Origin of the sequence: Marivita sp. (genome assembly GCF_020055635.1) — a bacterium.
In the GTDB taxonomy this organism is placed as follows: Bacteria; Pseudomonadota; Alphaproteobacteria; order Rhodobacterales; family Rhodobacteraceae; genus Marivita.
In genome coordinates, this window is the sequence record NZ_JAIPUT010000010.1 from 56,508 (window position 1) to 105,837 (window position 49,330).

The following is a 49,330-nucleotide window of genomic DNA, read 5'->3' on the forward strand; positions in this document are numbered from 1 at the left end:
GACTTGTGTTCCGTCGGCCATTTCGGGCGGGTTGGCCGCCCAGGGCGGGGAGAGCATTGTCAAAAGACCCTGAAGCCGGGCCGTGGCAATTGTGACCTTGGCAAAGCCGATGACATCTTCGATCCACATTTGCCCCAGGTCGCGTGCCGCTTGCGGAATGTAGATATCGACGATCTGCTCCGGGCTGATCCGACGATCCTTGAGATCCTCCAGCAGCGCCTCGGAATTGAACGAGCCGGTCTGAAGCGCGGCCTCGACGAGTTTTTGCACCGCGCTGCTTCGGATGGTTTGTGCGCCATCATCGCCCTTGTCGCTCAGTACGGAAAGAACAGCAGAAGCCAGGGCCGAGATATCCGGGCGGTTTTCTTCGGTGGTGGCGCGTTCGTCGGTGTGATCCTTCGCCATATCGTATCCTCGTTACCGATCGTGCGTACCAGATGTCAGAAACATCAGACAACTATAGTGTCCGATTCTTGAGGCAGATTGTCAAAGATAATTGACAGTCTGGCTCGTTCAGCTTTTGATTCAAGGTAATAGGCCAGCTAAAACCCAAATAAAATAGCAGTTTGTCGTTATTATCTGGGAATCAGCGTGACAGCCTGGCTTGGCCGTAAACACAGATTTCAAAGTGTAAGTTTTAGTTGACACTCGGCCAAACCAGACGATACTTTTCGAGTGACTGGAACGGAATCGTGAACATGGCAGGATCGCAACGCGCAACTGGAAAGCCGGTGTTCCTCTACACAGAGGAGCAGCGCGCACGTCGGGACAACAGCGTCTGGACACTCATCCAGGGCGTGCTCGCGCCGCTTCAATTCCTTGTTTTTATTATCTCTTTGGCTTTGGTCCTGCGATATCTCTGGACCGGGTCCGGCTATGATGCCGCGACCGTTTCCATCCTGGTCAAGACTGTCTTTCTTTTGACGATCATGGTCACCGGCGCGATCTGGGAAAAGGTCGTGTTCGGACAGTATCTCTTTGCCCCGGCCTTTTTCTGGGAGGACGTGTTCTCGTTCCTCGTGATCGCGCTGCACCTTGCCTATGTCTGGGCGCTCTGGACTGGCGCGCTGAGCCCGACCGAAGAGATGTTGCTCGCTCTGTCCGCCTATGCCGCCTATGTCGTCAATGCCGGTCAGTTCCTGTGGAAGCTGCGCGCCGCGCGTCTTCAGGCCAGCGCAAACTCCCTGACCGACGAGGCCCCCGCATGACCGAGCGTTTCGCCCCTCCGCCTTCGCGTGGATGTTCCAATACACCCGTGCTCAAGCAACGCGGGCAGCACGAGGTTTTCTGTGGTCTGACCGGAATCATCTGGCTGCACCGCAAGATGCAGGATGCGTTCTTCCTTGTCGTCGGAAGCCGCACCTGCGCGCATCTCCTGCAATCCGCCGCTGGCGTGATGATCTTTGCCGAACCGCGCTTTGCGACCGCAATCCTCGAAGAAACCGACCTGGCCGGGATGGCGGACGCACAGCAGGAACTTGACCGCGTGGTCAGCGAATTGCTTGAGCGTCGCCCCGACATCAAGCAGCTGTTCCTTGTCGGGTCGTGCCCGTCAGAAGTGATCAAGCTTGATCTTGCCAAGGCCGCCGAACGCATGAGCGCCCAGTTTGCGCCGAACGTGCGGGTGCTGAGCTATTCCGGGTCCGGGATCGAAACGACCTTTACCCAGGGCGAAGACGCGTGTCTCGCTGCGATGGTCCCGGTGCTACCGCAGTCCGACGCGCGCGAATTGCTGCTGGTTGGCGCGCTGCCCGATGTGGTCGAAGAACAGGCAGTTGGTCTTTTGGAAGCGATGGGCATTGGCCCGATCCGGGTATTGCCCGCGTCACGTGTGAATGACGAGTATGGGATCGGTCCGAATACGCTTTACGCGCTGACGCAGCCGTTCCTGACCGACACCCACGAAGCGTTGCAACGTCGCGGTGCAAATCACATCGCAGCCCCGTTCCCGTTCGGCGAGGAAGGGACAACCCAATGGTTGCGCGCGATCGCCGATCAGTTCGGTGTGTCCGAGGCCAAGTTTGCCGAAGTCACCGACGCCCCTCGCGCCCGTGCCCGCAAGGCTGTCGCTCAGGCGTCCGAGGCGTTGCGTGGCAAATCGGTGTTCTTCTTTCCCGACAGCCAGCTTGAAATCCCGCTGGCCCGGTTCCTGACCCGCGAATGCGCCATGGAGGCGATCGAAGTGGGTGCGCCGTTCATCCACAAGACCATCATGGCCCCCGATCTCGACCTGCTGTCCGAAGGTCCGACCATTGCCGAAGGTCAGGACGTGGACAAACAGCTCGACCGTTGCCGCGCCGCGCGCCCTGACTTGACGGTCTGTGGGCTTGGCCTTGCCAATCCGCTTGAGGCCGAGGGCCTGACCACCAAATGGGCCATCGAACTCGTCTTCACCCCGGTGCATTTCTACGAACAGGCGGGCGACCTTGCGGGCCTCTTCTCGCGTCCGGTGCGCCGTCGTGACCTTCTGAAGCTGGAGGCGGCGGAATGAAGCTGACCGTCTGGACATATGAAGGCCCGCCGCATGTCGGCGCGATGCGTGTCGCGACGGGCATGACCGGCCTGCATTATGTGCTGCATGCACCGCAGGGGGATACCTACGCCGACTTGCTGTTCACGATGATCGAGCGGCGCAACCATCGCCCGCCGGTCACCTACACGACGTTCCAGGCCCGCGATCTGGGCGCGGATACCGCGTACCTGTTCAAGGACGCCGCGATGGCCGCCTACGAGCGGTTCAAGCCCGAGGCGATGATCGTCGGCGCGTCCTGCACCGCCGAACTGATTCAGGACGATCCCGGCGGCCTCTCCGAAACGCTTGGACTGCCGATCCCGGCCATCCCGCTCGAACTGCCCAGCTACCAGCGCAAGGAAAACTTCGGCGCGGACGAAACGTTCTTTCAGATCGTGCGGCACCTCGCCAAGCCGATGGAAAAGACCGCGCGCGTGACCGCCAACCTGATCGGCCCCACCGGCCTTGGCTTCCGTCACCGCGATGACATCGTCGAAGTGACCGGCCTACTGATGGATATGGGGATCGAGGTGAATGTTGTGGCCCCGATGCCTGCGTCGCCGTCCGAGATCGCCAAGATGGGTCAGGCGCATTTCAACGTGCTGATGTATCCCGAGACGGCCGAGACCGCCGCGCGCTACATGGAGCGCGAGTTTGGTCAGCCTTACACGAAAGTGGTTCCCATCGGAGTTGGTGCAACCCGCGATTTCGTGGCCGAAGTGGCGAAACTGGCCGGTGTAGAGCCTGTTCTGGACGACAGCCGCCTGCGTCTGCCGTGGTATTCGGCCAGCGTCGACAGCACCTACCTGACCGGCAAGCGTGTGTTCCTGTTTGGCGATGGCACGCATGTTGCCGCCTGCGCCCGCATCGCCCGTGACGAGATGGGGTTCGAAGTGGTCGGCATGGGCTGCTACAACCGCGAACAGGCCCGGATGTTGCGCAGTGTCGCCAAGGAATTTGGCGTAGAGCCCCTCATCACCGACGATTACCTCGAGGTCGAGCGCCGGATCGAGGAACTGGCCCCCGAGATGATCCTCGGCACCCAGATGGAGCGTCATATCGGCAAGCGCCTGGGCATTCCCTGCGCTGTCATTTCCGCGCCCGTGCATGTTCAGGATTTCCCGGCGCGCTACAGCCCGCAGATGGGGATCGAAGGCGCAAACGTGATCTTTGACACCTGGGTACATCCGCTGGTCATGGGGCTTGAGGAACACCTGCTGACCATGTTCCGCGAGGATTTCGAGTTCCACGACGATGCCGGCGCGAGCCATCACGGCCACAAGGCCAAGCTGCGTGATATCGGCAAGACAGAGACTGTTTCGGCGGAACCCGCCCAGGCCAATACCGGCCCGGTCGAGATCGTGTGGCTGCCCGCGGCGGAAAAGGAACTGAAGAAGATCCCGTTCTTCGTGCGCGGCAAGGCCAAGCGCAACACCGAAACCTTCGCGTCCGAGCGCGGGGTGCAGGAAATCAGTGTCGACACCCTTTACGAGGCGAAGGCCCATTATGCGCGATAGTTTCACCGAAGCCCGGGCGTATAACATCGCCATCATCACGCTGGACAGCCATTCGGCCGGTCCCGTGGCGCGGGCTTCGATCAACCTTGCGCAAGACTTCCCCGGTTTGAACGTGACGGTCCATGCAGCGGCAGAATGGGCCGAAACGCCTGATGCCCTGGCTGAAACCAAGAAGGCGATAGCCGACGCAGACATGATCGTCGCGAATCTCCTGTTTCTCGAAGAACATATCGCGCCGATCATGGATGATCTGTACGCCGCCCGTGACCGCGTTGACGGAATGATCGGCGTGATCGCCGATGCGCAGATCATCAAGCTGACCAAGCTGGGCAAGCTCGACATGAGCAAGCCCGCCTCGGGTCTGATGAAGCTGCTCAAGTCTCTCAAGCCCAAGTCCACCGACTCCGACGTTGAAAAGGGCGAAAAGCGGATGCAGCAGCTGCGCCGCTTGCCCAAGCTTCTCAAGATGGTGCCGGGTAAGGCGCAGGATCTGCGCTCCTGGTTCCTTGTCATGCAGTACTGGCTGGGCGGGTCAGACGACAATATCGAGTCGATGGTGCGCTACCTTCTGGGCAAGTACGCCAAGGGGCGTGAGGAATGGTTGGGAGCCGAGGCCGAAGCGCCCATCGAATACCCGGATGTGGCTCTGTATCACCCGGATTTGCCCAGCCGGATCACGACGGACATCGCCGATCTGCCGCGTCCCGCAGAGGTGAAGGCCACCATTGGCCTCTTGATGATGCGGTCCTACGTCTTGGCAAACGACACCGCCCATTACGACGCCGTCATTCGCGCATTCGAGGCCAAGGGCCTGGCCGTCGTGCCCGCCTTTGCCGGTGGTCTGGATGGTCGTCCTGCAATTTCCGAGTTCTTCCGCAACGAAGACCGGACCGCGATTGATGCCATGGTGTCGCTGACCGGATTCAGCCTTGTTGGCGGTCCCGCCTACAATGACAGCAATGCCGCCGTCAGTGTTCTGACAGAGCTTGACGTTCCGTATATCGCCGCACATCCGCTGGAATTTCAGACCCTGGGTCAGTGGGCAAATGGCGATCAGGGTCTTGGACCGATCGAAACCACCATGCTCATCGCGCTTCCCGAGCTGGATGGCGCGACTTGCCCCACCGTTTTTGGCGGTCGTCACAGCCCTGAAGGCTGCAACGGGTGCCACTACCAGTGCCCGTGTGACACGCAAAGCAAGGCAATGGCGCCTTGCCGCGAGCGGATCGAAAGCCTTGCCGAAAAGGCTCTGCGGCAGGCGACCCTGCGCCGCAAACAGAACGCCGACAAGAATGTCGGGATCGTTCTGTTCGGGTTTCCGCCCAATGCAGGTGCTGTCGGGACCGCCGCTTATCTGAGTGTGTTCGAGTCGCTGTTCAACACGCTCTGTGCGATGAAGGCCGAAGGTTACGATGTCGAAGTGCCCGAAAGCGTGGCCGCCCTTCGCGCCACCGTGCTTGAGGGCAATGCCAAACAATACGGCCAGGAAGCAAACGTCGCCGCCCATGTCAGCGCCGACGACATTGTCCGCAACACGCCGCCGCTGAAAGCGATCGAGGCTGTCTGGGGTCCGGCCCCGGGCAAAATCCAGTCCGACGGGCGCGGTGTGTTTGTTCTGGGCGCCCAGCTGGGCAAGGTCTTTGTCGGCGTGCAGCCCACGTTCGGCTACGAAGGCGACCCGATGCGCCTGCTTTTCGAAAAGGGCTTTGCCCCGACCCATGCCTTTGCAACCTTCTACCTGTGGATGCGCAACACATTCAAAGCCGACGTGGTCCTGCATTTCGGAATGCACGGGGCGCTCGAGTTCATGCCGGGCAAGCAGGCAGGTCTTGGTGCCCGCGACTGGCCGGATCGGCTCATCGGCGAGATGCCCAACGTGTATCTTTACGCGTCCAACAACCCGTCCGAGGCGGCGTTGGCCAAGCGCCGTTCCGGGGCCGTCACGGTCACGCACCTAACGCCGCCGTTGGCGCAATCCGGTCTCTATAAAGGCCTGCAAGAGCTGAAAGACAGCCTGACGCGCTGGCGGTCGCTTGACCCAGCCGACAACGAACGGGCCGAGTTGGAGGCACTTATCGCCGAACAGGCCGAAGCCGTGGACATGCAAGGCACCGAACCGGGCGCGCTCTGGCTGAGGCTGCTGGAGACCGAAGATGCGTTGATCCCGGACGGTTTGCATATCGTCGGCAAGGTCTTCAGCGATGATGCCCGCGCCGAGTATCTTAGACTGATCGAAACTGCCGACGACGAAACCAAGGCGAAAGTCGATGCGCTCTTGCAGGAAGAGACCGAACTTGCGGGTCTGATCCGAGCACTGGATGGCCGCTTTACCCCGCCGGTTCCGGGCGGCGATCTGATCCGGTCTACCGATGTGCTTCCTACGGGCCGCAACATCCATGCGTTCGATCCGTTCCGCATGCCGACCGAATTCGCCTGTCGCGATGGTGCGAAACAGGCACAACTTCTGCTGGAAACCCACAAGACCCTGCCGCGCACCGTCGCGCTGGTGCTTTGGGGATCGGACAACATCAAATCCGATGGCGCGCCCTTGGCGCAGGCTTTGGCTCTGATCGGTGCAAAACCGCGCTTTGACAGCTTTGGCCGTTTGTCCGGCGCCGACCTGATCCCGCTGGAAGAGCTTGGTCGTCCGCGCATTGACGTGGTGATGACGCTGTCGGGCATTTTCCGCGATCTTCTGCCTTTGCAGACCCGCATGTTGGCCGAAGCGGCGAAGAAGGCCGCCGAGGCGGATGAGCCACTTGAGATGAATTACATCCGCGCTCATGCCTGGGTCTATGCGCAGGAAAACGGGGTTGATCTGGAAACCGCCGCGCTGCGCGTCTTCTCGAATGCCGAAGGTGCTTATGGATCCAACGTCAACGCGCTGGTCGACAGTTCCGCCTTTGGTGACGAAGACGAACTGGCCGATGCCTACGAGGCGCGCAAGTCGTTTGCCTACGGTGTGAACGGCAAGGCGGCGGCGAACCATGCGCTATTGCAGGAAACGCTCAAGACGGTCGATGTGGCGTATCAGAACCTCGAATCCGTCGAACTGGGTGTCACCACGGTCGACCATTACTTCGACACGCTGGGCGGCATCTCCCGCGCGGTGAAGCGGGCACGCGGCGGTCAGGAAGCGGCGATCTACATTTCCGACACCACGCGCGGCAACGGCAAGGTGCGCACGCTTCAGGACCAGGTCGCGCTTGAGACCCGGTCGCGCAGCCTGAATCCCAAATGGTTCGAAGGCATGCTCAAGCACGGGGCCGAGGGTGTGCGCCAGATCGAAGCGCAGGTGACCAACACGATGGGATGGTCCGCCACCACCGGCAAGGTCGAAGCCTGGGTGTACCAACGGCTGAGCGAGACCTTTGTTCTGGACGCCGACATGCGCGCACGGCTGGCCGATCTGAACCCGACCGCATCCAGCCGCATGGCGAACCGCCTGCTCGAAGCGCACGACCGCAACTACTGGCACCCCGACGCCGAAACTCTGGCCGCGTTGCAAGACGCTGCCGACGCTCTGGAAGATCGCCTTGAGGGGATCGCCGCAGAATGAGCGCCAACACGCATAACCGGAGGCCCACATGAGCCCACTAGACGCAAAAAGCCCCCCCGCCGCCCGCGCTGCCCTGCGCGAAGCCGCAGGTCTGGAAGCGCGCGGTGTGTCCGCGCCGCCCATTCTCAGGGGCCAGGACGGAGAAGGGTCGGTGCAGGTGCACCAGGACAACTCGATGAAAATCGAGGGCGCCAAGGTGTTCTCGGTCTACGGCAAGGGCGGGATCGGCAAATCGACCACCTCGTCGAACCTGTCGGCGGCCTTCTCCAAGCTGGGCAAGCGGGTGCTGCAGATCGGCTGCGACCCCAAGCATGACAGCACCTTTACCCTGACGGGCCAGCTGCAGCCGACGGTGATCGACATCCTCAAAGAGGTGGATTTCCACGCCGAGGAACTGCGCCCCGAGGATTTCGTGGCCGAAGGCTTCAACGGCGTGAAATGCATCGAGGCCGGCGGCCCGCCCGCCGGCACCGGCTGCGGCGGCTACGTGGTGGGCCAGACCGTGAAACTGCTCAAGCAGCATCACCTGCTGGAAGACACCGACGTCGTGCTGTTCGACGTGCTGGGTGACGTGGTCTGCGGCGGCTTTGCCGCGCCGCTGCAACATGCCGACCGCGCGGTGATCGTGACCGCCAATGATTTCGACAGCATCTACGCGATGAACCGGATCATCGCCGCCGTGCAGGCCAAGTCGGCCAACTACAAGGTGCGGCTGGCGGGCTGTGTCGCGAACCGGTCCAAGGACACGGACGAGGTCGATCGCTACTGCAATGAGGTCGGGTTCAAGCGCATCGCGCACATGCCGGACTATGACGCCATCCGCCGGTCGCGGCTCAAGAAGAAGACGCTGTTCGAAATGCCGGACGAGGAAGACATCGTCATGGCCCGCAAGGAATACATCCGGCTGGCCGAGACCCTGTTCAACGGCACCGAGGCGATGGCGCCGCAGCCGCTGGAAGACCGCGACATCTTTGAGCTTCTGGGATTCGATTGATGACCTACGACGCCACACGCGACAGGGTCGAACACTATTTCGACCGCACGGCCACCAAGGTCTGGGAGCGTCTGACCTCTGACGCCCCGGTGAGCCGTATTCGCGAAACCGTCCGCAAGGGCCGGGACCAGATGCGCGACAAGCTGTTGGCGGCGCTGCCATCGGACTTGAATGGCGTCCGTGTTCTGGATGCGGGCTGTGGCGCGGGGCAGATGACGCAGGAACTTGCCAAGCGTGGCGCCGATGTCATGGCGGTAGATATCTCTCCGTCGTTGGTCAGGATCGCTCAGGATCGCCTGCCGCAAGGCTTGCACCGCAAGGTGAAATTCGCCAGCGGAGATATGTTGGCTGCCGACCTTGGAACATTCGACCATGTCATCGCGATGGACAGCCTGATCTATTACACCGAGGCCGATATTCGCGCTGCGCTTTCCGAGCTTGGCGAACGGACCAGCGCATCGGTCGCCTTTACCGTCGCCCCGCGCACGCCGCTGCTCATGACGATGTGGTATGCGGGCAAAGCGTTTCCGCGCTCCGACAGATCGCCGACGATGATCCCACACGGGCCGTCGCGCCTGTCGAAAACAGTCTCTGACATTGGACAACTCAATAATCTGGGTCGCGTGAATTCCGGTTTCTACATCAGTCAGGCTTTGGAGTTCCGGCCATGATCGTCAGCCGCAATCAGGTGAAGTCCCTGGGCATGAGGATGCTGCCGTTTTCGGATGCGGCGTCCGACGATCTGCCTTTGGGCCAACTGTTGCGGCTGGCCTTGTTCCAGGTGTCCGTTGGCATGGCGGGTGTCATGCTGCTGGGCACGTTGAACCGCGTGATGATCGTCGAATTGACCGTGCCCGCGACGCTCGTGGCGATCATGATTGCCCTGCCGGTCCTCATCGCGCCCTTCCGGGCGCTCCTCGGGTTCAAGTCGGACAATCACCGCTCGGCCATTGGCTGGAAGCGGATACCGTATCTCTGGTTCGGAACCCTATGGCAGTTCGGTGGCTTGGCAGTGATGCCCGCCTGTCTGCTCGTGCTGGGCGGCGATGTCACACATGACGTGCCCTTCGCGGGCGAGGTTCTGGCGGCGCTGGCGTTCATCATGACGGGCTTTGGCATGCACATGACGCAGACCGCCGGTCTTGCCCTTGCCGCCGACCGTGCCACCGACGAGACGCGCCCGCGTGTCGTGTCGCTACTTTACGTGATGTACCTGGTCGGAATGGGCGTCTCTGCCATCGTGATCGGGTGGCTGCTTCGCGATTTCTCGGGTCTTCTGCTGATCAGCGTTGTGCAGGGATGTGCCGTCGTGACGCTGGTTCTGAACGTGGTCGCGCTGTGGAAGCAGGAGCGCGTGCGCCCGATGTCGAAAGAAGATCGAGAGGCGCCGCAACCGTCCTTCAAGGATGCCTGGAAAGACCTGACCGCAGGTGGATCGGCCGGACGCCTGTTGGCGGTGGTGTTCCTCGGGACGATGGCGTTCAACATGCAGGATGTGCTGCTTGAACCCTATGGCGGCGAAATCCTCGGACTGAGCGTGTCGTCGACCACGTTCCTGACGGCGACATGGGCAGTCGGTGCGCTGATCGGCTTTGCGTTGGCCGCGCGCGTTCTTTCGAGGGGCGGCAACACCTATCGCATGGCATCCGTCGGATTGCTGGCCGGTGTCGCTGCCTTCAGCACGGTCATTTTCGCGGCACCGATGGACTCGACCTGGCTCTTCTTCACCGGTGCCGGCCTCATCGGCTTTGGTGGCGGGTATTTCGCCATCTCGACGCTGACTGCTGCCATGACATTGCCCGTCGACGGGCTGGCCGGGCGCGGCCTTGCGCTTGGTGCCTGGGGCGCGGCGCAGGCCACGGCTGCCGGATTGTCCACGCTGATCGGTGGGGCGACCCGGGATACGGTGAACTCTGTCGCCCTCTCTGGCCATCTGGGCGAGGCGCTTGCCGATCCCGTCACCGGATATTCCGTCGTCTATCACGTCGAAATCGCGCTTCTGTTCCTGACGCTCATCGTTCTGGGTCGTCTGGTCACGCAAAGCAGAGGCACCCTGACCATTCATCAGAAACCGACAGGGCTGGGCCTTGCCGATTTCCCAACCTGACCAAGGCCCATCAAGGAGAACTTAAGATGACCGAAGACTATATCCTTGGAAACCTCGACCTGGCGAGCATTTCGCTCTGGTTGTTTTTCATTTTCTTCGTCGGACTCGTTATCTGGATCCAGCGCGAGAACCAGCGCGAAGGCTATCCGCTGATCGACGAGGACGGCAGCCAGGCGGATGCGGGCAGCGTGTTTCCGAGCCCGGCCGACAAGACTTTCAAACTGCCGCATGGCCGTGGCGAATACATCGTTCCGTCGGGCCAGACACCCGAGCGAACGGATATCGACGGCAAGCTGACCAGGGCGTTCGAAAGTGGCGGCTTCCCGTTCGACCCGGTGGGCGATCCGCTGGCTGATGGTGTCGGTCCGGGCAGCTGGGCGCCGCGCCGCGACGAGCCCGAGCTTGACGGACACGGCCATCCGAAGATCATTCCGATGTCGGGCAGCGAAAGCTTTCGCGTGTCGGCCGGTCGTGATCCGCGCGGATTGCCGGTTGTCGCCGGAGACGGCGCCATCGTCGGCAAGATCAGCGACATGTGGATCGACGAGCCGGAACAGCTTGTCCGTTTCCTCGAGATCGAGCTTGACGCCGAATACGGGGGCGGATCGCGCCTTGTGCCGATCACCTTTACCCGCATCTGGGGCAACCGCGTGAAGATCAGGTCGATCTTTGGCGAACACTTCGCCGGTGTTCCCAAGCTTGCGGCAGCGCAGCAGATCACCAAGCTCGAAGAAGACAAGATCAGTGCCTATTACGGGGGCGGAACGCTTTATGCGAGCAAGGCCCGTCTGGAGCCACAGCTCTGATCCGAACAGCCAGGACGACAAAGGGGAACCACAATGCCACATGACGATTTTCAGGTAGAACCGGTCAAGGGCCTGCCAGAGACACCTCCCGAAGGGGAAGTGATCCTCTGGCAGGGCAAGCCGGATTGGTGGGCTCTGTCCAAGGAGTCGCTGAACCTGCTCTGGGTCGCGGGGTATTTCGTGTTCCTCGCCGCCTGGCGGTTCGTCGCCGTCATCGACCTGATGCCCCTGGGCCAGGCCATCTGGGCCTCCGTTCCGTTCCTGATCCTGGGAGGTATCGTTTGTGGCTTGTTGCTGGGCATCGCCTTTGCGCAGGCGCATTACACGATCTACACGGTCACCAACCGTCGCGTCGCGATGCGGATCGGGGCGGCCCTTACGGTGACCTTGAACCTGCCCTACACCCAGATCGGCTCGGCCAACCTGGACCTGCGCAAGTCGGGCACGGGGACAATCGCCTTCGATCTTCTGGGAGACACGAGGATCAGCTACCTGGTCTGCTGGCCGCATGTGCGCCCGTGGCGGATTTCTCCGACGCAGCCCGCGCTGCGCTGCATCCCGGATGCCAGGAGAATTGCCGCGATGATCTCTGAAGCGGCTCAGGCCCGCGTGTCGACACCGCAGGTCGAACGCGCCCCGGCGGCACCCAGTGCCGTTGCTGCGGAATAAGGAGCGGGATCATGGGAACCCAGACACTCGACAAGGCCCGCATCCACGCCACCGAACGGGAACTCGTGCCGCGCCTGTTCGTGCGGGCGATGTTCGGAATGGTGATGATCTGCCTCGTCATGGTCAGCCTCTACCGCTGGATGGACGGGCCGGTGCAATACACCGCGCCGGACTCTCCGGTGGTGATCGAAAAGGTGCTTTACCTCGAAGGCAATATGAGCGGATCGGCACAGGTCTTTGCCGAAGACAAGTCGCTGATTGCCGCCTACACTCCGGAAGAAGGAGGATTCCTCTCGGGCATCTGGAGGGTCCTGCAAAGGGAACGCACCAATGCGCGCGTCGCACTTGATGGTCCGGTGATCGTCCGGGCGCGGGAGAATAACCGTCTTGAGATCTTTGATCCCAGCACGGGATGGGGGGCCGACCTCATGGGGTTCGGCGCCGACAACTCGGCAGCTTTCGCCAGGCTGCTGAACTAACCGAAAGGGAATCGGACAATGGGTTTGTTGACCAAAGATATCGAAAGGGCGCCGTGCACGGTGGAAATCAGCCACTGTTTCGAGAGCCTTCATGCGCATGTGCGCTTCAACAATGGTGCGGTGATCTATCCGGGGGACGAAGTGAAGGTCCAGGGACCCGAGATCATGGCGCCGTTCGGAGAGGTTGTCAGCGAAGACCGCGAAGCGATCATCTTCCGGGCCTCCAAGCTCGAACAGCTCTGGACCCGCCTCACGGGCGATTTCGAAGTTATGGAGCTTTGCGAGTTTTCCTTCTCCGAGGAGGTGACGCTGTGAACATCCAAGCCACGCACTCCGCCGACGCCACGACCGTCGAAGAGGGACTCGCCATCCAGGAAGAACAGGCGAAGTTCGACAGCAAGGCGGCGACCGAAGTCGCGATGCAGAACACGCTTCTGACGCCGCGCTTCTACACCACCGATTTCGACGAACTTGACGCGATCAATGTCGATGGCATCCGCGAAGAGTGGGATCAGCTGATCGCGCAGATGGTTGCCGACCCGAACAAGGGTCACTTCAAGAAGAACGAAGACTGGGACCACGTCGATTGGGAGAACATGGAACCGGGACTCAAGAAAGAGTTCATCGACTTCCTGATCTCGAGCTGCACTGCGGAATTCTCGGGCTGCGTCCTCTATAAGGAGATGAAGCGGCGTGGGAACAACAAGGACATTACCCAGCTGTTCCAGCTCATGGCGCGCGACGAGGCCCGCCATGCCGGGTTCATCAACGACGCGCTGCGCGAAGCGGGGGTCGCGGTGAATCTGGGCTTCCTGACGCAGAAGAAGAAATACACCTATTTCCGGCCCAAGTTCATCTATTACGCTACCTACCTGTCGGAAAAGATCGGCTACGCGCGGTATATCACGATCTTCCGTCACCTTCAGGAACACCCCGAGCACCGGTTCCACCCGATTTTCAAGTGGTTCGAGGAATGGTGCAACGATGAGTTCAGCCACGGTGAAGCGTTTGCGCTGTTGATGAAGACCGATCCCAAACTCACTTCGGGCAAGAACGTCTACTGGATCAAGTTCTTCCTCACGGCGGTCTATGCCACGATGTATGTGCGCGACCACCAGCGGCCGAAGTTCCACGAGGCGCTGGGCGTCGATCCGGATTGGTACGCGCATGAGGTGTTCACCAAGACATCGACCCTGACACAGCAGATTTTCCCGATCACGCTGGATATCGAGCATCCGCGCTGGCAGCCGACGCTGGAAAAGCTGCAGCGCGCCAATGTGCAGATTGCCGAAGCGAAGGCGGAAGGTGGCCTGGGTGGCAAGCTTCGGGAATGGGCCGGATCGGCAAAGGCGGCGATGTGCTTTGTGTCGCTGTACACCATTCCGGCGCAGAAGCATCAGGTGCCCGAAACGACCCGGCTGGTGCCGGCATATTGAGCGGTTTCGCCGCCTGACGGCGGCGACCGGGTGGGGGCCAGCCCCCACACCCCCGGCATATTTGGAAAGAGAAGAAGGACAAGACGCGTGTTGAATGATCCCTGGATTGCAGCCCTCGTGGCGCTTTTCGTCTGGTGGTTTTCCACCGGGGCGATCCTGGTGGTCGTGAAATACGCAGACCGGCACGGGGTTGGATTTGGTCGCGCGTTGACCTGGGCCGCGTTGCCGGTGTTCTTTCTGGGTGCCTACGGCATCTGGGCGTCGGCCGAGCTCGACAGCACTGCGGCGGCCTATCATGCCTTTCTTGCGGCCCTGGCGCTTTGGGCCTGGATCGAGATGGCCTTTCTGACCGGCACGATCACCGGGCCGAACGTGCACGAGTGCCGCGCCGATATTCCCGAATGGGAACGGTTCATCCGCGCCTGGGGAACGATTGCGTATCACGAGATGTTGCTGGCCGCGACGCTGATCGGGCTTTGGCTGTTCACCCTGGATGCGGTGAACAGCTTTGGCTTCTGGACCTTTGCGGTGCTGTTCTTTGCCCGCGTGTCTGCCAAGCTGAACCTGTTCCTGGGCGTACCCAAGATCAACACAGAATTCCTGCCGCAGCCGCTTGCCCATCTGCCCAGTCACTTCCGCCATGCCAAGATGAACTGGTTGTTCCCGATCTCGGTCAGCGCGCTGACCTTTGCCGTTGCCTGCTGGCTGGAACGGATTTATTCCGCCACGTCCCTGGGCGATACGATCGGCTTTGCCCTGTTGGCTGCCATGACCGCGCTCGCATTGCTCGAGCATTGGTTCATGGTGCTGCCGCTGCCCGACGAAAAACTCTGGCGCTGGATGATACCCGCGCCCAAATCAAAACAACAAGACAAGACGATACGAACGGAGGACGCCCATGGACTTTGACAGCCTGTTCAATGCCCAGATCGATACCCTGAAAGAGGAGGGGAACTATCGCATCTTTGCCGAGCTGGAGCGCAAATGTGGCGCGTTTCCGCGAGCCAAGTCGCATGATGCCGACTGCCCCGATGAGGTGACGGTCTGGTGTTCCAACGATTACCTTGGCATGGGTCAGCATCCCGATGTCATCAAGTCGATGCAGGACGCGGTGGGCGAGAATGGTTGCGGCGCCGGTGGCACACGCAACATCAGCGGCACCAACCACCAGCACAAGCTTCTGGAAACCGAACTCGCCGACCTGCATGGCAAGGATGCGGCGCTGCTCTTTACCTCGGGCTACGTGTCGAACTGGGCTGCGCTGTCGACGCTCGGGTCGCGTCTGCCGGACGCGGTGATCCTGTCGGACGAGCTTAATCATGCGTCAATGATCGAAGGCATCCGACACAGCCGCGCGAACAAGGTGATCTGGAAGCACAACGATCCCGAAGACCTTGATCGCAAGCTGGCCGCGCTGCCCTCGAATGCGACCAAGATCGTGGCGTTCGAGTCGGTCTATTCGATGGATGGCGACATCTGCCCGATGAAGGAAATCGTCGAAGTGGCCGAGAAGCATGGCGCGATGACCTATCTCGACGAGGTACACGCGGTCGGCATGTATGGCCCGCGCGGTGGCGGTGTGTCCGAGCGTGAAGGACTGGCGGACCGGATCACGCTCATCGAAGGCACACTTGGCAAGGCCTTTGGCGTCATGGGCGGATACATCACCGGCTCCGAGGCGATGTGCGATTTCATCCGATCGTTTTCGAGCGGGTTCATCTTCACGACCGCCTTGCCGCCGGCGGTGGCCGCCGCGGCCCGCACTTCCATCCAGCATCTCAAGCGGAGTGACACCGAACGCCATCGGCAACGGATTCAGGTCGCAAGATTGCGCAAACGGCTGGATGACATGGGTATCCCGCATCTGGATAATCCGAGCCACATCATCCCGGTGATGATCAAGGATCCGGTGAAATGCCGGATGCTTGCCGACATCCTTATGCAGGATTACGGCATCTACGTGCAGCCGATCAACTATCCCACAGTGCCCAAAGGCACGGAGCGCCTGCGGTTCACGCCGGGTCCGCTTCATTCGGACGCAGATATCGAGCATCTTGTTCAGGCTCTGGCAACCCTCTGGAAACAATGTGCAATTGCGCATCAGGTTGCTTGACTCGAGGCGCGACCCATTTAGGTGATATGGAACCACACAGGTTTGCTATTGGTTATCAAGCCAAGTGCGCGTTAGTTTGCGCGGGAACACGAAAGAGGAGTTCACCAATGAAGTTGATGATCGCAACTGCGGCGATGATGCTGGCGGGATCGGGTGCAGCTTTCGCACAAGATGTCGAAGCCGGCGAAAGAGAATTCAACAAGTGCAAATCCTGCCACATGATCGTGGCTGAGGACGGCACCGAGATCGTCAGGGGCGGTCGCACTGGCCCCAACCTTTGGAACGTGATCGGCCGCCAAGCTGGCACAGTCGAAGACTTCCGCTATGGCGACGCCATTGTCGAGGCGGGCGAGCAGGGGCTGGTCTGGAACGAAGAGACCTTTACCGCCTACGTGCAGGACCCCAAGGGATTTCTCGCCGAGTATCTGGATGACAGCAGCGTTCGGTCGAAAATGTCGTTCCGTCTGCGCAGCGGTATGGAAGATGTCTACGCTTATCTGGCTTCCGTCAGCCCTGACGCGCCGACAGGTGACGACACAGGGTCCTGACACGGTCCATGTTTGCTGAAACAGGGGGCGCGCTGACACGGCGCGCCCCTCTTTTCGTGCAGGATCGCCTGGGTCGAGTTGACCTGCATTTCCTCCTCACGCAAAAGACACGAAACAAGCACAAGTAAAAGGTGAGTGCCATGAAGATTGCGATGATAGGGACCGGCTATGTCGGTCTGGTATCCGGGGTGTGCTTTTCGGATTTCGGCCACCACGTCGTCTGCGTGGACAAGGATCAGCGCAAGATCGACATGCTCGAACGTGGAGAGGTTCCGATATACGAGCCCGGACTCGACACCTTGATGGCCAAGAATGTCGAGGCCGGGCGTCTGGAGTTCACCCGCGATCTCGCGGCGGCGATCGATGGAGCCGAGGCGGTCTTCATCGCGGTTGGCACACCGACGCGCCGGGGGGATGGCCATGCGGACCTGTCCTACGTCATGGCGGCGGCCGAGGAGATCGCCAAGGCCGCCAAGGATTACGTGGTCATCGTGACCAAATCGACTGTTCCCGTCGGCACCAACCGCAAGGTGCGCGACGTGGTGGCCGCGGCCAATCCGGAGCTTGATTTCGACGTCGCCTCCAATCCCGAATTCCTGCGCGAAGGTGCGGCGATCGACGATTTCATGAAGCCGGATCGTGTGGTTGTCGGCGTCGAAACCGACCGCGCTGCGGCGGTCATGTCGGACATCTACCGTCCGCTCTATTTGCGGGATTTTCCGATTGTCACGACCGATCTGGAATCCGCCGAGATGATCAAATACGCGGCCAACGCGTTTCTGGCGACCAAGATCACCTTCATCAACGAGATTGCGGCCTTGTGCGAAAAGGTCGGCGCGGACGTCAAGCAAGTGTCCAAGGGCATGGGCATGGACAACCGCATCGGCAACAAGTTCCTGCATGCCGGCCCCGGCTATGGCGGGTCGTGTTTTCCCAAGGACACCAAGGCATTGGCCCGTATCGGGCAGGAACATGCCAGCCCGATGTACATCACCGAAGCAGTGATCGCGGTCAATGAAGACACCAAGCGCCGGATGATCCACAAATTGCAGGAACTCTGTGGCGGTTCCTTCAACGGCAAGACGGTGGCGGTGTTGGGCGTGACCTTCAAGCCAAACACCGACGACATGCGCGACGCGCCGGCGCTGACCATCGTGCCCGCTCTGGTCGGCGGAGGCGCCAAGGTGCGTGTCAGCGACCCGCAGGGTCAACGCGAGGGAGAGGCGCTCTTGCCGGGCGTGCAGTGGCAGGAGGATCCTTACGAAGCTGTCCAGGGGGCGGATCTGCTGGTGCTCCTGACGGAATGGAATGAATTCCGCGCGCTGGACCTGAGCCAGATCGCCAAGAGCATGGCCCGCCCGGCCATGGCCGACCTGCGCAACATCTACAACGTCGAAGTGGTCAGGGAAGCCGGTTTCGTGGCCTATGAAAGCGTCGGGCGAATCGGGTTGTCCTGATCATGGCGCGCGTCGGTGCTGACCGCGCGCTACCGCGATTTGCGGCGGAAATAGGGCGGCACTGACATCGCGTTGCGGGACAGTTCCGCTCGAAGCCACGCGATTGTTCCGGTAAACGGGTTTTCGTCGGCAAATATGGCAAAAACCTTGGCGATCCGACACATTTCTGACAAATACGAACCTCTCGGGCGGGGGCTCAACACAGGTGCGGTCGTCAATGCGTCAGGTCTCTGACATTGTCCACTCTCTCAAATTGCTCACGGGCACCGCGTCATGCGGGCAGATGACGCATGAGGATCACCCTTTTGCAGCGCAGGAGCTTCGGGTTTAACACACCACAAGGCACGCGCCGGGGCGCGATTGGCAGCTACAACCAGTCGACGAGGTGAAGCGCTGCGTGCTGTGTGAGCGTCGGCAGACGCGCCCGAAGCTCCTGTCTGCCGTGTCCCGATCAGCCAGCCGTGTCCCGCCCGAGGATCGTGCGCAGGATGTCCTTGGCATTATCCGACGCCCAATCGGCATCGCCACGCATCCGCGCGACTTCCTGACCTTCGGGGTTGAGGATGACCGTGATCGGCAGACCCAGAACGCTCATTTCCCGCGCCAGGCCGGATTTCGGATCGCGGTGAAGGGGAAGGTTCTCGACACCGATCTCGTCGAAGAAGGTGGTCATCGCGGGTGGGGGATTGCGGCCGGTGGCAATGGTCACGACGTCGAAATCCGCACCGCCGAACTCGGTCTGCAATTCCGAGAGCATCGGCATTTCCTTGCGGCACGGTGCACACCACGTGGCCCAGAAATTCAGCAAGACCCACTTGCCCTTGTACTGGTCGAGCGACATTGGATCGCCCTCAAAGGTGGTGAACTCGGCCGTTCCGGCAGGTTGCGGAGTGCTGTGGAAGGTAAGTTTCTTCATGTCGCCGTCGCGCATGGCCTCGGCCTTGGACAGATCGGCCAGTGCCGGGTTTGCAAGCGCAACGAGGCCCGTATAGAGGATGGCGGCAAGTGTATTCTTCATTTTCCCTCCGAAGGGGTAAGACCATGTCCGACAAATCCTCGAACCAGATGTGGGGTGGCCGTTTTGCTGCCGGACCCGATGCGATCATGGAGGCGATCAATGCCTCGATCGGGTTCGACAAACGCATGGCGGCACAAGATATCGCCGGTTCAAGGGCTCACGCTGCGATGCTCGCAGCGCAAGATATCGTAACACCTAGCGATGCCGAAGCGATGCGGGAAGGCTTACTCACCGTTTTGTCAGAGATTGAAACAGGCGAGTTCGCCTTTTCGACCGCGCTTGAAGACATCCACATGAATGTCGAGGCACGGCTGAAAGAGGTGATCGGCGACCCGGCCGGGCGTTTGCACACGGGTCGGTCGCGCAACGATCAGGTGGCCACCGATTTCCGTCTTTGGGTGCGGGATCAGTTGGATGCCGCAGCTTCTGGCCTGACCGCCTTGATAGGCGCTCTGGTGGCACAGGCCGATGCAGGCGCAGACTGGGTGATGCCGGGCTTTACCCATTTGCAGACCGCGCAGCCGGTGACATGGGGGCATCACATGATGGCCTATGTGGAGATGTTCGCCCGCGATCTGTCCCGCGTGCAGGACGCACGCCGCCGGATGAACGAATCGCCTTTGGGCGCGGCCGCGCTGGCGGGCACCTCTTTCCCCATCGATCGGGACATGACCGCACAGGCGCTCGGCTTTGACCGGCCCATGGCCAACAGCCTCGATGCCGTCAGCGACCGCGACTTCGCGTTGGAATTCCTGAGCGTTGCCAGCATCAGCGCCATGCACCTCAGCCGCATGGCGGAAGAACTGGTGATCTGGTCGTCTGCGCAGTTCCGGTTTGTCACGCTGTCCGACCGGTTTTCGACCGGATCGTCGATCATGCCACAGAAGAAAAATCCCGACGCCGCGGAACTGATCCGCGCCAAGATCGGGCGTATTTTTGGTGCGAATGTCGCGCTCATGATGGTGATGAAGGGTCTTCCGCTGGCCTATTCCAAGGACATGCAGGAAGACAAGGAACAGGTTTTCGATGCGGCCGACAACTGGATGCTGGCGCTGGCGGCGATGGAAGGCATGGTCAAGGACATGAGCGCCAACCGCGCCAACCTCGAAGCAGCGGCCTCGGCCGGGTTCTCGACAGCGACCGATCTTGCGGACTGGCTTGTCCGTACGCTCGACCTACCTTTCCGGGACGCGCATCATGTCACCGGATCCCTGGTGGCAATGGCGGAGAGAAAGGGATGCGATTTGCCGGATCTTAGCCTTGAGGACATGCAGTCGGTGCATGCAGAGATCACATCGGACGTGTTCGAGGTGTTGGGCGTTCACAACTCGGTTGCCAGCCGAACCAGCTATGGCGGAACTGCCCCGGTCAGGGTGCGGGAACAGGTCGCACGGTGGAAAGAGATACTGGAATGATCCGCGGGATGCTTATCGGTGCGCTTTTTGCGCTGGCGGCCTGCGGGGCGGATGGTCCACCGATACGGCCGTCGGTCAACACCACCGTGTCCGTCGGCTCCGAAGGTGTCCGCACCTCCACGGGTGTGTCCGTGCGGTCCGGCCCGGTGACGGTCGGGGGACGGTTCTGATGTCCCCGATGCGCTGGATCTACCTTGCGCTCGCCATTTGGGGCGCGATCCACCCGATGTATTATTTCGTCTCGTGGTTCCAGGAAAACGGCTGGTCGCTGGGTGCGATGATCGACGCGTGGTATGTCAATGATGCCACCACCGGGCTGACATGGGATCTGACGATCGCGGCGGTCTCGTTGACCATCTGGATCATTGCCGAGGTTGCGGTGCGCCGCAACTGGTCGGCGCTGATCGCAATTCCCGCCACCTATTGCATCGGCGTCAGCTGCGGACTGCCGCTTTACCTGTTCTTGCGCTCCAGGCCGATCACCCCGTAGGCCGCTTTGGATTGCGGATGTCGCCGCAAAGCCGGGGTGAACGAGCGCTCCATCATCGCGGCGGTCCGTGGCGTTTTGACGAATATTCGATAGCAGACGCAAGGGCTGGCACAAAGCCGCGCGCTGCGTTACTGCGGCGCGGTCTGTTCTGGAGGCGGCCTTGGATCATTTTTTGTATCGCGACGGTGCTTTGTTCGCCGAAGACGTATCGGTGGAGGACATTGCGGCCTCTGTGGGCACGCCGTTCTACCTGTATTCCACCGCCACGCTGACGCGGCATTTTCAGCTTTTCGACGAGGCGCTGGCCGGCATGGACCACATGGTCTGTTACGCCATGAAGGCTGCGTCGAACCAGGCGATTCTGCGCACCTTGGCAGAGCTTGGGGCCGGCATGGACGTGGTCTCGGGCGGCGAATATGCCCGCGCGCGGGCCGCCGGCGTACCCGGTGACCGGATCGTGTTTTCCGGCGTCGGCAAGACACGAGAGGAAATCCGCCAGGTTCTCGAAGGTGGCATCCGCCAGTTCAACGTCGAGAGTGAACCGGAATTGCGCGTCATTTCGGAGGTCGCAAGCAGCCTGGGCAAGACCGCGCCGATCACGGTGCGGGTCAACCCAGACGTGGACGCGAAAACCCACGCCAAGATCGCCACCGGAAAGTCCGAGAACAAGTTTGGCATCCCGATTTCCAAGGCCCGCGAGGTCTATGCCGAGGCCGCGGCGTTGCCGGGGATCGAAGTGATCGGCATCGACGTGCATATCGGTTCGCAGCTCACAGAGCTGGAGCCCTATGAACTGGCCTACCGCAAGGTCGCAGACTTGACCGAGCAGTTGCGGGCGGATGGTCATGTGATCAAGCGGCTCGATCTGGGCGGTGGGCTTGGCATCCCCTACACGCGCTCCAACGAGGCCCCGCCGCTGCCATCGGACTATGGCGCGCTGATCAAGCGCACCGTCGGCCATCTGGGCTGCGAGATCGAGATTGAACCGGGCCGCCTGATCGTCGGCAATGCCGGTATCCTTGTCAGCCGCGTCGTTTACGTGAAACAGGGCGAGGGCCGGCAGTTTCTTATCCTTGACGGCGCCATGAACGATTTGATCCGACCGGCCATGTATGATGCCCACCACGATATCATCCCGGTGATCGAACCGGCGCCAGGTGCGGAACAGCAGCCTTACGACATTGTCGGGCCGGTCTGCGAATCCGGTGACACCTTTGCCCGCAATCGCATGATGCCGCCGCTGCGGGCTGGCGATCTCGTGGCCTTTCGTTCGGCCGGGGCTTACGGGGCCGTGATGGCCAGCGAATACAACACGCGCCCCCTTGTGCCCGAAGTTTTGGCGAAGGGCGATCAATTCGCTGTCATCCGCAAGCGTCCCGACTTTGACGAAATCATAAATCGAGATACCATCCCCCCATGGCTGTGAGGAGACCCTTCGCGGTCGGACAGCCGGGAGATCGGGATGACCGAACACGATGACCTGCCAAACGACATAGACACGGCACTGCGCCGGCCCTTGGTTCTGACGCGGACGGGCATGGCGGCAGAGTCTCTGGTGCGCTCCTTCTGGCCGTTCTGGTCGGTTCTCTTCGTGACACTGGCTTTTCTGATGCTGGGTTTGCAGGATCACCTGCCGCTCTGGACAGTGTGGGGCCTGCTTGGCGCAGCAGCGCTTGGGACTGTCTGGACCCTCGTGCGCGGAATACGCCGCTTTGTCTGGCCATCGCAGTCGGCGGCGCTTGCTCGGCTTGACGCGACGCTTCCGGGAAATCCCATCCTGGCGTCGATGGACAGTCAGGCAATCGGAGCCGGAGACGCTGCGTCGCTTGCCGTCTGGAAAGCGCACCAGGCGCGGATGATCGCGCGATTGAAAGAAGCAAAGGCGGCAGAGCCCGATCTACGTGTGTCCAAGGCCGACCCGTTTGCCTTGCGCTACGTGGCGCTTCTCGCGTTCCTCGTTGCCGCTGTATTCGGGTCGGTCCTGCGCGTTCAGACCGTGTCGGCGATGGGACCCACCGGGTCCGATCTGTCGTCCGGCCCGACCTGGGAAGGCTGGCTGGAGCCGCCTCGGTACACTGGTTTGCCGTCGATCTATCTCAACGATATCACGGCTGCCCGTCTGGAAACCCCCGAAGGTAGCCGCGTGACGCTTCGGTTTTACGGAGAAGTCGGCGCGCTGAGCGTGTCGGAAACGGTGTCGAACCGCGTGTCTCCGACCGCCACTCCCGAAGACATGGTGCAGGCCTCGATCGAGACCGCCCAGGAATATACCGTTGAACAATCCGGCCGCTTGGAAGTCGAAGGGCCGGGCGGACGCGCCTGGGACATCGTCGCAACGCCGGACCGCGCTCCCGAAGTGGCGCGCGACGGAGAAATCGAAGTCAGCTACGAAGGCGAGGCGCAAATTCCCTTTACCGCCCAGGATGATTATGGCGTGGTGCAGGGAACCGCCCGGATCGAACTGGCGCTGGAAGAGGTCGATCGCCGCTACGGCCTGCGCAGCGATCCCGAACCACGCCCGGTGATCGAACTGCCGCTGCCGATGCCCATCGCCGGTGATCGCTCGGAATTCACCGAAACGCTGATCGACAACTTCTCTGAACATCCATGGGCAAATCTGCCGGTCACGATCAGTTTGAGCGTCGTGGACGAAGCCGACCAGATGGGCGAAGCAGTGCCCGACATCATCGATCTGCCCGGGCGGCGTTTTTTCGATCCGATGGCCTCGGCGGTGATTGACCTGCGGCGCTCGCTTTTGTGGAATCGAGAAAATGCAGGTGACGTCGCGCTATTGATGCGCGCGATTTCGCACCGTCCGGACGACGTGTTCCGCTCCAGCACCGATTTCCTGCGTATGCGCGCCATCATGCGCCGGGTCGAGGCGCTGTCACAGGTGACCATGACCGACGAACAACAGGCCGAGATCGCCCAGGCCATGTGGGATCTCGCCATCCGCTTTGAAGAAGGCGATCTTGATGATGCGCTTGAACGGCTTCAGCGCGCGCAGGACCGTCTTTCCGAAGCCATGCGCAACGGAGCGTCCGATCAGGAAATCGCCGAGCTGATGCAGGAATTGCGCGAGGCGACCGACGATTACCTGCGCCAGCTGTCCCGTCAGGCACAGCGGGATGCGCAGGAAAACCCTGATCAGGAGATGACCCAGAACCAGAACATGATGGAAATGAGTCAGAACGACCTTCAGGCGATGATGGATCGGATTCAGGAACTCATGGAGCAGGGTCGCATGGCCGAGGCGCAGGAAGCGCTGGAGCAGTTGCGCCAGATGATGGAGAACATGCAGGTCACCCAAGGCCAGGGCCAGCAGGGTCAGTCGCCCGGAGAGCAGGCGATGGAAGGCCTGGCCGAGACCCTGCGGGAACAACAGGGCCTTTCGGATCAGGCGTTCCGCGATCTTCAGGAACAGTTCAACCCCGGACAGCAAGGTCAACAAGGCCAGCAGCCCGGTCAGCAACCGGGCCAACAGGGCCAAGGACAGCAGCAAGGCCAAGGCCAAGGTCAGGGCCAGGGGCAACAGCCGGGGCAGGGTCAGCAACCCGGACAACAACAAGGGCAGGGCCAGAACGGCCAGGGTCAGAGCCTTGAAGACAGCCTGGCTGATCGCCAGCGCTCGTTGCGTCAGGAGCTGAACCGGCAGGCCCAGAACCTCCCCGGTGCTGGAACCGAAGAGGGCGATGCCGCGCGCGAAGCCCTTGACCGTGCCGAAGGTGCGATGGAGGGCGCCGAGGATGCGTTGCGTGAAAACGATCTTGCCGGAGCCATCGACAACCAATCCGAAGCGATGGAAGCGCTGCGCGAAGGCATGCGCAACCTTGGCGAAGCCATGGCGCAACAACAGCAACAGGGGCAGGGACAGCAGGGCATGGCTGAAGGTGCCGATCCCGGCCAGCAGCGTGATCCCTTGGGTCGCAATGTCGGCTCGAATGGTCAGATCGGCTCGAACGAGAACCTGTTGCAAGGTGAAGACGTCTATCGCCGGGCACGGGAATTGCTGGACGAGATCCGACGCCGTTCGGGCGAAGGAGAACGCCCCGCGGAAGAGCTCGAATATCTCGAACGCCTTTTGGACCGGTTCTGAGAAAGGCGTCGGGGACACCCGCGTTTTCGGATGGACGCGACCGAGTTTGTTTTAAGGCTCAGGTGTCGGGGTCAACCTTGCCGCGCAGCGATTTGACTTCGCCGCGCACCTTCTTGGCTTTCAGACGACGCTTTTTCGACCCAAGGGTCGGCTTTGTAGGCACGCGCCGCTTGGGGGGCGTCAGCGCCTGAACGATCATCTCTTTCAGCCTGTCCCGCGCGATCTCGCGGTTCCGTGTCTGCGACCGCGTTTCGTCGACCTGCAAGACGACCGCACCTTCCTTGGTCCATCTGCGTCCCGAAATTCGACGCAGCCGGTTCTTGACCGGGCCGGGCAGGTTCGGTGATCGCTCTGCCTCGAACCGCAGTTCCACCGCAGAGGACACCTTGTTCACGTTCTGACCGCCGGGGCCGGAGGCCCGGATGAACTGTTCGGTAAGCTCCCAGTCCTCGATGGTGATGCTGTCTGAAATCTTGAGCATATCTCATCACTTAAACGCCGCGGCGTCATACAAAAAGGGTCGCCACTCGGGCGACCCTTCGAGACTTACGGAGGTGGGGTCCGGTTAGGTTCCACACCAATTCGATGGGTTCATCACCCAGGGGCTGCCCTAGATGTGTGCCTCTCGAACTGTTCCGACACCTCTCTCCAATACCTCTCTCGACACTGGATCACCTCCTTTCAGCTGTTAAAGTAACGCAATTGAAAGGTGGCACGGTTTTCCGGAGAGGCAAACATTTTCTTCACGTCAACGCAGATTTTTGCCGAAAACGCGTGACGATGAGTCGAAAAGGTATCAGTGCGACCAGCGCGAGCCCGATCTTCACCATCCAGTCCGCCACCGCGAGCGACACCCAGAGCGGAGCAACCGGACCGGCGCCCAGAAGCGGCAGCATTTCGCCCGCCCAGGACACGTCGTTGCCCGGCTCGATAAAGCTCAGCGTGCCGGAAAAGGCGATGCTGAAGAAAAGAGCGGTGTCGACCGACGCTCCGATGAGGGTCGATGACAAAGGTGCACGCCACCACGCGCCCTCGCGCAGGCGGTCGAAGATCGACACGTCCAGAAGCTGTGCCGTCAGAAAGGCGATGCCCGATGCGAGCGCGATGCGGAACGTGACAAGCGGGCCGAATTCGCCCTGGATCTGCGTGCCGATCAGCGAACAGATCACGCCGACGACGAACCCGGTAAAGACGACCTTGCGCGCCGCCTCGGGCCCGTACAGCCGGTTCATCAGATCGGTGACGAGAAACGCAAACGGATATGTGAACGCCCCCCAGGTGAGCCAGTTTCCAAACAGGAACTGAACGAGGATGTTCGAGGCCAGGACGATGATGGCCATGGCTATGATGCCAGGAATATGTGCGCGGGTCATGGTGACTCCCGTTTTGCCAAGGTTGCGGGGACTTGATTCCCGACAGACGGGAATGGCGCGACGCATATCGCCGGCGTGCCCGGCAGACAAGTCAAATGCTGATCGCGTATTCGACGATCTCGGTCCTCTGGAAGAACTGGAAATTGTCATCCGACACCATGGTCAGCCGAAGCGACCCGTCACCGGCCTTCCAGACGGCAAGCCCCTCGAGGTTGTCGTGTCGCCGCGTGGCGCTGGTCAGAAGGGTTTCACCATCAACCGTTCCCGAACCGGACAGATCGAACCGGCGCACCCGGCTGAAGAAGCCGAAACCGCCGAACCCGCGTTCAAGCACGTAAAGCCGTCCGTCCGGCCCGACATCGGCTCCCACTGGCAGGTAACCGTCACTGCGCGAAATCGCCATCGGTTGGTCCCATCCCTGCACCGGGCGATAGCGGAACACCGGAAATGGATGTTGCAACCCGTCCGAGACTTCGGGTACTGCGTAAAGCGCGCCATCGGGTGCCACTGCGATCGCTTCCAGCCCCTGGTTCTCGGGCAAGGCGTCGATCGGCGGGTATGCCGGAAGCAACGACCATCCACCGTCAGGATCCCTTTTCAAGATGCGGTTGTCGCTTTCGAGTGACACGTAAACTCGACCCTCTTGGTCCCGTGCCAATCCCTCGGTGTCGCGCACCGGCTCTTTGGCAAACAGGCTGTCGGGGAACCCCAACGGCACCATCGCGGCACTGCGCACGCCGATGATCCGGTCGCCGTGCCGAACGATCCTGCCTTCGATCAGATGCGCGCGATCGCTCATCATGGTGAATTCAGTCCCGTCCGGAGACAAGATGATCGCGGAATACCCTCCAAATGTGCGGCCTTCTCCGGTCCAGTGATAAGACGACAGGAACCGGGCTTGTGCCTGCTTTCGGGCCTCCGCGCGATCAGAGCTCAAGACGGATCAATTCGATGCCAGGACCGCAGCGCATTGCGCCGGAAGATCGCCCATCGTCAATTCGCGCCGCGGACGGGGGGGCGGTGCGTTCGGATCGGGCGGCGGCGGGTTGAGGATGTTGTTCACCCAGGCTTGCGCATCGGCGCATCCATCCCCGCGCGGTGGCGGGTCCTGATCCACGCATCCGCGCATCCCGGGCGGACAGGCCAGCCGCACATGGAAGTGGTAGTGATGTCCGTACCACGGCCGGATCTTGCGCAGATAGCTGCGATCACCGGTTTCGTCGTTGCACATCTGCACCTTGGCGCCGGGAAAGACGAAGATCCGCGCCACGCGCGGGTCGCTCGCGGCGGCCTTGATGATGTTGTGATGGGACCGGGTCCACCTGTCGTTCACGAAGGCCCCGCTGGAACGTCGCATGGAGATCGACGAGATGTTTTCGCGCTCGGTCCGGGACAGGTTCAGACGGTCAGGCGCCCGCATCCAGATATCCGCATCCAGTCCGATCTGGTGACTTGCATGCCCGGTGAGCATCGGCCCGCCGCGCGGCTGGCTGATATCGCCCAGGTACAGCCCTTCCCAGCCCGGTTCCCGCGCTGCGATGCGCGACAGATCCTGGAGGAAACCCACCGTGACCGGCAAACCCCAGTTGCGGTTCCGAGACAGCCGCATGGCCTGCCATGTCGGGCCGGTTTCCGGCAGTTGCACGGCGCCTGCGGCGCAGCCTTTGGAATAGCTGCCATAGGCCGCCGGAGACTGAAGTGACCCGGCATCCATGCCGCCAAATAGCTGCTTGGCTTCGCGGGTGCTCAGAACGCCGCTCACGCGCGGACTGGAGGCCGCCGTTTCGGTGTTGCCCGGTCCGTCACCGCCGCTACAGGCACTGAGGAAAACCGCCACTGCCACGCCAAGGGAAAACCGTTTCATGTCACTGTCCCGTGCCCGTTTGGTTTGACCCAGACTAACAACACAAGGCCGATCAGGAAAAGACCTATCACCGGGCTGACCCCCAATTGCTGCGATCCGGTCAGGTAGGTTGTGACCCCGATCAGCAGCGGTGCCAGAAAACTGGTCGCTTTTCCGGACAGCGCATACAAGCCGAAAGCCTCGGTCATGCGCGCGGGGTTGGCCTGGCGGACCATCATCGTCCGGCTGGCCGATTGTAGCACACCACCGGCCGCACCGATCAGCACACCGATCACGTAAAACGCGATGTCGGGCAAAGCGGATCCTTCGGCCACCGGAACGCCGAACATGCTGTCCCGCGAAATCATCACGATCGACACGCCCACGGCGGTCAACACGAGAATGCTGGTCGTGATCACCGGTTTCGGTCCGAACCGGGAATCCGCCATACCCCCGAGCCACGCGGCCAAAGCCCCCGAGATGATCGCCAGGATGCCGAAAATGCCGACATTCTGCACATTCCAGCCCAGCACGCCTGCCGCGTAGATGCCGCCGAATGCGTACATCCCGTTCAGCGCATCGCGGTAGAACATGGCGGACCCGAGATAGGCAAAGAGTGACCGATCCTGCGGCAGGTTGCGCAGCGTCGTTCTCAGGTCGAGCAAGGCCAGCCTGACAGCCCCGGGAGGTGCCTTGTGTGCCTTGGGGTCCCTGACGAACAGGAAGAACGGGATCATGAACACCGCGTACCAGATCGCCGTCAGCGGCCCGACAAAGCGCGTGCCTTCGCGCGCCTCCGCATCCAGCAGACCGAATGCCGGTTCCAATCCGATCAATGTGCGCCCGGTCTCGGCACTGTCGGCGAACACCAGAAGCATGATCACCAGCGCCACCAGCCCACCAAGATAGCCGAAAGCCCAGCCATTGCCGGAAATGCGCCCGATCTCTTCGCGGGTCCCAAGGTCGGGCAGCATGGAATTGGTAAAGGTCGTGGCGAACTCCATGCCGATCATGCCGATGGCAAAAAAGGTCAGGATCGACAGCAGGCTGAACTCACCGGGGACGGCGAACCAAAGTCCGGCGGCCCCGAGGACGTACATCAGCGAAAACAGCCAGATCCACCGCAGTCGATTGCCGCCCGTATCCGCCAAGGCCCCCAGCACCGGGGCCAGCACCGCGATCACGATGCCCGCAGCCCCGATCCCGAAGCCCCAGGCCGATTGCGCGGCGGTGCCATCGCCCATCAGTTCCTTGACGTAAGGCGCAAAGATGAAGGTGATCAGCAGCGTGTTGTAAGGTTGGCTGGCCCAATCGAAAAAGAACCATCCCCATATCCGCTTGCGCAGTGTCGCGTTCGCCATACGGCTCCCCTTGGCAATCCGCGCGATAAGAAAGCGAAAGGGGGCAGGTGGCAAGGGTTCAAACGGTCAGGCGGCGTCCTGCATCGGGGGCCAGGGCCGGGCGTCTTCGGCAGCAAGCCATTTTGCCACCCAATCGGGCATCTCGGGCGAGGCCGCGTCGGTCATTCCCATGGCACGGACCACACGATCGGTCGGGATGATGCCACTGTGATCGGTCACGGCAGACCGGTAGACCGCATGGTTCGCGCATTCTCCGCTCTGCTTGAACATCGCCTGTTCGATATAAAGGAACCGGGCATCCCAGCACAGCAGACGGCTGCGCAATTCGATCTTTTCGAACGTACGGATGCGGCGCCTGTACCGTACGACGACGCCCGCCATTGTCAGGCCCCAACGTTCCTGGCGGATCATCTTGATAAGACCGTTTTTCTGCGCGAGCGGAATACGCCCCAGGTCGTAAAGGGTCAGAGTGCGCCCGTTGTTCAGTTCCATCCAGATGTCGATGTCCCAAGGCCAGCACCGGTGGTGCGAAACGTAGGTGCCGAAGGGGCCAAGGTTCGGCCCTCGGCGGGCTTTCCAGAGCCCGTAAGCCATGCGGATAAAGGGATACATCGCGACCTCCTGTCCCGCGCTTAGTTGACCTGCGCCGCGATCGGGTCAACCCGCGACCTTGCGGCAGTCGCTGCGACTTGTTCTTCGGCCCGCTTGCGCCTACCTCTTGGCAGGTCACTGCCAAAGGAACGCCGTCCGATGCAATCGCTCTACCAGATCCTCATGCTGCTCCTCGACATCGTGTGGTTTTTCATCATCGCCCATGTCATCATGAGCTGGCTGATCAATTTCCAGGTCCTGAACCTGCGTCAGCCCCTTGTCGCGCAGATCTGGGACGGTCTGAACCGGATACTCGAGCCGCTTTACGCGCGTCTGCGCCGGATCATCCCGACCATGTCAGGCATCGACCTTGCACCACTGGTGGCCCTGATCGGCGTCTACATCATCCGGATCGTGCTTCAGAACAACGCGGGCTGGTTCTACAGCTTCTGACGGCTCTTGGGCTTGTTCACGCATCCTTAGTATGAGACTGTCAGATCAAGAGCAGATATAGACAAGAACCTGACAGGTCACCATGCCGCGCGATATGCCCGACGCAGAGTCGATTCTGCGGGATGTCTTTGGATTCGACAGCTTTCGACCCGGCCAGTCCGAGATCGTGGACGCTGTGGCACGCGGCGAAAACGTTCTCGCCATCATGCCGACGGGTGGCGGCAAATCCCTTTGCTTCCAATTGCCGGCGCTTGTCCGTCACGGTGTCACTGTCGTCATCTCGCCGCTGATCGCCCTGATGCGCGATCAGGTGCGCGGTTTGCGCGAGGCGGGTGTGGCCGCGGGAGCGCTCACCTCCTCCAATACCGATGAAGAGAACGACGCCGTCTGGGAGATGCTTCATTCCGGCGCCCTGAAGCTGCTTTACCTGGCGCCGGAACGGCTTGCCTCCGGGGGAACGCAGCGGATGCTGCAACAGGCGGGGGTGTCGCTCATTGCGGTGGACGAAGCCCATTGCGTCAGCCAGTGGGGCCACGACTTCCGGCCCGATTACCTTCGGATCGGTGAATTGCGGCGCGCTCTGGATGTGCCGCTCGCGGCCTTCACCGCCACAGCGGATGGCGAAACGCAGGAAGAGATCGTCACACGGCTTTTCGATGGGCAGGCGCCGACCACCTTCCTGCGCGGGTTCGACCGGCCGAACATCCATCTGATGTTCGCGCCCAAGAACAAGCCGCGCGATCAGATCCTGAAATTCGCGGCGGCTCGGAAAGACCAGTCCGGCATCGTCTATTGCGGCACCCGCGCCAAGACCGAAACACTGGCGCAGGCGCTCAGGGCCGAAGGGCATTCCGCCTGTTTCTACCACGGCGGCATGGACCCGGACGCACGCCGCAGCGTGGAATCGCGTTTTGCCACCGAGGACGGGTTGATCGTTGTCGCCACCGTCGCTTTTGGCATGGGGGTCGACAAGCCGGACATCCGTTGGGTCGCCCATGCCGATCTGCCGAAATCCATCGAGGCCTATTATCAGGAAATCGGCCGTGCCGGGCGTGATGGCGCGCCCGCCGAAACGCTGACGCTTTACGGTGCAGACGACATCCGCCTGCGCCGGTCCCAGATCGACGAGGGCAACGCGCCCCCCGAACGCCGCCATGCCGACCACGGCCGCCTGAACGCGCTTCTGGGGCTGGCCGAAGCGCAAGAATGCCGCCGCAAGACCTTGCTGGGATATTTCGGCGAAAGCGAAATGACCTGCGGCAATTGCGATCTTTGCGACAAGCCTGCCGACCTGTTTGACGGAACCGAAGCGGTGCGCAAGGCGCTTTCCGCAGCGTTGCGCACCGGCGAGAGTTTCGGCTCGGGGCATCTGATCGACATCCTGCTTGGCATCAAGACCGAGAAAGTCTTGCAACGCAGCCATGACAATCTGCCGACCTTCGGTGTGGGCACCGATCTCAAGCGCGGAGAATGGCAGGCGGTGTTCCGGCAGATGATGGGCCACGACCTGATGCGTCCCGATGCCGAACGGCATGGTGCCCTGGTGATGACCGAAGCCGCCCGGCCGATCCTGCGCGGCGAGGCCGGTATCTCGCTTCGGCGCGACAGCATCGAAGCGGCAAGCGAACGCCGCCCACAGGTCCGCATGCTGGTCAGCGACGAAGACGCGCCGCTCCTGTCCGCGCTCAAGGCGAAACGCCGTGCGCTGGCCGAAGAACAGTCGGCTCCGGCATATGTGATCTTTCCAGACAAGACGTTGATCGAGATGGCCGAGACCCGGCCGGCAACACTGGATGACATGGCCCGGATCAACGGGGTCGGCGCCAAGAAGCTTGAACGCTATGGCCGTGCCTTTCTTGCCGTGATCGCGGGCGAGGTGCCCGATAGCCACCCGGCGCGGCGCAAGCTTGCCAGTGGCGGAGCGGGCGGGCTTTACGATGCCTTGCTGGATTCCCAGTCGAAACTGGTTCGAGGACCATGCGGCACGCTTAAGCCGATGTCCTGCGAGGCGGGGCAATTGGCAAAGCTGGCGCAAAGCAGGCCACGTGATGAAAGCGGCATTGCCCGCATCATTGGGGACCGGCGTGCGGAACGCTTTGCGCAGACCTTTCTGGACGTATTGCGCGCCGCGGACTAGATCGCTAGCAACTGCCAAAAGATAAAGGTGCTGCCATGCTCGTCGTGATTTCCCCGGCCAAACGTCTTGACTGGTCCGAACGTGACGTGACCATGACCGAGCCGGTCTTTCAGGATGACGCCAATCGCCTTGCCAAGTCCGCGCGCAATCTGACGCTTGGCAATCTCAAGGATCTGATGGATTTGAGCGACGATCTGGCAAAGCTGAATCGTGACCGGTTCCGAAATTTCGACGACTCCCCCGCCGACGAAGACCTGCGCCCTGCGGCGCTCGCTTTTGCGGGGGACACCTATCAGGGTCTGGAAGCCAGCACGCTGGATGAAGATGAAATGCGCTGGGCGCAGGATCACCTGCGTATCCTGTCCGGGTTGTACGGCGTGCTGCGCCCTCTGGACGGCATCCAGGCCTATCGCCTCGAGATGGGCAGCCGCTTGAAGACTCGCCGCGGCGGCAATCTTTACGACTACTGGCGCGACCAGATCGCGAAGGAACTGAAAGACCAGGCGGACGAGGTGAACACCGACACCCTGATCAACTGCGCCAGCCAGGAATATTTCGGCGCGGTGCCACCCAAGGCACTGGGCCTCCGGATCGTCACACCCGCCTTCATGGAAGACAAGGACGACGGCAAGGGCCCAAAGATCGTCAGCTTCTTCGCCAAGAAGGCACGCGGGTCGATGGCGAGATTTGTCGTTCAGAAGAGACTGACCGACCCTGCCGGCATCCGGGATTTCGATCTTGGCGGATATGCCTACCGGGAAGATCTGTCAGAGCCGGACAAGCCGGTGTTCGTGCGCCCCTACGACGCCAGCTGACAGCGCGGGCAGTAGCGTTCGAGCTTTTCCAGAAGCGCATCCTTGCGCAGCGGTTTGGTCAGGTAATCTGTCAGACCTGCCTTGAGGATCATGTCGCGGTCGCCGTCCATCGCATGCGCTGTGACGGCGATGATCGGCACATGTGGGCCATCGCCTTCAAGAGCGCGGATGCGGGCGGTGGCTTCCTTGCCGTCCATGCCGGGCATGGAGATGTCCATGAAGATCACATCCGGCCGGTCGTCGGTGTAGGCGGTGACTGCCTCGAACCCGTCATTTGCAGTGCGCAGGTCGATGTCGAGCTTGCCGACCATCTTGCGAAACACCAGTTGGTTTGTGCGATTGTCCTCGGCCAGAAGCACCTTGGGTATGCTCGCGCAAGGCTCGGAAACCATGGGCACTTCGCGCCGAACGGCGATTTGCATGATCGCGTCGAACAGGTCTGACCGCGCGTAGGGGCGCTGGATCGTGTGCACATTCGGCAAGCCGGCCTCCAGCACGCCCTTCGGATCGCGCGAGAGGGACAGGATCGCGGTCTCTGATGCCAGTCGGATCAAGGCATCGCATGCCGCTGAAAAGGCCGGGTTGTCCGGCTCCAGAGCAAGGACGATCAGACTGACGGACCCGAGTAGGTTCGACGAAAGACTTGCCGGGTCCGCGCACGGGATCGGATCTCCGCCCAGCACGCTGATCTGCTTCTGCAGCGTTCCGTTTTCGGCCCCGTCGATGACGAGGATTCTTTGCAGATTTGGGTCAAGCCTGTGCGCCGCCGAAGCCGGATCAGGGTTGACCGGCAGGGTCACGGAGAAACCGAAACAGCTTCCTCTCCCCTGTTCCGAAGTGACCCAGATGTCGCCGCCCATCATCTCGACAAGTCGCTTGGTGATCGCAAGGCCAAGCCCTGTGCCTTCGAATTGGCGGTTGCGATCGTCTTCGACCTGATTGAATTCACCAAAGACGTGATCGACCTTGTCGGGCGCGATTCCGATGCCCGTATCCTCGACCGTGAGAATGAGTTTCGTGGCATTGGCTTCAACCGACTCGCCCACGACACGTAGCAGCACATGGCCGTCCAGTGTGAACTTGACGGCGTTTCCCAGCAGATTGGTGACGATCTGACGAATGCGGCCAGGGTCGGCGATGAAGGATGTCGGTTGCTGCGCGTCATAGTCGATCTGCAACGACAGGCCCTTGGCGCGGGCGGTGGGTTGGAGCAGCATGACGACTTCGTGCAGGGTTTTTTCGAGGTCGAAAGCTTCGGGATGCAGAACCAGCCTGTCGGCGTCGATCTTGGAATAATCCAGGACATCGTTGATGATGACCAGCAGCGCTTCGCCGGAGTGTTTGATCGTATCGACGAAAAGCCGCTGTTCGCTGTCCAGGTCGGTTTCGGTCAGCAGGTCGGCCATGCCGACCACACCATTCATCGGGGTTCTGATTTCGTGGCTCATATTCGCCAGAAAAGCCGATTTGGCGCGGTTGGCCGCCTCGGCGCGTTCGCGCGCGTCGTGAAGCTTTTCCGCGTAGCGCACGCTTTCGGTGATGTTGAGCGCAAGGCTGACCACGTCGCCTGACGGCCCGCGACGATCGAAAATGCGCACATGTTCGCCGTTCCAGAGCTGGATCTCCATCGGTTCGGGATCGATCTGTTGCCAGCGATCCTGCATGCGCGCACGCCATGCCGCCGGCGGTTCCTCTCCAATATTGACGATGCCTTCTTCGGTCAGGAGTTGGAGGATCCGCGGATAGGTGATGCCGGGCTGCACCTCTTCGAGATCCTCGAACACCGCAAGATAGGACCGGTTGGCGACGATCATGCGATTGTCGGCATCAAAGAACGCGAACCCGTCCTGAATGGTTTCGATGGAATGCCACAGGCGGCGTTCGGCGATCTGGATCTTTTCGTTGGCGACGCCCAGTTCGGTTTTCACACGCTGGTTTTCGCCGCGCACCATCGCCACTTCGGCGCGGGTTTCGACGATCTCGTTGCTGAGCTGCTGCGCGTGGTTTCCCAGCTTGCGATTGGCCGCAAAGAGTTCAGCCTGTTTGAGTTCAAGAAGACGCTCTGCCGCCAGTCGCGCGCGCCGTTCCTCGGCCAGCTTGTTGGCGAGACTCATCCAGACCTCCGTTTACAGTGAGGCCGACTGTCGGGGATCATGGTGAAAAATGAATTAACCCGGCTGACATGGATCAGCCGGGCCATGGGTCTCTTTGCAGGGTTGCGTCAGAGCCGCTCGATCGCCAGCGCGATTCCCTGGCCGCCGCCGATGCACATGGTGACGAGCGCCTTGGACCCGCCGATGCGTTCAAGTTCGTACAGTGCCTTGACGGTCAGGATCGCGCCGGTGGCGCCAACCGGATGGCCCAGCGCAATCGCGCCGCCATTCGGATTGACCTTGGCGGGGTCCAGACCCAGGCCCTTGTTCACGGCCAGGGCCTGTGCCGCGAAGGCTTCGTTGCTTTCGATCACGTCGAAATCCGATGCCGACAGGCCGGTGCGTTTGAGCAGGCTTTCGACAGCGGGAACGGGTCCGATACCCATCACTTCGGGGCGGACACCGGCGACGGCATATCCGAGGACCCGTGCCTTCGGCTTGAGACCCGCGCTTTCGGCCGCAGATGCCGTTGCCAGGACCACGGCGGCGGCGCCATCATTGATGCCGGACGCATTCCCGGCCGTTACGGTTCCGTCTTTCTGAAAGACGGTTCTCAGGCCGCCCAGCGCCTCAAGCGTCGTGGCCTTGGGGTGTTCGTCGGTGTCGAAATCGACCATGTCGCGCTTGACCCGGATTTGAATCGGCACGATCTGGCTCTTGAAGCGGCCGTCTTCGATGGCCTTCGCCGCGCGGTTCTGGCTTTCCAGAGCGAAAGCGTCCTGTGCATCGCGGCTGATGTCGTGTTCGTCGGCGACGTTTTCGGCAGTCACGCCCATATGCCCGGTACCGAACGGGCAGCTCAGCGCCCCGAGCATCATGTCGAGCGTGCGGATGTCGCCCATCTTGGCGCCCCAACGCTGGTCCGGGACGATATAGGGCGCGCGGCTCATGGATTCGGCGCCACCGGCGACGGCAAATTCCGCATCGCCCAGCATCAGAGACTGGATGGCGGACACGATCGCCTGCGCCCCGGACCCGCAAAGACGGTTGACGTTCATTGCCGGGGTCGTGTCGGGAATGCCGGCCTGCATCGCAGCGACCCGGGACAGGTACATGTCGCGCGGTTCGGTGTTGATGACGTGGCCGAAGACGACGTTGCCGATCTGACCGGGCTCGACACCCGACCGCTCCATCGCGGCCTTGGTCACGTTTGCGCCAAGGTCGATCGGCGGCGTTGCTGCGAGTGAGCCTCCAAAGGTGCCGATCGCGGTACGCGCGCCGTCGAGAAGTACGATATCGTCTGCCATGGAAGCCTCTCCCTTGTTTCGGTGCACGCAGTATGAGCCAGTGCGCCGACAGAGTCAGCCGATACCTGTCGTCAGTCCGAGAGACCTTTTGTCGCCAGTTGCGACCCGTCAAGCAGTTTGACTTCGCGCTGCGGGAACGGAATGGAAATGCCGTGCTCGCGGAATGCGTCCCAGAGGGCAAGATAGACGTTCCCGCGGATATTGGTCAGGCCGCCGGTCGGGTCGCGGATCCAGAAGCGCAGGATGTAGTCCACCGAACTGTCTCCGAAGCCGACGATATGGCACACGGGCGACTTGAAACTGAGCACCCGGTCCACGGATTTGGCGGCATCGATGGCGATCTTGCGCACCTTGTGGGGGTCGTCGCCATAGGCGGTGCCGAAATAGATGTCGAGCCTGACGAACTCGTTCGAATGGGACCAGTTGACCACTTGCCCGGTGATCAGGTCTTCGTTCGGGATCAGGTATTCCTTGCCGTCCCGCGTGACGACGCTGACGTAACGCGCGCCCAGCGAATTGATCCAGCCAAACGTTTCGCCCAGCGAGATCACGTCGCCTGGCTTGATCGACTTGTCGAGCAGGATGATCACGCCCGACACCAGGTTCGACACGACCTTCTGAAGACCGAAGCCAAGGCCGACCCCGATTGCACCCGACAGAACCGCAAGCCCGGTGAGATCGACCCCGACGATATTCAGGCCAAGAAAGAACGCGGCACCGAACAGGCCAACCTGAAGGAACTTGATCGCCAGCACTTGCATCGATGGCGAGATGTCCTCGTTCCGCCGGATCGTTGCGGCGGTGGTGCTGCTGACCAGACGGGCCAACGTCAGCAGAGCCGTGACGATCACCAGTGCCTGAAGGATCATCCACAGCGACAGCCGCGTTTCGCCAATCGTGAAAGCGGCGCGTTCCAGGAGGGATCGCGCGTCCTCGGTCAGGCCGGTGATCGACAGGGTGACCCAGATCCATGCGCCATACCGGACGATCGCGCGAAGCAGGGGGTTCTGGATCAGGCGGGTGGCGAAGGCGATGAAAAGCCACGCCGTTGCAAGGTTGGCGATGATGGCCAGAAGATAAGAGCGCGAAGGCCATGTGATCTCGCGCATCACGATGACGACCAGCCAGATCAGTGCGACGAACACCACCATCCGCAGGCGCCGATGCATGACGACAAGCGCGCGCATGCGCCATTTCGGCCAACCCTCGCGGGTGCGCATCCAGTCGTGCATCCGAGGTTTGATGATCGCCGCCAAAATCCACGCTGCGATGAAGACGGCGACGGCGATTGCAAGCTGGTAGACGTTCCACGGGCGCAGAAGATTGCTCAGAAGCGCATCGGCCCACGCATAGAGATCGAGCGTGAACTCGGTCAGTATTTCTGGGGAAACGACGTCAGGATCCATTCTTCGCCCGGGTGACTGCTTGCCTTCAGGGTCGCATTGCCGTGCGGGCAGTGCAACGCATTAAGACCCGGCGAACGGAAGCTCCACCTTGGCAGGTGCAATCTCTGTTTCGGCATACGCCGTGTGAACGACCAGACCGGCCAACAGAATCGCGATCAGGCCAAGATTGATGATGTTCAGTTTTGTAAGCATTCTACCCCTCGCTAGTGTATCTACGCCGCGCAACGCGGATTGGATCACCCGTCTTTCCGTCGATCTGCGCGACTTGGCCGATTGCGTCGCTCTTGCGGCGGGACGGGGCTATGATGTATGCGAGAAGGCATGGAATTGGTTTTCGATCTGGATGACCGCGCGCGTTTGCGGGAACGGTTCTTCGGCGTGACGCACACTGTGCTTGCACGGCCATGAAGCTGCGGCCATGCCGCGCCTTTCTGACCACCCCCAACACCTCATTTATACAGTTCAAGGGAGAGGACACATGTCCCCCAAAACGCTCTATGACAAAATATGGGATGCCCATCTCGCGCACGAGGCCGACGATGGTACCTGCCTGTTGTATATCGACCGGCATCTCGTTCACGAAGTGACCAGCCCGCAAGCGTTCGAAGGTCTGCGCATGGCGAACCGGACGGTTCGGGCGCCGGACAAGACGATTGCCGTGCCGGATCACAACGTGCCCACGACGCCGGGACGCGAAGACCCCAAGAACATGACCGAGGACAGCGCCATCCAGGTGGCGGCGCTTGACAAGAACGCGCGGGATTTCGGCATACATTACTATCCTGTGTCTGACGTTCGACAGGGCATCGTGCACATTGTCGGCCCGGAGCAGGGCTGGACACTGCCTGGCATGACGGTGGTCTGTGGGGATAGCCACACCGCGACACATGGTGCGTTCGGCGCATTGGCGCATGGCATCGGGACATCCGAGGTCGAGCATGTTCTGGCGACACAGACCCTGATCCAGTCAAAGTCCAAGAACATGAAGGTCGAAATCACCGGCAAGCTGCGTCCGGGTGTGACGGCCAAAGACATCACGCTTTCCGTCATCGGCGAGACAGGTACTGCCGGCGGTACCGGATACGTGATCGAGTATTGCGGCGAAGCGATTCGCGACCTGTCGATGGAAGGCCGCATGACCGTCTGCAACATGGCCATCGAGGGTGGCGCCCGCGCGGGCCTGATCGCGCCGGACGAGAAGACGTTTGAATATGTCAAAGGCCGCCCACACGCGCCGAAAGGTGCCCAATGGGAAGCCGCTCTGGCATGGTGGAAGACGCTGTTCTCGGACGAGGACGCGCATTGGGACAAGGTCATCACGATCAAGGGCGAAGACATCGCGCCTGTGGTGACCTGGGGTACCTCGCCCGAAGACGTATTGCCGATCACGGCGGATGTGCCCTCTGCGGACAGCTTTCAGGGTGGCAAGGTCGGCGCGGCACAGCGGTCGCTTGACTACATGGGTCTGACACCGGGTCAGAAGCTGTCGGATATCGAGATCGACACCGTGTTCATCGGGTCGTGTACCAATGGCCGGATCGAAGACTTGCGGGCGGCAGCCGAGATCCTCAAGGGCAAGAAGATCGCCGTGAAGCGCGCGATGGTCGTACCGGGCTCCGGATTGGTCCGGGCGCAGGCCGAGGAGGAAGGGCTTGCGGATATCTTCATTGAGGCCGGTTTCGAATGGCGTCTTGCGGGATGTTCCATGTGCCTTGCCATGAATCCCGATCAGCTGGCCCCCGGCGAACGCTGTGCAGCCACATCGAACCGCAACTTCGAAGGCCGCCAGGGCAGGGGCGGGCGGACGCACCTGATGTCGCCTGCAATGGCTGCTGCTGCTGCGGTGACTGGTAAATTGACTGATGTTCGGGAGATGATGTGATGGAAAAGTTCGAAAAACTCACCGGGATCGCGGCACCCATGCCGCTGGTGAATATCGACACCGATATGATCATCCCGAAGCAGTTTCTGAAAACCATCAAGCGGTCGGGCCTGGGTGTGAACCTGTTCGACGAAATGCGCTATGATGACGATGGCAAGGAAATCCCGGATTTCGTGCTGAACAAGCCGCAGTACCGCGAGGCGGAAATCCTGGTTGCGGGTGACAATTTCGGCTGTGGATCGTCACGCGAGCATGCACCCTGGGCGCTCAAGGATTTCGGGATCAAATCGGTGATCTCGACCTCTTTCGCCGACATCTTCTACAACAACTGCTTCAAGAACGGCATTCTGCCCATCGTGCTGCCGCAAGAGGCTGTGGACGTCCTGATGAAGGATGCAGAGAAAGGGTCGAACGCGCGGATGACGATTGATCTGGAAAACCAGGTCGTGACAAGTTCCGATGGCGAAAGCTTCAGTTTCGACGTGGACAGTTTCCGCAAGCATTGCCTGATGAACGGCCTTGATGACATCGGGCTGACGCTGGAAAAAGCGGCCTCCATCGACACGTTCGAACAGCAGGCCGAACAGGCGCGCCCCTGGGTCTAGCGCCGGTTTTGTCGGCACATGAGCATAGGCCGTCCCACTGGGGCGGCCCTTTTTGTTTGGGCGGTGCCCGGATCGATTCATCCGGCGAACCACAGTACCACATGTTGTGGACTGCTGATTCCAAAGTACATTTGCGGTCCGCGCCTGATGTAATCGGGCACCAGTTTTCATGTGAAACCAAGGATTTCGCCTGTTGCCGGTCGGTCACCGTTGAGCGGTAATCCGAAGTTAGGCAAAACTGGGCCAATAATGAGGCAGCCTGCCATTCCGGCGGCTCAATCGTGGGACAAGGTCGCGGCGATGTATCGCGTCCGTCCAGTTCGAAGGGAAATGAAAGTGGTCAAGCGGGTCATTGGATCAGCTATGCGCGCGCTGTTGATGGCGCTACTTGTCGCTATTCCGTCGTTGATCGTTCCGGGCACGTCCAGCGACGCCGCGCAGATGGCGGCCTTGGTTGCGCTGATTGCCGCCGTGGTCACATTCGCCGAATACAACAGCGAATATCCCACGTTTCTGGAGTTCCGGAACGCGCCGCCGTTCAATCGACTGCGGTTTGTCGCCCTGCTCTTTTGTGTCTTTTTCGCATCACTTCTTCTGGCATCGGCAGAACGCGGTCCGGCCGCCGCTCCGACAATCCTCGAAACCCTTGCCCTGGGTGCTCAGGCCAAGCTGGATTTCCCGTTCTCGCCGGTTCGCCTGATGGCCATCGCCTTCAAGGATGTGCCGACAGGCTTCGATTCCGACCTGGCGACTCGGATCGCGAGCCTTTTGTTGGTCGTCACCTTGATTGCGCTGTTCGTGTTCTGGGTCTATGCGCGCTTCGTGTTCTGGCCGATCCGGAAAAAGGCGTTCAACTTCTGGATCAACCTGCCGCTTTTCGACCCCACCTCGGGGCGGGATGTGCTGTTCCGTCTGAAGCGGGATGCTCATTTTAACCTCGCATTAGGATTTCTGCTGCCATTCCTGATCCCGGCGCTGTTGCGTTTGTGGATAGGAACGTTCGATGCAACCGTTCTGACGGCGCCGGTCATTCTGATCTGGATCTTGTGCGCGTGGGCATTCCTACCTTTGACATTGATGATGCGGGGGATCGCACTGTTTCGCGTGGCTGCCCTGATCGAAGAAAAGCGCCGCCGCGTCTATGCTCAGGAAGACGACTTGCAAATCGCCTGATCGCCTCTGTTGTCTTTCTGAGTCTATCCGTTCCGGCGCTTTCGGCGCAGGATTTGCGCCTGGCCCTATGGCACGTTCAGCTGTCACGGGACGGCCCTGGCCTTCTTTGGCGCGACATTCAAAATCAGGACACGGAGCTTGTGATCGTCGCCGAAGCGCTGCGGGCGGCGGACGCCGATATCATCGTCCTGACGCGGTTCGATTACGATGCAACAGGCCAGACCCTGAACAGTTTCGGCAAGCTGATCGACGAGTCATATCCGTACAGCATGCCGCTTGTGTCCAATGCGGGACGGCCCACGGAACATGACATCGACGGAGATGGCCGGTTCGGTGAGCCCGAAGATGCACAAGCCTATGGACGATTTCCGGGGCAGGAGGCCTTGGCCGTTCTGTCGCGCTACCCGATTGCGTTCGAAGATGCCCGTTCCTTCAATGACCTTCTGTGGCGCGATCTGCCGGGCACCCATGCCCAGGCAAGTGATACCGGGATCGCCACGCAGCGCCTGTCCAGTGGTGGTCATTGGGTGGTTCCGGTCGACATTGCGCGCGAGTCCGGCACCACGCGCCGTCTGACCCTCCTGATCGGCCATGCCGGGGCCCCGGTTTTCGATGGGCCCGAAGACCGCAACGGACGGCGAAATCTGGACGAACTGCGCCTGTGGGAGCAAATACTCGAGGGTCAGCACGGCCCACCGCCCGAAGCACCTGTGATCTTCATGGCGAATACCAACCTCGATCCCCAGCGCGGCGAGGGATACCGGGACGCGATGGCACAGTTCCTGCAACGGCCCCGCTGGCAGGATCCTCTGTCCGGGGTGATCACCGCCCATTGGGACAGGCCCGGTCCGATGCGTGTTTCCTATCTTCTCCCATCCTCGCAGCTCGTTCTTGGCGCGGCGCGCGTCTGGCCCTTGATTCCGGATCGAATGCATAGCCTCATCACGGTCGACATTGCGTGGCCTGATACGCCGTTGCCTTGACCCTAGGTGCCCGCGGGTCTAGGCGAAGCGCATCTCTTTTGTTCAAAGGAAATCCATGATGAGCAACGCTTCGCTTCTGATTTTGCCCGGCGACGGGATCGGCCCCGAGGTGATGGCCGAAGTGCGCAAGATCATTGACTGGTACGGTGCCAAGCGAAACCTGCAGTTTGACGTGAGCGAAGACCTTGTCGGCGGTGTCGCCTATGACAAGCACGGCACGCCGCTGCATGACGATACGATGGCCAAGGCCCTGGAGGTCGACGCCGTTCTCTTGGGTGCGGTCGGGGGGCCGAAATACGATGCTCTCGATTTCAGCGTGAAACCCGAACGCGGGCTTCTGCGACTTCGCAAGGAGATGGATCTTTTTGCAAACCTGCGTCCGGCGCAGTGTTTTGATGCGCTGGCCGATTTCTCGTCGCTGAAAAAGGATGTGGTCGCGGGCCTCGACATCATGATCGTGCGAGAACTGACCAGCGGCATCTACTTCGGCGAGCCGCGTGGCATCTTCGAGGAAGGCAACGAGCGTGTCGGCATCAACACCCAGCGCTATACCGAAAGCGAGATCGACCGTGTTGCGCGGTCGGCCTTTGAGTTGGCCCGCCGTCGGAGCAACAAGGTCTGTTCCATGGAAAAGGCCAACGTGATGGAGTCGGGGATCCTGTGGCGTGAAGTCGTGCAGAAAGTGCACGACGAGGATTATCCGGATGTCGAGCTGTCGCACATGTATGCCGATGCGGGAGCGATGCAGCTTTGCCGCTGGCCCAAGCAGTTCGATGTCATTGTGACAGACAACCTGTTCGGCGACCTGCTGTCCGACGCCGCGGCTATGCTTACCGGCAGCCTCGGCATGTTGCCCTCCGCGAGCCTTGGCGCGCCGATGGCGAACGGACGCCCGAAAGCGTTGTACGAGCCGGTGCACGGATCCGCGCCGGATATCGCCGGTCAGGGCAAGGCGAACCCGATCGCCTGTATCCTCAGCTTTGCGATGGCGCTGCGCTATTCCTTCGACCAGGGGGACGAGGCGGCACGCCTGGAAGCCGCGATTGAGGCGGTTCTGGCAGATGGTGCCCGTACCGCTGACCTGATGGGTCCGGAAGACGGCACACCGATGTCGACATCGGAAATGGGCGACGCCATCGTCGCGGCGCTGGACGCGAGCCTGTAAACGAACAGAAGGGGCCAGCCATGTCTTCGAATGTCAAAGGCGCGCTGCTGGCCCTGATTTCCTTCGGACTGTTTGCGACACACGACGTCTTCATCAAGACGCTCGGGGCCACCTACTCCCCGATCCAGATCGTGTTCTTCAGCGTGTTGCTGAGTTTTCCATTGGCCACGATCATGCTGATGCGTGACGCCAAGCCGGGCACGCTTGTTCCGGTTCATCCCTGGTGGATGGCGGTACGGACCGTGGGCGCTGTCGTTACAGGGGTGTCGGCCTTCTATGCGTTCTCGGCGCTGCCGTTGACGCAAACCTACGCCATCCTGTTCGCGACGCCCTTGTTGATCACGGTCCTGTCGATCCCGATCCTGGGCGAAACCGTGCGCCTGCGCCGCTGGTTGGCGGTGATCGTCGGGCTGCTTGGCGTGATGGTCGTGTTGCGCCCTGGCTCGACGGATCTGACGCTGGGCCATGGGGCGGCCATTCTTGCCGCGTTTGCCGGGGCCTTCGCGTCGATCGTGGTGCGCAAGATCGGTGCGGAAGAGCGGACCGTGGTGATGCTGTTGTATCCGATGGTGGCGAACTTCGTCGTGATGGGGCTTGCTTTGGGGTTTGTCTACAAGCCCATGCCGATCGAACATCTGGGGTTGCTGGCGATCATTTCGATCATGGCGTGGATCGCGGGACGCATCATCATCGCCGCCTACCAGACCGGAGAAGCCGCCATCGTGGCCCCGATGCAGTATTCCCAGATCCTTTGGGCGACCGCCTATGGGCTCATCTTCTTCGGAGAAACCACCGATCTCTATACCGCGGTGGGGGCCGTCATCATCATCGCCTCGGGGCTGTACATCGTCTTCCGCGAAAGCCGGGGCGGGACGTCGCAGAACACGCCTGTCCTGCGCACCCGCAGCAGGGTTGGCACGCCATCGACATTGCGGCTGAGCGGCCTGATGACATCCGGGCGGTTCCGCGATCGGCAGAAACCCCCAGAGCCGAAGAACTGAAATGTCCGGTGCCGATTTCGACGGGGTTTCGCCAAATCAAGGCTTGTCAAACCTGCATATGAGCAGTAGGTCCCGCTTCACGGTCGGGCTGTAGCGCAGCCTGGTAGCGCACCTGCTTCGGGAGCAGGGGGTCGGAGGTTCGAATCCTCTCAGCCCGACCAGTTTCCTCACAGTTCCGAAATCACGCCGCCCTTGCAGCGGCCAGACCGCCTTCGGCAAACGCCGGAACCAGCGCGCCAAGTTCCAACGCGCGTTCCGGGTTCGACGCGTTGCCATCGAGAGCGCGGCGTTTCACGCCCTGCAGGATCGACGCCATGCGGAAAAAACAGAACGCAAGATAGAAGCCGAAGCGCTCTATTCCCGCAAGACCCATGCGCCCGCAATAGGCATCGATGAAAGCCTGGTCTTCGGGTATGCCAAGCGCCTTCCGGTCCACACCGGCAAGCCCGCGCCCCGTATCCCCCGGCGGCAGGGACCATTGCATGATGACCGCCGCGAGGTCGGCAAAGGGATGGCCCAGGGTGGACAACTCCCAATCCAGAACCGCGACACAGCTCGGACGGTCGGGAGCGAATAGCAGGTTGTCGATGCGGTAATCGCCATGCACCAACGTGACCCGTCCGTCATCGTCTGGCAGATTGTCGTGCAGCCAGGCGATCAAGCCGTCCATCTCGGGGATCACCTCGGTTTCGCTGGCGCGGTATTGCTTGGTCCAGCGGCCGATCTGCCGCGCATAGTAATCCCCGTGCGGCCCATAATCCGCAAGACCGATCGCCCCGAGATCGACGGAATGGATCGCGGCCAGAGCGCGGTTCATGTCGTCAAAGATCGCGCTGCGGTCCGCCATGCCCAGGTCAGGCAGGCGCGGGTCCACGAAGGTGCGGCCCGCCACATGATCCATCACGTAGAACATCGTGCCGATCACCGTCTCGTCCTCGCACAAGGCGTACATGCGGGCGACGGGCACATCGGTGGCGGCAAGTGCCTGTTGCACGCGGAATTCGCGGTCGACGGCATGGGCCGATTTCAAAAGCGTTCCCGGCGGCTTGCGCCTCAGCACATAGGCCCCTGACGTGGCGGTCAGCTTGTAGGTCGGGTTGGATTGGCCGGTTGCGAATTTCTCGACCGCAATCGGCCCCCGAAAGCCGGGGACATGTGCGGCCATCCAGGCTTCGACGGCGGCACTGTCAAAAGGCGCCGTACTCATGCGTTGGTGTATTTGCGCAATTCCGCGCGCGCGACCTGGCGGCGGTGAACGGCATCCGGCCCATCGGCGAAGCGAAGCGTGCGCAGATGCGTCCACATCCGCCAAAGCGGCGTGTCCTGGCTGATCCCGGTGCCGCCGTAAAGCTGCATCGCCTCGTCCACGACCCCGAGCGCCATCAACGGCGCGACGACCTTGATCTGGCTGATCCATGGCTGCGCGGCGCGGGTGCCTTGGGTGTCCATCATCCACGCAGCCTTCAGGCACAGGAGACGCGCCTGTTCGATCTCCATCCGGGCGTTGGCGATGATGTCGTAATTCGCGCCAAGTTCCACCAACGGCTTGCCGAAAGCTTCGCGGTGCAGACCGCGACGGCAGAGCAGCTCAAGCGCCTTTTCGGCAAGCCCGATAGAGCGCATGCAGTGGTGAATGCGACCCGGTCCAAGCCGGCCCTGCGCCACTTCGAACCCTCGCCCCTCGCCAAGGACAACGTTCTTCGCCGGGATTCGCATGTCGGTGAAGCGCAGGTGCATGTGGCCGTGGGGGGCATCGTCCTGGCCGAACACGTGCATCGGACGCAGCACCTCGATCCCCGGTGTATCGGCATCCATGACAAACATGGTGTGGCGGCTGTGCTTGGCCGCTTCCGGTGCGGTGCTGGCCATCAGGATGTAAAGCGCGCAGCGTGGATCACCGGCACCCGAAATCCAGAACTTCTCGCCGTTCAGGACCCAATCTTCCCCGTCCCGCCTTGCCTCGAAGGCCAACTGCGCCGCATCCGACGAGGCGACATCCGGTTCTGTCATCACATAGGCCGACCTGATCTCTCCCTCCAGCAAGCGCGACAGCCAGCGGTCCTTCATCCAGTCGTCCCCGTAGCGTTCGAGCACCTCCATGTTGCCCGTGTCCGGGGCGGAACAATTGAAGACCTCGGCAGCAAGGGGCACCTTGCCCATCTCTTCCGCCAGATAGGCGTATTCGACCGTGGTCAGACCGTGTCCCTTGTCGCTGTCGGTGAGCCAGAAATTCCACAGGCCGCGGTCCCTGGCCTTGGCCTTCAGGCTGTCCAAGATCTCGATCTGGCGGTCCGTATGCCGAAACCGGTCGCCGGACGGGTGTTTGCCGACTTCCGCATGGTATTCGACATCACCAGGAGCGATCTCGGTCTCGACCATGTTTCGGACGTGGTCGGCCAGAGCCCGGACACGATTCGACATTCCCAAGTCCATTTGGTACTTCTCCCAAGCTTGTTTGCGGCGATCGTAGGCCGAACCGTTGGAAACGACCAGACAGGTGTTTGGTGTGGCTCGGAATGGCCCGTTTTTGTTGGGTCGGGGACCCCCGGCTCAAATCCTGCGCCGGATCTCCGAGCAGCGATCCGCGAGCGCCGACCGGTTGAGCGGAAAAGGCGCACCAATGCATTCTTGCTCGACGTGTAGCGCGCGGGAACGGGAAGCGCATGATGCGCTTCCCTGCAAAACCTGTAGGCGAGCGCGTAGTGCTTTGCCCCGCCTCTCGCGATTTCAGTGAGTTAGGGCACCGTTTGCGCACAAAGGATTTCGCCAATTGAGCGCAAAGGTTTTCGCCGCCGGATCTCGACGCGTTGCAAGTGTCGGGCTCGTCAACGTCTCGTCCTTCTTACTTATTTTTCGAGGAGTCGTGAAGAGCATTTGAACAAGGCGAGCGTCTCTGTCAGCAATTTTCCGGCGCAGTTGGTCACTGCGTTCTACCCTGAACCGCCCAGCCCACTCAAAGCTTGTAGCCACCTTGAGCTTCATCGATCGCAACTGGCCTGGGACTTCGATGCCCAGCGCGCCGCAGAACTCAGACAGGCATGAGTGGCATGGAAACATGCCCGCGCTCAATCTACGAAAGGTTCGGCTGACGAACTCCCGCCATCAGGAATGTCCCCGCGCGACAACTACGCGATCCGCGATGTAGCCTTCCGTGCTATGCATCGGCGGAAGAAGGGAGGGCGAGTTGATGCCGTGGAAGCCAAATGACCAGATGACGCGCAAAGAACTCGCCGCGCAGCCCATAGAGCGCGGCACGACGCAGCGACAGCGCGTTGGCGATGACCAGATGGGCGCTTATTGGAGCTCTGGAATTGCTTGAGCAAGAAACATGCCCTCGACAGGATGTCCCGCCGCCTCGACCAGTGCCCGGGCGATCGGGGCATCTCGGTTACAGCACGCGCAACATCATCCATCGCAACGCGCTTTGACACTTCTGGCGCGTCAAGACGCACGAGGTGCTCACGGCCGATGAGAAGCCCAGCCTAACCGCGTGCATTGTGTGACTGGGCTCGCATCGCTGAGCCGTTCTGCGGACCGGCCACAAAGAACCTCAACGGCTTCATCCGTTGGCTGGAGGTGCGGCTGGCGGGTATATGTCCCCGACGGAGATTGTCCGAGCCTCGTAGACCGGGTGTCGCGCAGGTCTGCTCAGAGCCCAAACCACCCACGGCGATGATCGCGAATTTCGCGGTGGCAGCATGGGCGGGTTCGACACGACCGGCCCAGACCGGATGAGGTGGGTGGCTCCTGCTCCACCGGCATCGAATGTGCCAAAGTGCAGTTGTCATGAACTGCTGAGAAAGGAGCCACCCGATGACAGTTAAGACAGTCGGCCTGGATTTGGCCAAGGACGTATTTCAAGTGCACGGCATTTCGGAGAATGGACGCATTATTTTCAACAAGGCGATCAAGCGCGCGAAGCTGCT

44 protein-coding genes and 1 tRNA gene (1 of these 45 running past the window's edge) are annotated in these 49,330 nt (G+C 61.3%); 31 read left to right on the forward strand and 14 right to left on the reverse strand.

Annotated features, from left to right (window positions below):
- A protein-coding gene (locus LCF60_RS07430) for a cobalamin-dependent protein (RefSeq protein ID WP_292290793.1) crosses the window boundary here: on the reverse strand, positions 1–405 show its 5' portion. The gene continues 381 nt to the left of window position 1, outside the view; the window shows 405 of its 786 coding nt (coding positions 1–405); the start codon lies at positions 403–405; the stop codon falls past the left edge of the window.
- A gap of 293 nt (positions 406–698) precedes the next feature.
- Between LCF60_RS07430 and bchF the strand changes: the two genes are divergently transcribed.
- The 16 genes from bchF to LCF60_RS07510 all read left to right on the forward strand — a co-directional run bounded on the left by bchF (position 699) and on the right by LCF60_RS07510 (position 18,197).
- Entirely contained in the window at positions 699–1,208 is a 510-nt protein-coding gene (gene bchF / locus LCF60_RS07435; RefSeq protein ID WP_292290794.1) for a 2-vinyl bacteriochlorophyllide hydratase, read from the forward strand.
- On the forward strand, positions 1,205–2,491 hold the full coding sequence (locus LCF60_RS07440; RefSeq protein ID WP_292290795.1) for a ferredoxin:protochlorophyllide reductase (ATP-dependent) subunit N: 1,287 nt from the start codon (positions 1,205–1,207) through the stop codon (positions 2,489–2,491). Before bchF ends, LCF60_RS07440 begins: the two co-directional genes overlap by 4 nt.
- Positions 2,488–4,029, forward strand: a complete 1,542-nt coding sequence (gene bchB / locus LCF60_RS07445) for a ferredoxin:protochlorophyllide reductase (ATP-dependent) subunit B (protein ID WP_292290797.1) — start codon at positions 2,488–2,490, stop codon at positions 4,027–4,029. Before LCF60_RS07440 ends, bchB begins: the two co-directional genes overlap by 4 nt.
- A complete protein-coding gene (locus LCF60_RS07450) occupies positions 4,019–7,588 on the forward strand; it encodes a magnesium chelatase subunit H (protein ID WP_292290799.1) in 3,570 nt (1,189 codons plus the stop codon). Before bchB ends, LCF60_RS07450 begins: the two co-directional genes overlap by 11 nt.
- Positions 7,589–7,763: 175 nt before the next feature.
- Positions 7,764–8,582 carry a ferredoxin:protochlorophyllide reductase (ATP-dependent) iron-sulfur ATP-binding protein gene (bchL, locus tag LCF60_RS07455; protein WP_292290860.1) on the forward strand — a complete coding sequence of 273 codons (819 nt, stop codon included), beginning with the start codon at positions 7,764–7,766 and terminating at the stop codon, positions 8,580–8,582.
- Complete coding sequence (gene bchM, locus LCF60_RS07460; protein WP_292290801.1) at positions 8,582–9,253, forward strand: magnesium protoporphyrin IX methyltransferase; 672 nt, start codon at positions 8,582–8,584, stop codon at positions 9,251–9,253. The genes bchL and bchM overlap by 1 nt, the downstream gene beginning before the upstream one ends.
- Positions 9,250–10,689, forward strand: coding sequence for a PucC family protein (locus LCF60_RS07465; protein WP_292290802.1), 1,440 nt, complete (start codon positions 9,250–9,252; stop codon positions 10,687–10,689). The genes bchM and LCF60_RS07465 overlap by 4 nt, the downstream gene beginning before the upstream one ends.
- Positions 10,690–10,715: 26 nt before the next feature.
- A complete protein-coding gene (gene puhA / locus LCF60_RS07470) occupies positions 10,716–11,495 on the forward strand; it encodes a photosynthetic reaction center subunit H (RefSeq protein ID WP_292290804.1) in 780 nt (259 codons plus the stop codon).
- Between the two features lie 33 nt (positions 11,496–11,528).
- Positions 11,529–12,164 (forward strand): photosynthetic complex putative assembly protein PuhB, encoded by a 636-nt coding sequence (gene puhB / locus LCF60_RS07475; protein WP_292290806.1) that lies wholly within the window; start codon positions 11,529–11,531, stop codon positions 12,162–12,164.
- Positions 12,165–12,175: 11 nt separating this feature from the next.
- Complete coding sequence (gene puhC, locus LCF60_RS07480) at positions 12,176–12,643, forward strand: photosynthetic complex assembly protein PuhC (protein ID WP_292290808.1); 468 nt, start codon at positions 12,176–12,178, stop codon at positions 12,641–12,643.
- 18 nt (positions 12,644–12,661) lie between these two features.
- Positions 12,662–12,958 (forward strand): hypothetical protein, encoded by a 297-nt coding sequence (locus tag LCF60_RS07485; RefSeq protein WP_292290809.1) that lies wholly within the window; start codon positions 12,662–12,664, stop codon positions 12,956–12,958.
- Positions 12,955–14,079, forward strand: coding sequence for a magnesium-protoporphyrin IX monomethyl ester (oxidative) cyclase (gene acsF, locus LCF60_RS07490; protein ID WP_292290810.1), 1,125 nt, complete (start codon positions 12,955–12,957; stop codon positions 14,077–14,079). The genes LCF60_RS07485 and acsF overlap by 4 nt, the downstream gene beginning before the upstream one ends.
- Positions 14,080–14,166: 87 nt before the next feature.
- Entirely contained in the window at positions 14,167–14,988 is an 822-nt protein-coding gene (puhE, locus tag LCF60_RS07495; protein ID WP_292290811.1) for a putative photosynthetic complex assembly protein PuhE, read from the forward strand.
- Positions 14,978–16,192 carry a 5-aminolevulinate synthase gene (gene hemA / locus LCF60_RS07500; protein ID WP_292290813.1) on the forward strand — a complete coding sequence of 405 codons (1,215 nt, stop codon included), beginning with the start codon at positions 14,978–14,980 and terminating at the stop codon, positions 16,190–16,192. The genes puhE and hemA overlap by 11 nt, the downstream gene beginning before the upstream one ends.
- Before the next feature lie 116 nt (positions 16,193–16,308).
- On the forward strand, positions 16,309–16,740 hold the full coding sequence (locus LCF60_RS07505; protein WP_292290862.1) for a cytochrome C: 432 nt from the start codon (positions 16,309–16,311) through the stop codon (positions 16,738–16,740).
- Positions 16,741–16,880: 140 nt separating this feature from the next.
- Positions 16,881–18,197: a UDP-glucose/GDP-mannose dehydrogenase family protein gene (locus LCF60_RS07510; RefSeq protein WP_292290814.1), complete on the forward strand. Its 1,317-nt coding sequence runs from the start codon at positions 16,881–16,883 to the stop codon at positions 18,195–18,197.
- Between the two features lie 451 nt (positions 18,198–18,648).
- Here LCF60_RS07510 and LCF60_RS07515 read toward each other — a convergent pair whose 3' ends face one another.
- Entirely contained in the window at positions 18,649–19,215 is a 567-nt protein-coding gene (locus LCF60_RS07515) for a TlpA disulfide reductase family protein (protein ID WP_292290815.1), read from the reverse strand.
- Positions 19,216–19,238: 23 nt separating this feature from the next.
- Between LCF60_RS07515 and argH the strand changes: the two genes are divergently transcribed.
- From argH to LCF60_RS07540, 5 genes are all read left to right on the forward strand, one after another.
- Positions 19,239–20,630 (forward strand): argininosuccinate lyase, encoded by a 1,392-nt coding sequence (argH, locus tag LCF60_RS07520; RefSeq protein ID WP_292290816.1) that lies wholly within the window; start codon positions 19,239–19,241, stop codon positions 20,628–20,630.
- Positions 20,627–20,800, forward strand: a complete 174-nt coding sequence (locus LCF60_RS07525; RefSeq protein WP_292290817.1) for a hypothetical protein — start codon at positions 20,627–20,629, stop codon at positions 20,798–20,800. Before argH ends, LCF60_RS07525 begins: the two co-directional genes overlap by 4 nt.
- Positions 20,800–21,120 carry a DUF2834 domain-containing protein gene (locus tag LCF60_RS07530; RefSeq protein WP_292290818.1) on the forward strand — a complete coding sequence of 107 codons (321 nt, stop codon included), beginning with the start codon at positions 20,800–20,802 and terminating at the stop codon, positions 21,118–21,120. Before LCF60_RS07525 ends, LCF60_RS07530 begins: the two co-directional genes overlap by 1 nt.
- A 160-nt stretch (positions 21,121–21,280) precedes the next feature.
- The gene (gene lysA / locus LCF60_RS07535) at positions 21,281–22,546 is read left to right on the forward strand and encodes a diaminopimelate decarboxylase (protein ID WP_292290819.1); all 1,266 of its coding nucleotides are present in this window, start codon (positions 21,281–21,283) and stop codon (positions 22,544–22,546) included.
- A 36-nt stretch (positions 22,547–22,582) separates the two neighbouring features.
- Positions 22,583–25,216, forward strand: coding sequence for a TIGR02302 family protein (locus LCF60_RS07540; RefSeq protein ID WP_292290821.1), 2,634 nt, complete (start codon positions 22,583–22,585; stop codon positions 25,214–25,216).
- A gap of 58 nt (positions 25,217–25,274) precedes the next feature.
- Here LCF60_RS07540 and arfB read toward each other — a convergent pair whose 3' ends face one another.
- The 6 genes from arfB to LCF60_RS07570 all read right to left on the reverse strand — a co-directional run bounded on the left by arfB (position 25,275) and on the right by LCF60_RS07570 (position 30,405).
- The gene (gene arfB, locus LCF60_RS07545; protein WP_292290822.1) at positions 25,275–25,697 is read right to left on the reverse strand and encodes an alternative ribosome rescue aminoacyl-tRNA hydrolase ArfB; all 423 of its coding nucleotides are present in this window, start codon (positions 25,695–25,697) and stop codon (positions 25,275–25,277) included.
- A gap of 262 nt (positions 25,698–25,959) precedes the next feature.
- Positions 25,960–26,589: a queuosine precursor transporter gene (locus LCF60_RS07550; protein WP_292290823.1), complete on the reverse strand. Its 630-nt coding sequence runs from the start codon at positions 26,587–26,589 to the stop codon at positions 25,960–25,962.
- 91 nt (positions 26,590–26,680) lie between these two features.
- Entirely contained in the window at positions 26,681–27,526 is an 846-nt protein-coding gene (locus LCF60_RS07555) for an esterase-like activity of phytase family protein (protein ID WP_292290824.1), read from the reverse strand.
- A 6-nt stretch (positions 27,527–27,532) separates the two neighbouring features.
- Entirely contained in the window at positions 27,533–28,453 is a 921-nt protein-coding gene (gene mepA, locus LCF60_RS07560) for a penicillin-insensitive murein endopeptidase (protein ID WP_292290825.1), read from the reverse strand.
- Positions 28,450–29,793, reverse strand: coding sequence for an MFS transporter (locus tag LCF60_RS07565; protein ID WP_292290826.1), 1,344 nt, complete (start codon positions 29,791–29,793; stop codon positions 28,450–28,452). The genes mepA and LCF60_RS07565 overlap by 4 nt, the downstream gene beginning before the upstream one ends.
- A gap of 66 nt (positions 29,794–29,859) precedes the next feature.
- Positions 29,860–30,405, reverse strand: a complete 546-nt coding sequence (locus tag LCF60_RS07570; RefSeq protein WP_292290828.1) for a thioesterase family protein — start codon at positions 30,403–30,405, stop codon at positions 29,860–29,862.
- 138 nt (positions 30,406–30,543) lie between these two features.
- On the opposite strand from LCF60_RS07570, the gene LCF60_RS07575 reads away from it, so the two are divergent.
- The 3 genes from LCF60_RS07575 to yaaA all read left to right on the forward strand — a co-directional run bounded on the left by LCF60_RS07575 (position 30,544) and on the right by yaaA (position 33,789).
- Positions 30,544–30,837: a YggT family protein gene (locus LCF60_RS07575; protein WP_292290830.1), complete on the forward strand. Its 294-nt coding sequence runs from the start codon at positions 30,544–30,546 to the stop codon at positions 30,835–30,837.
- A gap of 82 nt (positions 30,838–30,919) precedes the next feature.
- The gene (gene recQ / locus LCF60_RS07580; RefSeq protein WP_292290832.1) at positions 30,920–32,974 is read left to right on the forward strand and encodes a DNA helicase RecQ; all 2,055 of its coding nucleotides are present in this window, start codon (positions 30,920–30,922) and stop codon (positions 32,972–32,974) included.
- Between the two features lie 35 nt (positions 32,975–33,009).
- Positions 33,010–33,789, forward strand: coding sequence for a peroxide stress protein YaaA (yaaA, locus tag LCF60_RS07585; RefSeq protein WP_292290834.1), 780 nt, complete (start codon positions 33,010–33,012; stop codon positions 33,787–33,789).
- Here yaaA and LCF60_RS07590 read toward each other — a convergent pair.
- The 4 genes from LCF60_RS07590 to LCF60_RS07605 form a co-directional block, all read right to left on the reverse strand.
- Positions 33,774–35,903, reverse strand: coding sequence for an ATP-binding protein (locus LCF60_RS07590; RefSeq protein ID WP_292290835.1), 2,130 nt, complete (start codon positions 35,901–35,903; stop codon positions 33,774–33,776). The two genes, yaaA and LCF60_RS07590, sit on opposite strands and share 16 nt — an antisense overlap.
- A 107-nt stretch (positions 35,904–36,010) precedes the next feature.
- Positions 36,011–37,189, reverse strand: a complete 1,179-nt coding sequence (locus LCF60_RS07595) for an acetyl-CoA C-acyltransferase family protein (RefSeq protein ID WP_292290836.1) — start codon at positions 37,187–37,189, stop codon at positions 36,011–36,013.
- Between the two features lie 71 nt (positions 37,190–37,260).
- Positions 37,261–38,595, reverse strand: a complete 1,335-nt coding sequence (locus LCF60_RS07600; protein WP_292290838.1) for a mechanosensitive ion channel domain-containing protein — start codon at positions 38,593–38,595, stop codon at positions 37,261–37,263.
- 60 nt (positions 38,596–38,655) lie between these two features.
- A complete protein-coding gene (locus LCF60_RS07605) occupies positions 38,656–38,787 on the reverse strand; it encodes a hypothetical protein (RefSeq protein ID WP_292290839.1) in 132 nt (43 codons plus the stop codon).
- 286 nt (positions 38,788–39,073) lie between these two features.
- Between LCF60_RS07605 and leuC the strand changes: the two genes are divergently transcribed.
- The 7 genes from leuC (at position 39,074) to LCF60_RS07640 (ending at position 45,565) form a co-directional block, all read left to right on the forward strand.
- Positions 39,074–40,477 (forward strand): 3-isopropylmalate dehydratase large subunit, encoded by a 1,404-nt coding sequence (gene leuC / locus LCF60_RS07610; protein ID WP_292290840.1) that lies wholly within the window; start codon positions 39,074–39,076, stop codon positions 40,475–40,477.
- Positions 40,477–41,082, forward strand: coding sequence for a 3-isopropylmalate dehydratase small subunit (leuD, locus tag LCF60_RS07615; protein ID WP_292290842.1), 606 nt, complete (start codon positions 40,477–40,479; stop codon positions 41,080–41,082). The genes leuC and leuD overlap by 1 nt, the downstream gene beginning before the upstream one ends.
- A 210-nt stretch (positions 41,083–41,292) precedes the next feature.
- On the forward strand, positions 41,293–42,255 hold the full coding sequence (locus LCF60_RS07620) for a hypothetical protein (RefSeq protein WP_292290844.1): 963 nt from the start codon (positions 41,293–41,295) through the stop codon (positions 42,253–42,255).
- A 140-nt stretch (positions 42,256–42,395) separates the two neighbouring features.
- Complete coding sequence (locus LCF60_RS07625; protein ID WP_292290846.1) at positions 42,396–43,238, forward strand: endonuclease/exonuclease/phosphatase family protein; 843 nt, start codon at positions 42,396–42,398, stop codon at positions 43,236–43,238.
- 58 nt (positions 43,239–43,296) lie between these two features.
- Positions 43,297–44,403: a 3-isopropylmalate dehydrogenase gene (gene leuB, locus LCF60_RS07630; protein WP_292290848.1), complete on the forward strand. Its 1,107-nt coding sequence runs from the start codon at positions 43,297–43,299 to the stop codon at positions 44,401–44,403.
- Positions 44,404–44,423: 20 nt separating this feature from the next.
- Positions 44,424–45,404: a DMT family transporter gene (locus LCF60_RS07635; protein WP_292290850.1), complete on the forward strand. Its 981-nt coding sequence runs from the start codon at positions 44,424–44,426 to the stop codon at positions 45,402–45,404.
- Between the two features lie 84 nt (positions 45,405–45,488).
- Positions 45,489–45,565 (forward strand) — tRNA-Pro (locus tag LCF60_RS07640).
- Between the two features lie 20 nt (positions 45,566–45,585).
- Here LCF60_RS07640 and LCF60_RS07645 read toward each other — a convergent pair.
- Together LCF60_RS07645 and LCF60_RS07650 are read right to left on the reverse strand one after the other, a co-directional pair.
- The gene (locus tag LCF60_RS07645) at positions 45,586–46,611 is read right to left on the reverse strand and encodes a phosphotransferase (RefSeq protein ID WP_292290851.1); all 1,026 of its coding nucleotides are present in this window, start codon (positions 46,609–46,611) and stop codon (positions 45,586–45,588) included.
- Positions 46,608–47,837, reverse strand: a complete 1,230-nt coding sequence (locus LCF60_RS07650; RefSeq protein ID WP_292290852.1) for an acyl-CoA dehydrogenase family protein — start codon at positions 47,835–47,837, stop codon at positions 46,608–46,610. The genes LCF60_RS07645 and LCF60_RS07650 overlap by 4 nt, the downstream gene beginning before the upstream one ends.
- Positions 47,838–49,330 lie beyond the last annotated feature (1,493 nt).

Excerpts from the sequence above, each read along its gene's own strand:
- bchF (WP_292290794.1), top strand. The coding sequence starts at position 699 with ATGGCAGGATCGCAACGCGCAACTGGAAAGCCGGTGTTCCTCTACACA.
- LCF60_RS07525 (WP_292290817.1), top strand. The coding sequence starts at position 20,627 with ATGATCCGCGGGATGCTTATCGGTGCGCTTTTTGCGCTGGCGGCCTGC.
- leuB (WP_292290848.1), top strand. The coding sequence starts at position 43,297 with ATGAGCAACGCTTCGCTTCTGATTTTGCCCGGCGACGGGATCGGCCCC.
- LCF60_RS07605 (WP_292290839.1), bottom strand. The coding sequence starts at position 38,787 with ATGCTTACAAAACTGAACATCATCAATCTTGGCCTGATCGCGATTCTG.
- LCF60_RS07515 (WP_292290815.1), bottom strand. The coding sequence starts at position 19,215 with ATGAAGAATACACTTGCCGCCATCCTCTATACGGGCCTCGTTGCGCTT.
- LCF60_RS07440 (WP_292290795.1), top strand. The coding sequence starts at position 1,205 with ATGACCGAGCGTTTCGCCCCTCCGCCTTCGCGTGGATGTTCCAATACA.
- LCF60_RS07570 (WP_292290828.1), bottom strand. The coding sequence starts at position 30,405 with ATGTATCCCTTTATCCGCATGGCTTACGGGCTCTGGAAAGCCCGCCGA.
- leuC (WP_292290840.1), top strand. The coding sequence starts at position 39,074 with ATGTCCCCCAAAACGCTCTATGACAAAATATGGGATGCCCATCTCGCG.
- arfB (WP_292290822.1), bottom strand. The coding sequence starts at position 25,697 with ATGCTCAAGATTTCAGACAGCATCACCATCGAGGACTGGGAGCTTACC.
- bchB (WP_292290797.1), top strand. The coding sequence starts at position 2,488 with ATGAAGCTGACCGTCTGGACATATGAAGGCCCGCCGCATGTCGGCGCG.
- LCF60_RS07450 (WP_292290799.1), top strand. The coding sequence starts at position 4,019 with ATGCGCGATAGTTTCACCGAAGCCCGGGCGTATAACATCGCCATCATC.
- yaaA (WP_292290834.1), top strand. The coding sequence starts at position 33,010 with ATGCTCGTCGTGATTTCCCCGGCCAAACGTCTTGACTGGTCCGAACGT.
- LCF60_RS07550 (WP_292290823.1), bottom strand. The coding sequence starts at position 26,589 with ATGACCCGCGCACATATTCCTGGCATCATAGCCATGGCCATCATCGTC.
- recQ (WP_292290832.1), top strand. The coding sequence starts at position 30,920 with ATGCCGCGCGATATGCCCGACGCAGAGTCGATTCTGCGGGATGTCTTT.
- argH (WP_292290816.1), top strand. The coding sequence starts at position 19,239 with ATGTCCGACAAATCCTCGAACCAGATGTGGGGTGGCCGTTTTGCTGCC.
- LCF60_RS07465 (WP_292290802.1), top strand. The coding sequence starts at position 9,250 with ATGATCGTCAGCCGCAATCAGGTGAAGTCCCTGGGCATGAGGATGCTG.
- LCF60_RS07485 (WP_292290809.1), top strand. The coding sequence starts at position 12,662 with ATGGGTTTGTTGACCAAAGATATCGAAAGGGCGCCGTGCACGGTGGAA.
- leuD (WP_292290842.1), top strand. The coding sequence starts at position 40,477 with ATGGAAAAGTTCGAAAAACTCACCGGGATCGCGGCACCCATGCCGCTG.
- LCF60_RS07575 (WP_292290830.1), top strand. The coding sequence starts at position 30,544 with ATGCAATCGCTCTACCAGATCCTCATGCTGCTCCTCGACATCGTGTGG.
- LCF60_RS07505 (WP_292290862.1), top strand. The coding sequence starts at position 16,309 with ATGATCGCAACTGCGGCGATGATGCTGGCGGGATCGGGTGCAGCTTTC.
- LCF60_RS07530 (WP_292290818.1), top strand. The coding sequence starts at position 20,800 with ATGTCCCCGATGCGCTGGATCTACCTTGCGCTCGCCATTTGGGGCGCG.
- puhB (WP_292290806.1), top strand. The coding sequence starts at position 11,529 with ATGCCACATGACGATTTTCAGGTAGAACCGGTCAAGGGCCTGCCAGAG.
- bchL (WP_292290860.1), top strand. The coding sequence starts at position 7,764 with ATGAAAATCGAGGGCGCCAAGGTGTTCTCGGTCTACGGCAAGGGCGGG.
- LCF60_RS07600 (WP_292290838.1), bottom strand. The coding sequence starts at position 38,595 with ATGGATCCTGACGTCGTTTCCCCAGAAATACTGACCGAGTTCACGCTC.
- LCF60_RS07635 (WP_292290850.1), top strand. The coding sequence starts at position 44,424 with ATGTCTTCGAATGTCAAAGGCGCGCTGCTGGCCCTGATTTCCTTCGGA.
- LCF60_RS07565 (WP_292290826.1), bottom strand. The coding sequence starts at position 29,793 with ATGGCGAACGCGACACTGCGCAAGCGGATATGGGGATGGTTCTTTTTC.
- LCF60_RS07590 (WP_292290835.1), bottom strand. The coding sequence starts at position 35,903 with ATGAGTCTCGCCAACAAGCTGGCCGAGGAACGGCGCGCGCGACTGGCG.
- LCF60_RS07595 (WP_292290836.1), bottom strand. The coding sequence starts at position 37,189 with ATGGCAGACGATATCGTACTTCTCGACGGCGCGCGTACCGCGATCGGC.
- puhA (WP_292290804.1), top strand. The coding sequence starts at position 10,716 with ATGACCGAAGACTATATCCTTGGAAACCTCGACCTGGCGAGCATTTCG.
- LCF60_RS07510 (WP_292290814.1), top strand. The coding sequence starts at position 16,881 with ATGAAGATTGCGATGATAGGGACCGGCTATGTCGGTCTGGTATCCGGG.
- LCF60_RS07650 (WP_292290852.1), bottom strand. The coding sequence starts at position 47,837 with ATGGACTTGGGAATGTCGAATCGTGTCCGGGCTCTGGCCGACCACGTC.
- mepA (WP_292290825.1), bottom strand. The coding sequence starts at position 28,453 with ATGAAACGGTTTTCCCTTGGCGTGGCAGTGGCGGTTTTCCTCAGTGCC.
- LCF60_RS07645 (WP_292290851.1), bottom strand. The coding sequence starts at position 46,611 with ATGAGTACGGCGCCTTTTGACAGTGCCGCCGTCGAAGCCTGGATGGCC.
- hemA (WP_292290813.1), top strand. The coding sequence starts at position 14,978 with ATGGACTTTGACAGCCTGTTCAATGCCCAGATCGATACCCTGAAAGAG.
- bchM (WP_292290801.1), top strand. The coding sequence starts at position 8,582 with ATGACCTACGACGCCACACGCGACAGGGTCGAACACTATTTCGACCGC.
- puhC (WP_292290808.1), top strand. The coding sequence starts at position 12,176 with ATGGGAACCCAGACACTCGACAAGGCCCGCATCCACGCCACCGAACGG.
- LCF60_RS07540 (WP_292290821.1), top strand. The coding sequence starts at position 22,583 with ATGACCGAACACGATGACCTGCCAAACGACATAGACACGGCACTGCGC.